General features: G+C 56.1%; 39 protein-coding genes. 23 read left to right on the top strand and 16 right to left on the bottom strand.

Translation table 11 applies throughout. The annotated features are described in order from the left end of the window. Window positions 1-80 precede the first annotated feature (80 nt). The 4 genes from tpiA (at window position 81) to ADICEAN_RS05915 (ending at window position 3,548) form a co-directional block, all read left to right on the top strand. Window positions 81-842: a triose-phosphate isomerase gene (tpiA, locus tag ADICEAN_RS05925; protein WP_009194645.1), complete on the top strand. Its 762-nt coding sequence runs from the start codon at window positions 81-83 to the stop codon at window positions 840-842. Window positions 843-925: 83 nt separating this feature from the next. Then, window positions 926-2,806: a TonB-dependent receptor gene (locus tag ADICEAN_RS23510; RefSeq protein ID WP_009194644.1), complete on the top strand. Its 1,881-nt coding sequence runs from the start codon at window positions 926-928 to the stop codon at window positions 2,804-2,806. Continuing rightward, window positions 2,806-3,111, top strand: coding sequence for a hypothetical protein (locus ADICEAN_RS21805; RefSeq protein ID WP_009194643.1), 306 nt, complete (start codon window positions 2,806-2,808; stop codon window positions 3,109-3,111). The genes ADICEAN_RS23510 and ADICEAN_RS21805 overlap by 1 nt, the downstream gene beginning before the upstream one ends. 86 nt (window positions 3,112-3,197) lie before the next feature. Next, window positions 3,198-3,548, top strand: a complete 351-nt coding sequence (locus tag ADICEAN_RS05915) for a DUF6150 family protein (RefSeq protein WP_009194642.1) — start codon at window positions 3,198-3,200, stop codon at window positions 3,546-3,548. Between the two features lie 51 nt (window positions 3,549-3,599). Here ADICEAN_RS05915 and ADICEAN_RS05910 read toward each other — a convergent pair whose 3' ends face one another. Then, window positions 3,600-4,265 (bottom strand): hypothetical protein, encoded by a 666-nt coding sequence (locus tag ADICEAN_RS05910; RefSeq protein ID WP_009194641.1) that lies wholly within the window; start codon window positions 4,263-4,265, stop codon window positions 3,600-3,602. 145 nt (window positions 4,266-4,410) lie between these two features. Between ADICEAN_RS05910 and prmA the strand changes: the two genes are divergently transcribed. Further along, window positions 4,411-5,247, top strand: a complete 837-nt coding sequence (gene prmA / locus ADICEAN_RS05905; protein ID WP_009194640.1) for a 50S ribosomal protein L11 methyltransferase — start codon at window positions 4,411-4,413, stop codon at window positions 5,245-5,247. A 160-nt stretch (window positions 5,248-5,407) separates the two neighbouring features. After that, entirely contained in the window at window positions 5,408-10,180 is a 4,773-nt protein-coding gene (locus tag ADICEAN_RS05900) for a hypothetical protein (protein WP_009194639.1), read from the top strand. 238 nt (window positions 10,181-10,418) lie between these two features. On the opposite strand, the gene ADICEAN_RS05895 is transcribed toward ADICEAN_RS05900, so the two are convergent. Genes ADICEAN_RS05895 through ADICEAN_RS05885 form a run of 3 tightly spaced genes read right to left on the bottom strand, consistent with a single transcriptional unit; the run spans window position 10,419 to window position 12,476 of the window. Then, the gene (locus ADICEAN_RS05895; RefSeq protein WP_009194638.1) at window positions 10,419-11,036 is read right to left on the bottom strand and encodes a low molecular weight phosphatase family protein; all 618 of its coding nucleotides are present in this window, start codon (window positions 11,034-11,036) and stop codon (window positions 10,419-10,421) included. A gap of 45 nt (window positions 11,037-11,081) precedes the next feature. Further along, on the bottom strand, window positions 11,082-12,107 hold the full coding sequence (arsB, locus tag ADICEAN_RS05890; protein ID WP_009194637.1) for an ACR3 family arsenite efflux transporter: 1,026 nt from the start codon (window positions 12,105-12,107) through the stop codon (window positions 11,082-11,084). A gap of 36 nt (window positions 12,108-12,143) precedes the next feature. Beyond that, entirely contained in the window at window positions 12,144-12,476 is a 333-nt protein-coding gene (locus ADICEAN_RS05885) for an ArsR/SmtB family transcription factor (protein WP_009194636.1), read from the bottom strand. 139 nt (window positions 12,477-12,615) lie between these two features. Here ADICEAN_RS05885 and ADICEAN_RS22575 point away from each other — a divergent pair, with 139 nt between their 5' ends. The 3 genes from ADICEAN_RS22575 to ADICEAN_RS05875 all read left to right on the top strand — a co-directional run bounded on the left by ADICEAN_RS22575 (window position 12,616) and on the right by ADICEAN_RS05875 (window position 14,772). Continuing rightward, entirely contained in the window at window positions 12,616-12,780 is a 165-nt protein-coding gene (locus ADICEAN_RS22575) for a hypothetical protein (protein ID WP_161622668.1), read from the top strand. A gap of 155 nt (window positions 12,781-12,935) precedes the next feature. Then, on the top strand, window positions 12,936-14,339 hold the full coding sequence (locus ADICEAN_RS05880) for a dipeptidase (RefSeq protein ID WP_040396360.1): 1,404 nt from the start codon (window positions 12,936-12,938) through the stop codon (window positions 14,337-14,339). Between the two features lie 205 nt (window positions 14,340-14,544). Then, a complete protein-coding gene (locus tag ADICEAN_RS05875) occupies window positions 14,545-14,772 on the top strand; it encodes a hypothetical protein (protein ID WP_009194633.1) in 228 nt (75 codons plus the stop codon). A gap of 175 nt (window positions 14,773-14,947) precedes the next feature. On the opposite strand, the gene ADICEAN_RS05870 is transcribed toward ADICEAN_RS05875, so the two are convergent. After that, window positions 14,948-15,940: a pyridoxal-phosphate dependent enzyme gene (locus tag ADICEAN_RS05870; RefSeq protein WP_009194632.1), complete on the bottom strand. Its 993-nt coding sequence runs from the start codon at window positions 15,938-15,940 to the stop codon at window positions 14,948-14,950. Between the two features lie 203 nt (window positions 15,941-16,143). On the opposite strand from ADICEAN_RS05870, the gene ADICEAN_RS05865 reads away from it, so the two are divergent. From ADICEAN_RS05865 to ADICEAN_RS05855, 3 genes are all read left to right on the top strand, one after another. Next, window positions 16,144-18,927, top strand: coding sequence for a TonB-dependent receptor (locus tag ADICEAN_RS05865; RefSeq protein ID WP_009194631.1), 2,784 nt, complete (start codon window positions 16,144-16,146; stop codon window positions 18,925-18,927). 106 nt (window positions 18,928-19,033) lie between these two features. After that, window positions 19,034-20,362, top strand: coding sequence for a T9SS C-terminal target domain-containing protein (locus tag ADICEAN_RS05860; RefSeq protein WP_161622667.1), 1,329 nt, complete (start codon window positions 19,034-19,036; stop codon window positions 20,360-20,362). Between the two features lie 81 nt (window positions 20,363-20,443). Next, window positions 20,444-21,094, top strand: coding sequence for a hypothetical protein (locus ADICEAN_RS05855; protein ID WP_009194629.1), 651 nt, complete (start codon window positions 20,444-20,446; stop codon window positions 21,092-21,094). Between the two features lie 156 nt (window positions 21,095-21,250). Here the strand turns inward: ADICEAN_RS05855 and ADICEAN_RS05850 are convergent, their stop codons facing one another. Beyond that, window positions 21,251-21,898 (bottom strand): hypothetical protein, encoded by a 648-nt coding sequence (locus ADICEAN_RS05850; protein ID WP_152426328.1) that lies wholly within the window; start codon window positions 21,896-21,898, stop codon window positions 21,251-21,253. Window positions 21,899-22,009: 111 nt separating this feature from the next. Here ADICEAN_RS05850 and ADICEAN_RS05845 point away from each other — a divergent pair, with 111 nt between their 5' ends. The 4 genes from ADICEAN_RS05845 to ADICEAN_RS05830 all read left to right on the top strand — a co-directional run bounded on the left by ADICEAN_RS05845 (window position 22,010) and on the right by ADICEAN_RS05830 (window position 28,045). Then, window positions 22,010-22,918 carry a TIGR01777 family oxidoreductase gene (locus ADICEAN_RS05845; protein ID WP_009194627.1) on the top strand — a complete coding sequence of 303 codons (909 nt, stop codon included), beginning with the start codon at window positions 22,010-22,012 and terminating at the stop codon, window positions 22,916-22,918. Window positions 22,919-23,322: 404 nt separating this feature from the next. Continuing rightward, the gene (locus tag ADICEAN_RS05840; RefSeq protein WP_236612869.1) at window positions 23,323-24,006 is read left to right on the top strand and encodes an LOG family protein; all 684 of its coding nucleotides are present in this window, start codon (window positions 23,323-23,325) and stop codon (window positions 24,004-24,006) included. Between the two features lie 178 nt (window positions 24,007-24,184). Further along, window positions 24,185-27,076, top strand: a complete 2,892-nt coding sequence (gene uvrA, locus ADICEAN_RS05835; RefSeq protein ID WP_009194625.1) for an excinuclease ABC subunit UvrA — start codon at window positions 24,185-24,187, stop codon at window positions 27,074-27,076. A 90-nt stretch (window positions 27,077-27,166) separates the two neighbouring features. Then, the gene (locus ADICEAN_RS05830) at window positions 27,167-28,045 is read left to right on the top strand and encodes a substrate-binding periplasmic protein (RefSeq protein WP_009194624.1); all 879 of its coding nucleotides are present in this window, start codon (window positions 27,167-27,169) and stop codon (window positions 28,043-28,045) included. A 316-nt stretch (window positions 28,046-28,361) separates the two neighbouring features. On the opposite strand, the gene ADICEAN_RS05825 is transcribed toward ADICEAN_RS05830, so the two are convergent. Continuing rightward, a complete protein-coding gene (locus ADICEAN_RS05825) occupies window positions 28,362-29,750 on the bottom strand; it encodes an ATP-dependent DNA helicase (protein WP_009194623.1) in 1,389 nt (462 codons plus the stop codon). Between the two features lie 213 nt (window positions 29,751-29,963). Between ADICEAN_RS05825 and ADICEAN_RS05820 the strand changes: the two genes are divergently transcribed. Both ADICEAN_RS05820 and ADICEAN_RS05815 read left to right on the top strand, forming a co-directional pair. Next, window positions 29,964-30,872, top strand: coding sequence for a hypothetical protein (locus tag ADICEAN_RS05820; protein WP_009194622.1), 909 nt, complete (start codon window positions 29,964-29,966; stop codon window positions 30,870-30,872). Window positions 30,873-31,093: 221 nt separating this feature from the next. Continuing rightward, entirely contained in the window at window positions 31,094-32,167 is a 1,074-nt protein-coding gene (locus tag ADICEAN_RS05815) for a saccharopine dehydrogenase family protein (protein ID WP_009194621.1), read from the top strand. Window positions 32,168-32,243: 76 nt separating this feature from the next. Here ADICEAN_RS05815 and ADICEAN_RS05810 read toward each other — a convergent pair whose 3' ends face one another. From ADICEAN_RS05810 to ADICEAN_RS20985, 3 genes are all read right to left on the bottom strand, one after another. Beyond that, the gene (locus ADICEAN_RS05810) at window positions 32,244-33,374 is read right to left on the bottom strand and encodes a glycoside hydrolase family 3 N-terminal domain-containing protein (protein WP_009194620.1); all 1,131 of its coding nucleotides are present in this window, start codon (window positions 33,372-33,374) and stop codon (window positions 32,244-32,246) included. A gap of 116 nt (window positions 33,375-33,490) precedes the next feature. After that, on the bottom strand, window positions 33,491-33,688 hold the full coding sequence (locus ADICEAN_RS05805) for a hypothetical protein (RefSeq protein WP_009194619.1): 198 nt from the start codon (window positions 33,686-33,688) through the stop codon (window positions 33,491-33,493). Further along, window positions 33,679-34,848: a hypothetical protein gene (locus ADICEAN_RS20985; protein WP_009194618.1), complete on the bottom strand. Its 1,170-nt coding sequence runs from the start codon at window positions 34,846-34,848 to the stop codon at window positions 33,679-33,681. Before ADICEAN_RS20985 ends, ADICEAN_RS05805 begins: the two co-directional genes overlap by 10 nt. A gap of 189 nt (window positions 34,849-35,037) precedes the next feature. On the opposite strand from ADICEAN_RS20985, the gene ADICEAN_RS05795 reads away from it, so the two are divergent. The 4 genes from ADICEAN_RS05795 to recO all read left to right on the top strand — a co-directional run bounded on the left by ADICEAN_RS05795 (window position 35,038) and on the right by recO (window position 39,276). Beyond that, on the top strand, window positions 35,038-35,364 hold the full coding sequence (locus ADICEAN_RS05795) for a 2Fe-2S iron-sulfur cluster-binding protein (protein WP_009194617.1): 327 nt from the start codon (window positions 35,038-35,040) through the stop codon (window positions 35,362-35,364). Between the two features lie 23 nt (window positions 35,365-35,387). Continuing rightward, the gene (locus ADICEAN_RS05790; RefSeq protein ID WP_009194616.1) at window positions 35,388-35,987 is read left to right on the top strand and encodes a thymidine kinase; all 600 of its coding nucleotides are present in this window, start codon (window positions 35,388-35,390) and stop codon (window positions 35,985-35,987) included. Between the two features lie 217 nt (window positions 35,988-36,204). Next, entirely contained in the window at window positions 36,205-38,511 is a 2,307-nt protein-coding gene (porZ, locus tag ADICEAN_RS20980) for a type IX secretion system anionic LPS delivery protein PorZ (RefSeq protein WP_009194615.1), read from the top strand. A gap of 72 nt (window positions 38,512-38,583) precedes the next feature. Further along, window positions 38,584-39,276 carry a DNA repair protein RecO gene (recO, locus tag ADICEAN_RS05780; RefSeq protein WP_009194614.1) on the top strand — a complete coding sequence of 231 codons (693 nt, stop codon included), beginning with the start codon at window positions 38,584-38,586 and terminating at the stop codon, window positions 39,274-39,276. A gap of 1 nt (window position 39,277) precedes the next feature. Here recO and ADICEAN_RS05775 read toward each other — a convergent pair whose 3' ends face one another. The 4 genes from ADICEAN_RS05775 to ADICEAN_RS05760 are packed head-to-tail and all read right to left on the bottom strand — an operon-like array spanning window position 39,278 to window position 44,014. Further along, window positions 39,278-40,057 (bottom strand): LytR/AlgR family response regulator transcription factor, encoded by a 780-nt coding sequence (locus ADICEAN_RS05775; RefSeq protein WP_009194613.1) that lies wholly within the window; start codon window positions 40,055-40,057, stop codon window positions 39,278-39,280. Continuing rightward, window positions 40,038-41,081 carry a sensor histidine kinase gene (locus ADICEAN_RS05770; RefSeq protein WP_009194612.1) on the bottom strand — a complete coding sequence of 348 codons (1,044 nt, stop codon included), beginning with the start codon at window positions 41,079-41,081 and terminating at the stop codon, window positions 40,038-40,040. Before ADICEAN_RS05770 ends, ADICEAN_RS05775 begins: the two co-directional genes overlap by 20 nt. 54 nt (window positions 41,082-41,135) lie before the next feature. Beyond that, entirely contained in the window at window positions 41,136-41,810 is a 675-nt protein-coding gene (locus tag ADICEAN_RS05765) for a tetratricopeptide repeat protein (RefSeq protein WP_009194611.1), read from the bottom strand. Window positions 41,811-41,851: 41 nt separating this feature from the next. Further along, a complete protein-coding gene (locus tag ADICEAN_RS05760) occupies window positions 41,852-44,014 on the bottom strand; it encodes a TonB-dependent receptor (protein WP_009194610.1) in 2,163 nt (720 codons plus the stop codon). Window positions 44,015-44,222: 208 nt separating this feature from the next. Between ADICEAN_RS05760 and ADICEAN_RS05755 the strand changes: the two genes are divergently transcribed. Continuing rightward, window positions 44,223-44,984, top strand: coding sequence for a VIT1/CCC1 transporter family protein (locus ADICEAN_RS05755; protein WP_009194609.1), 762 nt, complete (start codon window positions 44,223-44,225; stop codon window positions 44,982-44,984). A gap of 83 nt (window positions 44,985-45,067) precedes the next feature. Here the strand turns inward: ADICEAN_RS05755 and ADICEAN_RS22570 are convergent, their stop codons facing one another. Beyond that, complete coding sequence (locus tag ADICEAN_RS22570; protein WP_009194608.1) at window positions 45,068-45,241, bottom strand: hypothetical protein; 174 nt, start codon at window positions 45,239-45,241, stop codon at window positions 45,068-45,070. 92 nt (window positions 45,242-45,333) lie between these two features. Next, entirely contained in the window at window positions 45,334-46,647 is a 1,314-nt protein-coding gene (locus ADICEAN_RS05750; protein ID WP_009194607.1) for a TonB-dependent receptor plug domain-containing protein, read from the bottom strand. Window positions 46,648-46,888: the final 241 nt, after the last annotated feature.

Here is a 46,888-nt window from a genome sequence, read left to right as displayed (position 1 = left end):
TGCCAGGCCTCTGCCATACAATCAAGATCCCCTCATTTTCCCAAAAAATGCTAACTTTAGCACACAAACCCAATTTTTTCATGAGAACAAAACTAGTAGCCGGAAACTGGAAAATGAATACCACCCCCGAAGAAGGCCAGAAGCTGGCCTCCGAGGTGGTGAATATGGTAAAAGACGAGCTGAACCGCAACGTACAGGTGGTGCTGGCCCCCCCCTTTACGCACCTGCACCAGGTAGCCCGCCTCATTGGTGATGCCAAAAACATCAGCCTGGCCGCCCAAAATGTGAGCGAACATGAAAAAGGCGCTTATACCGGTGAGATCTCGGTGAGCATGCTCAAAAACCTGGGCGTAAAATGGGTGATCATTGGCCATAGCGAACGCCGCGAATATTTTGGAGAGAGCGGGCAGCAGCTGGCTAAAAAGCTGGATGCCGTACTGGCCGGCGGCCTGCAGCCCATCTTCTGCTGCGGCGAACCGCTGGAGGTGCGGGAAAGCGGCCAGCACGAGGGCTACGTGCAGCGCCAGCTGGAAGAAAGCCTCTTTCACCTCTCCGATGAGCAGATGCGCAAGGTGGTGATTGCCTATGAACCCATCTGGGCCATCGGCACCGGCAAAACCGCCTCCGACGAGCAGGCGCAGGACATGCACGCTCACATCCGCAAGCAGCTGGCCGGCAAGTGGGGCGAGGCCCTGGCGCAGGAGATCCGCATTCTGTACGGCGGCAGCGTAAACCCCGGCAATGCCCGCGGCCTGTTTGCCAAGCCCGATGTGGATGGGGGCCTGGTAGGAGGGGCTTCCCTGAAAAGCCGCGATTTTACCGATGTGGTAAAATCCTGCTAAGCCCCACCGATTCGCTGAGCGCAAAAAAGGGGCCGGTGCAGCCCCTTTTTGCGTTTTTGGTACCATATATATGTAGCCCTTCTATGAGATTATTTTTTCTACTGGCCTTTAGCTGTTTGAGTGCATTGCCCCTGCTGGCCCAGCACCGGGTAACCCTGCGTATCCAGGATCATGACAGCGGGGAGTCGCTGCCCGGCGCTACCGTATTGCTGAAAGGCAGCCAGCAGGGCGCCACCGCCAATACCCAGGGTGTGCTTACGCTGGAAAACATACCCCCCGGCCGGCAGGTGCTGGTGTTTTCGTATGTAGGCTACGCTACCAGACAACTGGTGCTGCAGTTTCCGCTGTCCACCGATGAGCCGCTGGTAGTGGGCCTGGAGCCGGAAGAGGAGCTGGAGGCCGTGCTGATCAGTGCTACCCGCAGCAGCCGCACCATTGAGGACATTCCCACCCGGGTGGAGGCCATCAGCGGGGAGGAGCTGGGCGAAAAGGCAGTCATGAACTCCACCAACATTGCCATGCTGCTGCGCGAGAGTACCGGCATCCAGATGCAGCAAACCTCGGCCAGCTCGGCCAATCAGAGCATCCGCATCCAGGGGCTCGACGGGCGCTACACCCAGCTGCTGCGCGATGGCTTTCCGCTCTACAGCGGCTTTGCCGGCGGCCTCAGCATTATGCAGATACCCCCCCTGGACCTGCAGCAGGTGGAAGTGATCAAGGGCAGCGCCTCTACCCTCTACGGGGGCGGCGCCATTGCAGGGCTGGTGAACCTGGTGACCAAAAAGCCCGGCGATGAACCCGAGCTTAGCTTTATGCTTAACCAGACCAGCGCCCTGGGCACCACCCTCAATGGCTTTTACAGCAGCCGCAACCAGGGCTGGGGCACCACCCTCTACGCCTCAGGCCATACCCAAAAGGCCTACGACCCCAACGAAGATGGCTTTTCGGATATTCCCCAGGTGCGCAGCCTTACCCTCAACCCCCGGGTATTTCGCTACTGGGGCGAAGGCACCACCCTCTGGCTGGGCCTGAATGCTGCGCTGGAAGAGCGCACCGGCGGCAACATTCAGGCGCTGGAATCTGAGCTGGCCCCGCCCGGCGGCTTTGTAGAGCAAAACAACTCCAAGCGCCTCTCCAGCCAACTGACCTTTGATCGGCAGCTGGAAGGGGGTGCCGCCCTGGCTCTGCGCAACAGCATCAGTTTTTTTGACCGGGAAATTCAGCTGCCCGACTACCGCTTTTCGGGCCAGCAGTGGGCCAGTTTTTCCGAAGCCAGCTATGCCTTCGGGCCGGAAGAAAACCGCTGGATTGGCGGGCTCAACCTCTTTACCGATGGCTTTACCGAAGCTCATCCACAGGGCATGGCCGCCCGGGATTATCAGCATACTACCCTGGGGGCCTTTGCCCAGCACAGCTGGTACCCCCTGGAGCAGCTGGCCCTGGAGAGCGGCCTGCGCACCGACTATGCAGCAGACTGGGGAACCTTTGTGCTGCCCCGCCTCTCGCTCATGTACAAGCCCGGTCCTAAACTAACGGCCCGCATCGGCGGCGGCCTGGGCTACAAGCTGCCCACCCCCTTTACCGAAGAGGCCGAGGCACTGGCCTTCCTGAACGTAGCCCCCATAAACTCCGGGACGACCAGGGCCGAACGCTCCCTTGGCGGCAACCTGGACCTGAATTATACCACCGCTATCGGAGAAGGAATAAGCTTCTCCCTTAACCAGCTCTTTTTCTATACCCGCCTGCAGAATTCCCTGATGCTGCATTTGGGGCCGGGCTGGCAATTTGTCTATGCCAATGCCGACCGTCCGGCCAACAGCCGCGGCTTTGAGACCAATGCCCGCCTGGGCTGGGGCGATTTCAAGCTCTTTATGCAATGGGCATTTACCGATGTAGAACTGCGCTATCAGGATGAGCGGCGCCAGAAACCCCTTACCCCAAACACACCGCTGGCGCCGTACTGATGTTTGAGCAGCACGGCAGGTGGCGCATCGGCTACGAAGCCTACTACACCGGCCAACAGTACCTGAGTGACGGCAGCCGCACAAGGGACTACTGGGTCATGGGCCTGATGGCCCTGCGGGAGATGGAAAAGCTAAGCCTGTTCCTTAACTTCGAAAACTTTCTGGATACGCGCCAGTCCCGCTATGGGGAGATTGTGCAGCCGCCCCTGAGCAACCCGCGCTTTGCCCAGATCTGGGCGCCTACCGATGGCTTTGTGATCAACGGCGGCTTTATCTGGAAGCTGTTCGGCGAGGCCCATCACTAGGCCGCAACCTCCGGCTGGCTTACCCACGGGCTTGAAATAATGGCTAAATGATGCAATCTTGTGCAAGAAAAAGGAGTTATACCCCTATGATGCATCCCCTTGTGATCCTTTACGTCTGGCTGCTGGGCGCTGTCCCGGCGCCGGAAGCGGCCCCCCTGCCTGCCGCCCGGGATATTTGCCAGCTGAAGGGATCGGTCTATGTAACCGACAATCCGCAGGAGGCGCATTTCAGGGTATATATAGAAGAATATGAAAGCTCGGCCAAACTGCTGGTCTATTCTGAAGAAAACCGGCTGTTTGCCGACCAGCCCGGCCTCTGGCATTTTACTGATAAACCGGCCTTTGCCAATTTCAAGATTTACCTGGCCGAGTCCCGGGCCTTTGCCGACTTTACCATTGCCTATACCGATGTAGCCTCTTTTGCCGGCTGCCGCTAACAAAAAAGGACTCGCACGAGTCCTTTTGTGTGTAGTATAGGGCTGAAGCCCTTAGTCCAGCTCCTGATCGGTAGAGGTGGCCGTATCCACAAGCCGCACCGAAAGGGGGGCATAGCCCGTATGGCCCACGCCTACAAGTCCATAGACCGTTTCGCCCGGTTGAATGATTCTGCCCACCAGATCGTGCTGCAGCAGTTCTGCCTGAAATTTCTGATTATTGCCCGAGGCCACCACCATATTGCCAACGCCCAGCGCAGGGCCCAGGATCAGGCCTACGGGATAAACCGACTGTTCGGTTACAAAGCCATTTGTAGCTTTGGTGACCGTTACCTTCATGGGGCTCATGAGCAGGTAAAGTAAAAACAGGGGAGCCTGCTGCTTCAGTTGCTTATGTACAAGGCCGCTCGGTAGGGGGTTTACCACTACATTGTTGTTGGTCAGCTGAATGTCTCTGCCAAAGACCAGGGGGGTACTGGTGTTGTTGGTGAGCTGTACGGCCATCAGCTGGATATTATTTTTTTCTTCCTTGCGGGCAAATTTCTTATTGCCACGCTGGGACAGCACATCATAGCGATAGCCAAGGGTTACTGGGGCCTGTGCAGCAGTGGCATAGGAATACTCCAGGGAACGGGGATAAATTTGATGATAGGAACCAGCGCAACTGCTTAAAACAACCGCACAAGTCAGCACCAGACAGAATGCTTTTACTAGTTTCATGGTTATAGGGATATTACAAGCACAAATATGCGTGTTGTTTGTTGTTAAGGCAAACAGATGTAGGATTTGGATTAAGAATGATAAGATTTGCGTACTACCTTTATAGCATATTTTTCCAGCCCCGGCGGCGCAAACCGATACACCCATGAATTACATTGAACTACTCGTCCGTTGTGACGGCACCTTTTGCGATATTTTACAGGCCGAGCTGGCCGAACTGGGCTTTGAAGCCTTTGCCGAAGAAGAGCGGGGCTTTGCCGCCTATGCTCCGGTAAAGGCCTTTGATAAGGGCGCTACCGAAGGCCTGCTCAAACAGTACATGATGGATGCCGCCCTGGAGTGGGAAGTGAAAGAGCTGGAAAAGGTAAACTGGAATGAGGAGTGGGAAAAAAATTATGAGCCCATTGAGATTGGGCAGGAGTGCGTGGTGCGGGCCAACTTTCACCCCCCCCGGCCGGATGTGCCCTATGAGATTGTGATCACCCCCAAGATGTCGTTTGGCACGGGCCACCACCAGACCACCCGCCTGATGCTGCAGCAGCAGCTGCACCTGGAGCATGAAGGCCTGCGGGTGCTGGATGTGGGCTGCGGCACCGGCATTCTGGCCATTATGGCCCATAAACGGGGTGCGGCCGAGATCTGGGCCTGCGACATTGACGAGTGGTCGGTAGAAAACAGCCGGGAAAACTGCTGCCTGAACCGCTGCCCCGAGATACAGGTGATGCAGGGCACGCTGGCGGCCAGTGGCATAGGCGGACAGTTCGATATCGTACTGGCCAATATCAACAAAAATGTGCTGCTGGATGAAATGGACCTCTATGCCGAGTACCTCTACCCCAACGGGCATCTGCTGCTGAGCGGCTTTTACGAGCAGGATATTGAGGATCTGCTGGAACTGGCCACCAGCCTGGGTTTTGAAGAGACCGGGCGCTACACCGCCGAAAAGGGATGGGCCAGCCTGCAGCTGGTCAAACGGGCCTAGGCAGAAGTAAAAAGCAGGCCTGGCCGCATACATGTACTTTACGGCATACAATTATATGGTACGCCAGCGTTTATTCCTGTATGTTGTGCAGGTTTTAGAGACCCCTGGCTCACAGGGGTTTTGCAGAGTGACAGGTGTGTGAAATTCTAGCTAAGAAGACATGAGAGTACAATTACTCACAGGTGTGTGTGTATGGTTGCTGGTACTTGGAAGCCAGCAGGCGGTGGGGCAGGCCCTGCCCAAAGAATCCTCCGCGTATGGAAGTGGTGTGGCCGCCATGCTGGGCGCCGCCGGCAACCCCCAGGCCCGGGCCTACGGGCATAAGTTTGATTCTGTCTGGAGCGCCGGAGGCTTCTCTGGCGAGCAGCAGGCCCGTATTATGGCGCTTTCTGCCCAGATGGAACAAAAACGCTACAAGCCTACCCCCCATTTTGCGGCCTATTTTGGCATGCTGGCCGGTGGCGCCGGCAAGGGCAATTCCGTAAACGAACTGCTGGACATCAGCGAGCGCCTTTTTAAGAGTGGAGATAGCCGCGACTATACCCGCTTTATGGAAGGCTCGGCGCAGTTCCTGAAAAACCGTGCCCTGTACCACTCCAACTACTCCCGCCTCTATGCCAGCGGCGGCACCTTTAGCTTTCGCTGGGTAGAAATAGCGAAGGCCCAGGAGCAGCCCGCTGATGCATCCAAAGAAGATGCCGGCTATTTCAGCGACTGGGATGCCCCGGCCGAAAAAGCCGACGACAGCTGGAGCACCGCCTGGGACTCCTGGGATGAGCCAGCCCCCGAAGCCAAAAAAGCGGCCAAAAAGCCCAGCGCACCCGTAGCCCCTGTGCCAGTGTACATTCAGCAGGAGCTGCCGCCCGTAGAAGGGCCCGTTATCAGCCTGAGCGGCGTTACGCTGGCGCTGGTCAGCAACCAGGATTCTGTGCTGCTGAGCAACACTAAAGGTGATCTGATGGTGCTCAAAGAACTGTTTGTAGGCGAAGGCGGCCGCTTCACCTGGGCCAATACCGGCCTGGATCCGGAAGGGGTTTACGCCGATTTCAAAAAATACTCCATCAAAACCAGCCGCGCCGAAGTAACGGCCGATGAAGTAACACTTACCTACAAAGAAAAACTAACCGCGCCCGTAGAGGGGGTTTTTGAGTACAAAAGCACGCGCTATGCCCGCCCCGACCAGGCCCAGTATCCCCGCTTTAAATCCTACGAAAACAACATTAAGGTAAAGGGCATCTCCGAAAACCTGCTCTACAAGGGAGGATTTGCCCTGGCTGGCAGCAAGATCTACAGCTCCTCGCTCAATGGGGGCCTGGCCTCTATAGAGCTGCAGCAGGGGGGTAAACCCCGCTTCATGATCCGCTCGCTGCGCTTTAACCTGCAGGATACCGTCATCCGGGCCGATCGTTCGGCGGTGGTGATCTATCACCAGAAAGACTCTATCTATCATCCGGCCCTCCAATCCCGTTTCAATACGGCCACAGGCCTGCTTACCCTCATCAAGGATGGCGGCGCCTTTAAGTATACCCCCTTTGTGTCCTCCTACTTTCAGATGGACATTACGGCCGACATCATGCAGTGGAATACCAGTGCCGATAGCATCAACATCTCCATTCTGAGCGGCAAGAGCCAGGTGCCGGCCTACTTCAGTTCACAGGAGTATTTTCATCCCCAGCGCTTTGATGAGCTCAAGGGCATCTACAACTTTCACCCCCTGCTGATGGCCGTGGGCTATGCGCGCAAGCACCAGAGCTCCCAGTTCTATTCAGATGATATGGCCAAGGAGCTACGCCAGGACCCGGCTACGGTGCGCAACTCCATGCGCATGCTTATGCAAAATGGCTATATCGATTATGATCATGCCACGGGCTGGGTCAAGATTAACCGCAAGGGCTTTCACTATGTGATGAGCCAGAGCCGCAAAAAAGACTTTGATAACCTGATCATCCCCTCGCTGGAGCCCGCCAAGGCAAATGCCACCCTGTACCTGGGCAAGCAGGAGCTTAAGGTGCGGGGCATCAAACAATTCTACATCAGCCGCCAGAAGAACGTCTACATCGAGCCTACCCAGCAGGAAATTACGCTGCTGAAAAACCGCGATTTCCGCTTCGATGGCAAGGTACAGGCCGGTAGCTTTATCTTTGAGGGCCAGCGCATGCGCTTTGATTACGACAGCTTCCTCATTGACCTGCCCAAGATCGACAACATTCAGTTTGATGTGGATGATTACCGCGATAAGAAAGACCTGAAAAAGAAACGCCTGGACAACTCGCTGGCCGAATCTGCCGGTAAGCTCTACATCGACATGCCCGCCAATAAGAGCAGCATGCGCGATTTTCCGCACTACCCGGTGTTTGATGCCTCTACGGGTTCTACCGTATTCTTCGATCGTAAGGAGGTGGCCGATGGCGCCTACAGCAAGAAGATGTCCTTTACCATCCCGCCCTTTAATATCGACAGCTTAAGCAGCAGTAACCCCTCCACCATTGCCTTTAGGGGCACCTTCTCCAGCGGCGGCATTGTGCCCGATTTTGAAGAGACCATTACGGTACTGCCCGATAACTCGCTGGGCTTTCAGCACATTGTGCCCCGGGCGGGCTACCCCCTGTATGGAGGCTCGGCTGTGCTCTACGATACCCTGCTGATGGACCAGAAAGGCCTGCGCGGCAAGGGCAGCATCCAGTACCTCACCAGCACACTCTATTCCCGCAATTTCCACCTCTTTGAAGATTCGGTGAAGGCCGAGGGCTATAAGATGGAAATGAAGCAGGGAGTCCTGGCCGGCGCCAATTTTCCCAAGGCGCAGGTTGGCGACTACCGTATGCGCTGGCTGCCTAAGCAGGATAGCCTCTATGTATACAATAAAACAAAACCCTTTGAGCTTTTTGAAGGCGTAGCTCAGCTGGATGGCAACCTGATGCTGAGCCAGAAGGGCCTGTATGGCAGTGGCAAGCTGCAGTCAAAAGGGGCCGAGGTAGACTCCCGTGCTTATGCCTTTAAGCAGCGCGACTTCCTGGCTGAGAATGCCGACTTTAAGATCAACTCCAATAACCCCAAAAAGCCCATCCTGGCGGCCAGTGATGTGCAGATCAACTACAACCTGGACAAAGGTACCGCTACCATCAGTCCGGAAGTAGAGGGGGTAGCGGCGCTGGATTTCCCCTTTGCCGAGTACCGTACCTCCATTCCGCAGGCGGTCTGGAACTTTGAGGAGAAAACGGTGGCCATGTCCAAGCCCGATAATATCGACATCAAGTCTTCTTACTTCTATACCACCCGCAAGGAGCTGGACTCGCTGGCCTTCAATGCCGAGCAGGCCACCTATGACATTGCTGCCCTGAAGCTGTCGGTAAGTGGTATTCCGTTTATTCGGGTAGCCGATGCCAAGATCACCCCTGAAAATAACAAGGTGGAGATTTTGGAAGGTGCCCGCCTGCAGGACTTTGCCAATGCCACCATTGTCATGGATACCCTCAATGAGTACCACCACCTGATCAACGGGCAGATCAAGATCCTGAGCCGGAATAAGTTTGAGGGCAAGGCCACCTACCGGCTGGTAACCTCGGCTGCCGATACCTTTAACATTCAGTTCAACAGCTTCCAGCTGATTGAAGTAGCAGAAAGTCGCCGCAAAAAAGCCTTCCGCACCGTATCCAGCGGGCAGGTGAAAGAAGAAGAGCAGATGGTGATCTCCCCGGGCATGATCTACCGCGGTAAGGTAACCATGTATGCCAACAAGCCCGCCCTGGAGCTTGATGGTTCGGTAAAGCTGGACCTGAAGAACATCCCCAACTACAACACCTGGATCAAGTACAAGAGCACCGGTGAGCAGAAGGAGATTGCCTTTAACTTTAACAACAGCACTACCGAAGATGATGCACCGCTGGTGGCCGGCATTTTCTACGACAGCCGTACCAACGAGCTCTACCCCAGCTTTGTGACCAAGAAGCGCGCCGCCGAAGATCAGAACCTCTTTGTGCCGGCGGGGATGCTCTCTTACCGGGCCGATAATAATGAGTACCGCATTGAGGAAGCCTCCAAGGCCAGCGGCAAATCGTATGTAGGCCGCATCTTTGCCTATAACGAGGGCACCGGCGAGGTACGCTTTGAGGGACCCCTCACCTTTATGCCGGCCAATAAGAACAGCCTGCAGATAAAGGCGGCCGGCCTGGGCAAGGGTAGCTTCCAGAGCAGCGAGTTTGATATGAATACCCTGATGGTGTTTGACTACAAGCTGCCCGTACAGGCCGAAGAAGCCATGGGCGCCCACATCTCCGACCTGGTGCAGCGCACCGGCCTGCCGCAGGCCCATACTGAGCGCAGCCGCTTTGTATACAAGCTGGCCGAGGTGGTGGGCGAGGGAGCGGTCAAATCCTGGGAAGATAAATCCCTGCAGACCTATACGCCGGTAGTGGCCATTAGCTCTGATCTGGCCAAAAGCCTGGTGATCACCGACATGAACCTGAAATGGTCGGAGCAGAAAAAAGCCTGGTACAGCATGGGCAAAATTGGCCTGTCAAACGTAGGCCGCACCGATATCAACGCCCTGGTAGATGGTTTTGTGGAGATCCGCAAATCGTCTGAGGTAGGCAACATCATCAATGTGTTTTTGCAGGTAGCGCCCGGCGAATGGTACTACCTGAACTTTGAAGGAAACCGCCTGCTGGCCTACTCCTCACATGATGCGTTCAATACCGCCATCCGTAGCAAGTCCAAGGCGGCCAAGGCCAAGCCCGGTGAGTATGTGATTGCCGATTCGGACCTGGCCGAGACCAAGCTGTTTGTAAGCCGTTTCCGCCGGGATTATTTTGGTCTGGATACCCCCTACGACCTGAATACCCCTACACCGGCGCCGGCCTCCGAAGCCGATCCCTTTGCAACAGGTACCGAAACCAAGCCCACCAAAAAAACCGACGATAAGGACGGCTTCTAAGCCCAATCCGCCCCAAATCAAAAAAGGCTACTCCGCAAGGGGTAGCCTTTTTTAGTATCAATCTGAAGAAGCGTTCGCTATCTTCGCTGGGGCGAGTTTGCAGAAGCACTCATTACTGTCGCTGATGCGCGCTTGTAGCGCGTATCCGCACAAGAATGGGTAATACCCCCTGTAAGCGCTCATCAGTGTAAACTGCTGCGGAATACGCTGCTCTGTCCTAAATTTTTTTGGGATGGGATCAAAGCCTGGAAAACGCATACAGCATTTCCCGGCCAATCTGCCGCACGCGCTCCCTGTATTTTTCTGCCTCCTGAGGAGTATCATCAAAGGCTTTGGGATCGTCGTAGGTGAGGGCCAGGCGCTTCTCCACCCCTGGCACAAAGGGGCAGTTCTCGTCGGCATCGGAGCAGGTCATGATGGCACAGAAGTTCGCCGAAGGGTTATCCGCATCATCAAACCGCTTGGACCAGGCCTGTAGCGGCGGCGCCCCTTCGGCATAGTGTACCTCATACCGGGGATTTTCTCCGGCAGTACCAGCTGTGATCTGAAAGCCGGCTGCCTGCATGGCCTTCACCGCTCTGGGGTTGAAGGCGGTAGCCTCTGTGCCGCCCGAGAAGCAGTGCACCTCCTTGATGCCATAATAAGCAGCGGCAGCCTGTGCCCAGAGCTGCGCCAGATGGCTGCGGCGGGAATTGTGGGTGCAGATAAAATTGAGCAGTGCCGGCCGGCCCTGGGCCTGCTTTTGCCGTACCCAGTGGGCCAGTTGCTTTAAAAGCTGCTGTCTGGCGGCCGGTATCTGGCTAAATTCCTGTTCCAGTTCCTGTACACATGAGGCCAGGGAAGGGGTAAGGGTCATAGGGGAAAGAGGTTTAGTGATGAAAACGAACGGCACTACAGGCGCTTAATATTTCCAGCGGTTGGCCAGGGCTACCAGCGAGAGCATAATGGGCACCTCAATGAGCACCCCCACTACCGTAGCCAGCGAAGCGCCGGAGTTCAGCCCAAAAAGGGCAATGGCCACCGCCACCGCCAGCTCAAAGAAATTGCTGGCGCCAATCATGGCCGCCGGTGCGCAGATGGCATGCCGCAGCTTTAAAAAGCGCCCCGCAAACCAGGAAAGAAAGAAGATGAAATAGGTCTGCAGGCTCAGCGGAATGGCAATCAGCGCTATATCAAAGGGGTTGGCCAGGATCTTTTCTCCCTGAAAGGCAAACAGCAGCACAAGCGTAGCCAGCAGCGCCATGATGGACACCGGCTTGAGCGAGGGCAAAAAGCGGTTTTTGAACCATTCCTCCCCCTTTGTGCGGATCAGGTAGCGGTTGGAGCCCCAGCCCGCCAGCAGCGGAATCACCACAAATACAAAAACGGATACAATCAGCGTATCGTAGGGAATGACAATATCAGTAATACCCAGCAGCAGCTGCACAATGGGGATAAAAGCAACCAGCAGGATCAGGTCGTTTACCGATACCTGCACCAGCGTATAGTTGGCATCGCCATCGGTCAGGTACGACCACACAAACACCATGGCCGTACAGGGGGCGGCGCCCAGCAGTATGGCGCCGGCAAAATACTCCTGCGCCCGCTGGGGGTCCAGCCAGGCGCTATAAAGCTGGTCAAAAAAGATCCAGGCAAAAAGGGCCATGGTAAAAGGCTTGATCAGCCAGTTAACCACCACCGTAAGCCCCAGCCCCCGGGCGTTTTGCCGCAGCCGGGTCAGGGAAGAAAAATCGATCTGCACCATCATGGGGTAGATCATGAGCCAGACCAGGATGGCTACCGGAATGTTGACCGTAGCCAGGGTTAAGCCACTGAAGTAATTAATACGGTCGCCGGTTAGCTCACCGATCAGGATGCCGGCGCCAATGCAGAGGAGTACCCAAAGGGTGAGGTAGCGCTCGAAGAAGCCGATTTGTTTTTTTGCCATGGCAGAGAGAAGAGAAAGAGCGGTAAGGGGTTTGGCTTAGCAGCAGGACTGCGGAAGGGGAGGTAGTTCCTGAAAAAAGTCTTCCAGCAGGCTTTTTTGACGGTTCCAGTTGGTAGTATCAATACAATAGCAAATCCGGCTGCCTTCGATCGATCCCCTGATCAGACCCGCATGCTTGAGCTCTTTGAGGTGCTGCGATACCGTAGGCTGCGCCAGCCCAATGGTGCTCACCAGCTCACCACACTGGCAGCTGTTTTTCTGCAACAGCTCCTGCAAAATGGCAATGCGAGCCGGATGCGCCAGGGCTTTGGCCAGGCTGGCCAACTCGCTTTGCAGGGGGGTAAAGAGCTCGGATTTGGTAGCACCCATGAATAAGTATTGTTTCATTGCAATATTACGATAGGTCCATAGCTACTGCAAGCGAACACAAAAGAAGTTTCCCGGGCAGGCTGCTATAATTTATCCTTTCCAGACTATAAAAGGGGAATTTGGTGCTATCTCCCTACGTTTGTCCAAGAAAGCACTGGCCTATATGAAAACCCCCTGGCGAAAGCGGTATAAATACGGGATCAACACCCAGCTTTTTGGCAAGCCCGGCAAAAAGAGCCGCTGGCTGTACGGGCTGCTGCTACTGGTAATGGTGCTGCTGGGCTTGCTGTTGGAGTACATCTAACTACCAGAGGATCAGGAAAAAGAAAAGAAGGCGGAGCTTATATCGGGCCAAACATTTCCCGCCACTGCTTGCTTATGGTTTTAATGGCAGCGTCCCACTTTGGCGAAAAAGTGTATATTTGGGCCGCCTTCTACCAGAAAAGCCAAGCGATTGATATGAAAACCACTTCACAGAGCGCACACCAGACCTATATTAAGCAGCATCAGGACCGCTTTTTGGGCGAGTTGTTTGATCTGCTGCGCATCCCTTCAGTGAGCGCCGATCCCAAATTTGCCCCCGATGTACGGCGGGCGGCCGAGTACATCCGCCAGCGTCTGCTGGAGGCCGGGGCCGACTCAGCCACCATCCATGAGACCAACGGTCACCCCATTGTATACGGCGAGCGTATCCAGGATCCGGCCCTGCCTACCGTACTGGTGTATGGCCATTATGATGTGCAGCCTGCCGACCCCTATGAGCTCTGGGATTCGCCCCCCTTTGAGCCCGTAGTGCGCCAGACCAAAGAGCATCCCGAGGGCGCCATTTTTGCCCGCGGCGCCTGCGATGATAAAGGACAGGCCTACATGCACGTAAAGGCCTTTGAAACCATGATGCAGTCCGGCACCCTGCCCTGCAACGTAAAATTCATGATCGAGGGCGAAGAAGAAGTAGGCTCAGACAACCTGGAGATCTTTGTGCAAAACAACAAAGACCTGCTGGCCGCTGATGTGATCCTGATCTCCGATACCGGCATTATCTCCAACACCACCCCCTCCATAACCGTAGGCCTGCGCGGCATGAGCTATGTAGAGGTAGAGGTGGTAGGCCCCAACCGGGACCTGCACTCCGGCCGCTACGGCGGGGCGGTAGCCAACCCCATTAACGTGCTGTGCAACATGATTGCCCGCCTGCATGACGAGAAGGGACGCATCACCATTCCCGGCTTCTACGACAAGGTAACCAACCTCAGCCTGGACGACCGCAAGGCCATGCACGAGGTGCCGCACAACGACGACGAATTTGCCGCCGACCTGGGCGTAGACGGGCTGCAGGGCGAAGAAGGCTATACCACCATCGAGCGGGTAGGCATTCGCCCTACGCTGGATGTAAACGGTATCTGGGGTGGCTACATTGGCGAAGGCGCCAAAACCGTACTGCCCTCCAAGGCCTATGCCAAGATCTCCATGCGCCTGGTGCCCGACCAGAACTCCGATGAGGTAACCGACATGTTTGCCAAACATTTTCTGTCGCTGGCGCCCAAGGGGGTAAAGGTAGCCGTGCGCCCGCACCATGGGGGTGAGCCGGCCGTAATCCCTACCGATTCGCTGGAGTACCGCGCGGCCAGTGCTGCCTTTGAAGAGTGCTGGGGCAAAGCGCCCGTACCAACCCGCGATGGCGGCAGCATTCCCATCGTATCGCTCTTTCAGCGGGAGCTGGGGCTGGATTCGGTGCTGCTGGGATTTGGTCTGGACTCCGACAATATTCACTCACCCAATGAGAAGTATGGGGTGTTCAATTACCTGAAAGGCATTGAAACCATTGCCAGCTTCTACCAGCACTATGCCGGCATGAAAAAATAGGCTGTGCTATCAGCCAATAAACGGGCAAAAAGAGCCGCTGCTGTAAAACAGGAGCGGCTTTTTTGTATTCTAAAAAGAAATTCTGTGCTTGCTTCCAACTGGCAGCATTCTTGCAGTGTCTGCTAAAGCATAACAGAAGGGTAATGTGGCAACAGCAACAACCCTGCTGTCATAAGCGTAGTTTAGGAAAACAAATGCGTGTACCATGCCAAAAGTAACACCCCATCGACAAGACGCTACCGACTACATCCGGCTGTCGGAGCTGCCCGCTCCACAGGCCCAACGCCTGCGGGACTGGCTGCCCGAAAGCTACCTCACCAAGCTGGAGCAACAGCATGGCGTAGCCGACGATTGCATCGAGTATGAGGACTACGAGTTCTGGTATGATCATTCCCGCCCGTCAGAAGATACCCGCCTGAACGAGCAGTTGTAAGAATCTTTTCAGCTGCTTCTCATTCCCCAGGATACTCACTCAGTCTGCTGCCTGCCGCAGCCCAGCCTGCTAGACCCCTTCCCCCCTTACGGAAAAGCCAGCTTATGTTCCCTCCTGTTGCAGCTTGCAGTTAACTCCGTCCCTACGGACTCACTCCTCACTACCCACTACCAGATTAAAACGGCAGCTTGCTTAGGTCTACATTGCCGCCGCTCAGGATTATTCCTACCCGTTTACCTTTCAGCACCCCTTTTTCTTTGAGCATGGCCGCCAGCGGTACGGCGCCCGAGGGCTCTACCACCAGCTTCATCCGTTCCCACAAAAAGCGCATGGCGCTGATAATTTCTTCTTCCGTTACCGGTATGATCTGCTCTACCCCCTGTGAAATGATGGCCCAGGTTTTGTCGCCCAGGGAAGTAAGCAGGCCATCGGCAATGGTGTTGGGGGCACTTCCTGCCTCGCCGGCAGGCGGGTGAGGGATTAAGTGGCCGGCCTTCAGTGACTGGTAGGCATCGTCGGCGCCGGCGGGCTCTCCGGCCCACACTTTGGTGGCCGGCGAAAAGCAGCGGGCGGCCAGCACCGTGCCGCTCAGCAGTCCGCCGCCGCCCACAGGGGTCAGCACCACATCCAGCGGGCCCTCTACCTGCTCAAAAAGCTCCCGGGCCGCGGTGGCCTGCCCGGCAATTACCTGATCGTTGTTGTAAGGGTGAATAAAGGTAGCGCCGGTGCGGGCCACTACAGCCTCCAGCGTGCTTTCCCGGGCCTGCAAGGTAGGCTCGCAAAAGATGATCTCGGCGCCATAGTCCTTTACAGCCGCCACTTTTACCTTGGGGGCCGTTTTGGGCATTACAATATAGGCCGGCACCCCTGCCAGGCGGGCCGCCAGCGCCAGGGCCTGGGCATGGTTGCCGCTGCTGTGGGTGGCCACCCCCTTTTGGCGCTCGCTTTCCTTGAGGGAGAACACCGCATTGGCCGCCCCCCGCATTTTAAAAGCACCCACCTTTTGCAGGTTTTCGCATTTGATGAATACCTCGGCCCCGCTCAGCTCCCGCAGCTGGCGGCTTTGCAGCACTGGCGTGCGGTGAATATAGGGCTTGATGCGCTGGTGCGCCGCAAGAATGGTCTCGGGGTTAAACGGGCTCAGGGAGCTTCCTTTTTCCTTTTGCATTCCTGAAAGTAGCTAATTTTTTCTGATCCTGAAAGGGTGGAGTAACGGGTCGAAGGGGCTGGGGGTTTATTACCTTTTTGTTATGTGCGTGTTACCGCAGCAGCAGAGAATAACAGAAGCTTAACGGTATCATAACCGCTTTTGGGCAGCCTCAGCCCTACTTTTGCGTCTGATTAACAGGATTATTGGATCGCACAACGAACATGAAACATCTACTGCAGCTACTGGTCTTTATCACAGCGCTGGCACCCTTTGGCGCACTGGCCCAGACCGGCGCCATCTCCGGCGAAATTCTTGACGCCGCCAGCAAAGAAGGGGTGGTTGGCGCCAGCGTGGTGATAGAAGGAACCACCACCGGCTCCCCTACCGACGGCTTTGGCCGCTTTACCATCAAAAACCTGGAGCCCGGCACCTATACCCTGCTGGTGACCAGCATAGGCTATGCCCCCGGCAAAATTACCGGCGTAGTGGTAAAGGATGGCACCGTAGCCAACATCAATGCAGCCCTTACGGAAGAGGTAGATGAGCTGGAAGGGGTGGTGGTAACGGCCGCCCGCCAGACCAATACCGATCTGGCCCTGCTAGCCTCTATGAAGGGCAGCATGCAGCTGGTGAGCGGTGTATCGGCCCAGATGATCACCAAAAGTCAGGATCGCGATGCCGCACAGGTAATTCGCCGGGTGCCGGGCATTACCATTACCGACAACCGCTTTATAAACGTACGGGGCCTGAGCAGCCGCTACAATACTGTATTGCTCAATGGCACCTTTGCGCCCAGCACCGAGCTGGAGAGCCGGGCCTTTTCCTTTGATGTGATTCCCAGCAGCCTGCTTGACCAGCTGATGGTCTATAAATCGGGCGGGGCCGAAAATCCCGGCGAGTTTGGCGGGGCCGTAGTAAAGCTCGCTACCAAAAATTTTGTGGATGAGAATTTTCTTAGCCTGAATGTATCGGGGGGTATCCGCTCCAACACTACCTTTCAGGAGTTTCGCCAGGCCCAGGGCGGCTCACTCGATTTTCTGGGGGTTGATGATGGCAGCCGGGCACTGCCCCAGGGCCTGCCCGCCGATCTCAACCGGCTGAACATAACCCCCGCAGAGGTGGTAGGCTACACCCACCAGTTCAACAACAACTGGGGGGTAAACAGCCAGACAGCCTCGCCCGATTTTGGCCTGCGCCTGGATGCCGGCCGCCGCTTCCATCTGGGGGGTGTTAAGGTATCGGCCCTGCATTCACTTGGGTACAGCAACAGCAACCAGTATAACCGCTTCTCCCGCTACCGCTATGAGAACTATGCGGCCGACCGTACCAGCACTACCCGCTTTGCCTATCAGGATGATCGCTACGCCAACAGCGTGCGCCTGAGTGCCCTCAGCAACTGGGCCTTTGCCTTCAGCCCGGCCTTTAAGCTTAATTTCCGCAACTTCTATACCCATACCGGCCTCAACGAAACCACCGAGCGGCTGGGCACCAACTTCTTTATCAGCCGGGAAGAAAGCAACCAGTCGTACCGCTACGCCATGCGCTCCATCCTGTCCAGCCAGCTGGAGGGTACCTACTACTTCAATGAAGACCGCAGCAGCCTGAGCATGCTGGTTGGGACAAACTACAGCACCCGCAACGAGCCCGACTGGAAGCGCTCCCGCTCCTTTAGGGCCATTGGGTCTGAAGATGAGTTTGATATTGTCATTGGCGCCTCTACCACTCCCCAGAATGCCGCCCGCTTTTACATGAACTTTGATGAGCTGGCCCTGAGCAACGGCCTTGATTTTGATCACCGCTTCTCCGACAGCGACAAGGGGGTGCAGCTAAAGGCGGGTTACCTGCTGGAGTATAAGGAACGTGATTTTGCCGCCCGCAAGCTGGGCTACCGCATCTTTAACGAAGAGCGCTTTGACCGCTCCATTCTGGAGCAGCCGCTGGAACAAATATTTGCCCAGGGCAACCTGCGCACCCCCGATGGGCTGGTGATGGGCGAAAACACCAACGCCACCGATAGCTACCAGGCCAGCAACCTGTATGGTGCCGCCTATGGAAGCGCCACTATTCCCTTTGCGGGCAACTTTAAAATGGTATCCGGCCTGCGGGTGGAGTATAACCGCCAGCAGCTCAACTCGGGCCGCAGCCAGGTGGATAACCCCATTACCTCCCTGCTGCCCTCGCTTAACCTTACCTACAACTTTACGGATAAGATGCTGCTGCGCGGGGCCTATTACCGCACCGTAAACCGCCCCGAATTTCGGGAACTGGCGCCTTTCTCCTTCTATGATTTTGACTTTGATGCCGATATTTCCGGCAACGAACAGCTAAAGACCGCCAGCATCCAAAACCTGGACCTGCGCTGGGAGCTGTACCCCTCGGCCTCTGAGGTGATCAATGTGGGGGTGTTCTACAAGCACTTTACCGATGCCATTGAGTTTGTGTATATCACCGGCACCAGCAACCCCTACTTCTATTATGAGAATGCCCAGCAGGCCTACTCCGCCGGTCTGGAGCTGGAGATCCGGAAATCGCTGGCCCCCCATACCTCTCTGCCGGTACTGCAAAACATGGGCATTCTGTTCAATGGCAGCCTTATCCGCAGCCAGGTAGATGTACAGTCGGCCTACTCCTTTACCTATGACCGTCCACTGCAGGGCCAGTCGCCCTACATTATCAACAGTGGCCTGTTTTATGAAGATGATGAGCGGGGCCTGCAGATCAGCGCCATGTACAATGTAATTGGCAAGCGCATCTTTCTGGTTGGCGACTCCGAGCAGCCTACGGTATGGGAGATGCCCCGCCACCTGCTGGACCTTACTTTCTCCAAGCGATTCACCAATAGGCTGGAGCTAAAAGCGGGGGTATCCGATCTGCTCAATGCAGCCCTTAGCCTGCGGGAAGATGGCAACCTGGACAACAAGATTGACAGCCAGCAGCTGGACAAGCCCATTCTCACCACCCGCAATGGCTCCTACTTTACTCTTGGGTTTAACTACCGCTTTTAACCATGGGGTTACACAAGCATAACCATTCACTAACCGCACCTTCACCAGGGGGTAATATAGCCACCCTATCTTTGCCATAGATCATTAATAATCAAATCAGACCATGATGAAAAAGGGATTGTATCTATTTTTACTGCTGCTTTCTGTAGGCCTTATCTCCTGCAAGGACGATGATGCCGGCGAGCCCCTTCTGCCCGAAGAAGATTTTGAGGTACTGGAAGGAAACATCACCCAAAACCTGAGCCTGGATGCCAACAAGCAGTACCTGCTGCGCGGCAAAGTATATGTGCAGGCCCCCAATACGCTTACCATACCGGCCGGTACGGTTATTTTTGGCGAAAAGGCCACCGATGGCACCCTCATCATCAACCGGGGTGCCAAGATCATGGCTGAAGGCACCGCTACCAACCCCATTGTGTTTACCTCGCAGGCAGCGCCCGGCTTCCGCAACCGCGGCGACTGGGGCGGTGTAGTGGTGCTGGGCAATGCCCAGACCAACAACCCGGCCAACTCGCCCATTGAGGGCATCTCTGCCACCGGCTCGGAAAATGGCATTTACGGCCCGGGTGATGGCGCCGCGCAGAATGAACAGAACTCCGGTGTGATGAAGTTTGTGCGCATTGAGTATGCCGGCATTGACCTTTCGCAGGACAATGAGCTGAACAGCCTTACCATGGGTGCACTGGGCTCGGGCACTACCATTGAGCACATTATGGTTTCGTATGCCAATGATGACGCCTATGAGTGGTTTGGCGGTACGGTAAACCATAAATACCTGATCGCCTACAATACGCTGGATGATGATTTTGACAGCGACCGTGGCTACACCGGCCGGGTGCAGTATGGCCTGGTGGTGCGCTTTCCGGGCATTGCCGACGTATCTACCTCCCGCGCCTTTGAGGCCTCCAGCAACAATGATGCAAGCCTGCCGCTGCAGTCGGCTCCCAGCTTTGCCAACATTACCGTACTGGGCCCACGCATGTTCAGCAGCAGTGTGAGCGGATCCTATGGCGCCGCCGTGGAGATCAACTCCAACTCCAGCATGAAGCTGCATAACTCCATCATCAGCGGTTTTCCCATTGGCATTCGCTACAATGGCTCCGGCGCCGAGGCTATGGTGATGAACAATGTGTTTGTGGAGAATACCACCTTGTCTAGTACAAGTGGCGGCTCCAGTGTGCCAGCTACTTTTGAGAGCAGCAACCAGGTAGCCAGCAAAGAAGCCGTTTTTGGCGAAGGCGCTGTTTTTAACTCGGCTACTCCCAGCCCGCTGCTGCTGCCTGCTGGCAGCACCTATGCCGCCGGCGCACCCGAGCTGCCTGCCGGATTTGAGCAGAAAGGTTTCTGGGGCGCCTTTGGCAGCAGCGAAACCGATACCGACTGGAACCTGACCTCTGGCTGGATCGAGTGGAACCCCGGAGATGCCCAGTATTAAGCCTATTTGTTATTTCTGAAAAAGTACCGGGATGTTGAGTCCCGGGCTTTTTCTTCTTTTTTAAAGTAGACCTCCTCGCATATGCTAGTACGTATTCTTTTGCTTCCGCTTTCCCTGCTGCTCCTGCAGGCCTGCAGCCAGCATGATCCCCGAGCGTTTATGGGAGAGGTAGAGTACCAGCAGCTGGTGCAGACGCTTACCCCCTATGTGCACAAAAAGCCGGAGGGCATTGCGTATAATGAGCGCTTTAGCGACCGGCTCAAGCCTTATTATGCCCGCCTGCAGGCCGCAACTGAGGGCCAGCTGCGCTTTTACAAGCAGCAGGATAGCCTGCACTATTTTTACTATGTGCGCCGGGACCCCAGCAGCCTGTTTGAGCATTACCTGGGCTTTGGCGGGGTGTTTACTAAAAACAGCCTGGGGCAGATCACGTTTCTGGAGCTCTTTTTTCAGACTCCCCGCCTAAGCTGGCAGCAAGCCGACCAGCGGGGCAGGCTGCTCTTTGAGGAACTGCTGCAAAAGGGCCATGCCAAGGCCTATGTGGGCAATCGGGACTACATCAAAACCCCCAATGCCGATTTTTACTACAACAGCCGGGAAAATCGCTGGGACTATACCGAAAATTCTTCCTGGAAGTTTATACAGGAAGCCCGGCTGGAAGCCCGGCAAGAGGACCAGCCGGAAGTTCCGCTGGACGCCCAGCCGGAAGCTGACCCCATAACCGCCTTATAAGCAGCAGCAGGCAGACTTGTGCACGAGCTGCACTACACGAGCTGCACTACACGAGCTGCACTAAAAAACAACAGGCCGCTGCGCTGGCAGGGCCTGTTGCTACTATCCAATGATCCTTCAGTAGAAAAAGCTGGGCCGGTGGCGCAGCTCTTTTTTTTACTCCTGCAGCTGGCTGAGCTTGTCTTTGAGCGCCTGCAGCTGCTTGCTGATCTTTTCGGCTTCCAGCTGTTGTTGCTCCAGCTTCTTTTTATTCTCTTCGGTTTCCTGCTCCAGCCGCACCTTATCCTCACCGTTCTTTACCAGTTGCTGTTCCAGACGTTCCTTTTCGCTGGCATTTCGCTTAAGGGCTCCCTCCAGCTTGTTGCCGTTGCGGCGCAGGTTTTCTACCTCCCGGTTCATAAAGGTAAGGGCAGCTTCGGCATCCTGCAGGCTGGCCATCAGCTGGTATTTCTTCATCAGAAAAGGGGCCTTACCCAGCTGTTCCTTAATGGCGCTGTCCAGGGCGGTATCGGCCCTGGTGGCGGGGTAGCCAATCCAGATCTCGCTTTTGGTGCTATCGCCCAGCACCAGGCTGTAGGCCTGCTGGCCTTTGGGGGCATCCAGCCAGTAAATATCCCGCAGCTCAATAAACTGGCGGCGCTCGGTTACCTTGCCCCGCTCTTTTAAGTAGGCCAGCCAGTAACGCTTGGCCTGTGCCTCGGAATAGGGTACCTTTATGCTGTAGCCGCTATGGGGCTGGCCCTGCAGGGTCTGCTGCTGGCGGCGCACCTCCTGTCCAAAAACAGCGGCAACAAAAAGCTGCAAAAAGCAGTATACGAGAAGGGTCTTTTTTAACATCGGGCTTCGGGAAAAAGGGGTGAACATAAGGGGCATGCCCGGGTTACAACGGTAAGGCCAGCACATAAATTTCTTTTCATGTCAGAAAAAGTCGTTATCAGTGGTGGCTCAGGATTGATCGGATCACACCTGACCGGGCTGCTGCTGAAGCAGGGCTACCAGGTGGTTCACCTGAGCCGCTCCATTCGCAAAGATAAGGGGGCAAAGCATTATCTATGGGATGTAGGCGAGGGAAAAATTGAAGAGGGCGCCCTGCAGGATGCTGCCTACATCATTAACCTGGCTGGCGCCCCCCTGGCCGACCTGCGCTGGACGGCCGCCAACAAGCAGAAGATGATGCGCAGCCGCACCGCCTCTACCAGCCTGCTGGTGCGGGAGCTGGCCCGCCTGGGCGTAAAGCCCAAAGCGTTTATTTCTGCTTCGGGCATCAACTACTATGGGGGCGATAGCGGCGAGGAACTATTGCGGGAACAGTCCGAGGCAGGCGAGGACTTTTTGGGCTCGGTATGCCGGGCCTGGGAGCAGGAAGCGCTGCGGGCCGAAGAGCAGGGCATCCGCGTGGTGCTGTTGCGCATTGGCATTGTGCTGAGTACCGATGGAGGCGCCCTTACACAACTGATGCTCCCCTTCCGCTTTGGTTTGGGAGCCGCCCTGGGCAGCGGGCGGCAGTACATGAGCTGGATTCACATAGACGATCTGTGCCAGCTTTTTCTCAAAGCCATGACAGACCCCCACATGCAGGGGCCCTACAATGCCGTGGCCCCGGAGCCGGTTACCAATGCCCACTTTTCAGAAGTACTGGCAGCAGCCCTGCACAAGCCCTACTTTTTGCCCGCCCTGCCGGGGGTATTCATGAAACTGGCCCTTGGCGAAAAAGCCGTTATGGTGCTGGGCAGCACCCGGGCATCGGCCGACAAGCTGCAAAAGGCGGGCTTTGCCTTTCGCTATCCTGCCCTGGAGGCAGCCCTGCACCAGCTACTGGAGTAAGGCGCTGGTTTGTTAAAATCAGAACTCTGGACTAACTTAGCGGGCTTGCCCAAATGGGGCGAAGCTGCGATTATAATTTGAAATTTTTTTGTATGGCGAATGATAACAAAGGCCCCAAAAAAGCAAAGGGCCCACAGCGTAAAGGGCAGGCGCATGCCGATGAGCAACTGGACAACCGCACCATTTCGGTAGAAGAAGCACCCGGAAAACTGCATAAACAGCCTGTAGAGGAAAAAACAAGTGCCGAACAGGCGCACGAAGAAAAAATAGCCAGGGAGGGACACCCCCATCACCCTGGCGAGCTTAAAAAGAAAAAGCCCAAGGCCAACATGCCGCCAGCCCCCCCGAAGGAAGGCGAACTGATTCCCCGGAAAAAGCCCGATGCCGACGATCAGCTGATCCGCATGGCTTTTGAAGACCGGGACTGGAATGAGATCAAAAGCTCCAACAGCTGGGCCATCTTTAAGGTAATGTCGGAGTTTGTAGAAGGCTTTGAAAAGCTGGCCAAGATCGGTCCCTGCGTGTCCATCTTCGGATCGGCCCGTACCAAAGAAACCCACAAGTACTACAAAATGGCCGAGCAGATCGCCGAAAAACTGGTGCGCCATGGCTATGGGGTAATTACCGGCGGCGGACCCGGTATTATGGAAGCCGGTAACAAAGGCGCCTACAATGCCGGCGGCAAATCGGTAGGCCTCAACATTGTGCTGCCCTTTGAGCAGTTTGATAACCCCTACATCGACCCCGACAAGCTCATTACCTTTGATCATTTCTTTGTGCGCAAGGTGATGTTTGTGAAGTACGCCCAGGGCTTTATTGTCATGCCGGGCGGCTTTGGCACCATGGATGAGCTCTTTGAAGCCCTTACCCTGATCCAGACCAAAAAGATCGGCCGATTCCCCATTGTGCTGGTGGGCACCAAATACTGGAGCGGCCTGATGGACTGGATCCGTACCACCATGCTGGAGCAGGAGAGCAACGTAAACGAAGAAGACCTGCACCTGGTAAACATAGTAGACACCGCCGAAGAAGCCGTAAAGGTGATTGACGAGTTCTATAGCAAATACCTGCTGTCACCCAACTTCTGATCCTTTTCCATCAGAACCCGATACATCAAAGCCAGCTTTATGCTGGCTTTTTTATTTAGGCTGTGTCTGACGAATACTCCTGAGATGAAACAGGAGCAGAGGGCAGGATTTTTCCTAAAATACTAAACCAGTTAGTACTAACTGCGCTCTCTAAAATTGCGTATATTTGTAGAATACTATGGGGAAGATAAAAGCAGCAAGCAAACGGGCAGACGAAGCGGCTAAAGTGCAAGCACCAAAACGTTTCGATCCCGTTGGCGAAGAACATATAGAGGTGATTGGTGCCCGGGAGCACAACCTCAAGAATATTGATGTACGCATTCCGCGCAACCAGCTGGTGGTGATCACCGGCATCAGTGGCAGCGGCAAATCCTCGCTGGCCTTTGATACCATCTATGCCGAGGGCCAGCGGCGCTATATGGAAAGCTTTTCGGCCTATGCCCGCTCCTTTATGGGGGGTATGGAACGGCCCGATGTGGACAAGATCAACGGCCTCTCGCCGGTGATCTCCATTGAGCAGAAAACTACCAGCCGCAACCCCCGCTCTACGGTAGGCACCACCACCGAGATCTACGACTTTATGCGCCTGCTCTATGCCCGGGCCTCGGAGGCTTTTTCCTACCTGACGGGCCAGAAAATGGTACGCCAGAGCGAAGACCAGATCCTGGACCACCTGATGCAGGCCTTTGATGGCGCCCGCCTCATTCTGCTGGCGCCGGTGGTAAAGGGCCGCAAGGGCCACTACCGGGAGCTCTTTCAGCAGATCCGCAAAAGCGGCTTTACCAAAGTACGGGTCGATGGCGAGATCAAGGACATCGAGCCCAAGATGCAGGTAGATCGCTATAAGATCCACGACATTGAGATTGTGATCGACCGCCTGGTGCTGAAGCCCGAAGACCGCTACCGCCTGAGCCAGTCGGTAGCCACCGCCATGAAGCACGGCGAAGGGCTGGTAATGGTGCTCAATGCCGATAGCGGTGAGCTGCACCACTTCTCCAAGTACCTGATGGACCCCAAGTCGGGCCTGAGCTACGATGAGCCGGCCCCCAATACCTTTTCCTTTAACTCCCCCTACGGCGCCTGCCCCAAGTGCAACGGCCTGGGGGTGATCGAAGAAATTACGCGGGAGTCCATCATCCCCGATCCCAACCTGAGCATCAGCCGCGGCGGTATTGCCCCCCTGGGCGAGTTTAGGGATATCTGGATCTTCAAGAAAATCCAGTACATCCTTAAGCAGCACAAGCAGGCCCTTACCACCCCCATCAACAAACTGCCCGAAGAGGTAATTGAGATCCTGCTGCGCGGCAGCTCCGAAACCGTAAAGGTAAAATCCAAGAAATACCCCGGCACCAGCTGGGATACCAGTTTTGAGGGCATTATTCCCTTTCTGGAAAAGCAGAAGGAGGAAGGCTCCGACAAAACCGTTTCCTGGGTTGAAGACTACACCACGGCCGTTACCTGCCCCGAGTGCGAAGGCACACGCCTCAAAAAAGAATCCCTGCACTTCAAGATCGATGGCCGCAACATAGCGGAGCTGGCCGAACTGGACATACAGGCCCTCTACAACTGGTTTCATGATCTGGAAGCCCGCCTGAGCGATCGCCAGCTGCAGATAGCCAGCGAGCTGCTCAAGGAAATCCGCAAGCGCATCCGCTTTCTGCTGGATGTGGGCCTGGACTACCTGCACCTGAACCGTCCCCTGCGTACCCTTAGTGGGGGTGAGGCCCAGCGCATTCGCCTGGCTACCCAAATTGGCACACAGCTGGTAGGGGTGCTCTACATCCTGGATGAGCCCTCCATCGGCCTGCACCAGCGCGATAACGTAAAGCTCATCAAGGCCCTGCAGGACCTGCGCGATATCGGCAATACGGTGCTGGTGGTAGAGCATGATAAGGACATGATGATGGCCTCTGACTACATCCTGGACATTGGCCCCGGCGCAGGCCGCCATGGGGGTACGGTTGTAGCATCAGGCACCCCTCAGCAGTTTATTCAGCTGCCGGCCGTTACGCCGGAGTACCTGCGCGGCGAGCGGGCCATTGCGCTGCCCAAAGAGCGGCGCAAGGGCAATGGTAACTTTCTGGAGCTAAAGGGTGCCAGTGGCCACAACCTTCATAATGTAAACCTGAAACTGCCCCTGGGCACCATGATCTGCGTAAGCGGCGTAAGCGGCAGCGGCAAGTCTACGCTTATTCACGATACGCTGTACCCCCTGCTGAACCGGCATTTTTACAATGCGCTGCGGGACCCCCTGCCCTATAAGGAGATCAAGGGACTGGAGCACCTGGATAAAGTAATTGAGGTAGACCAGTCGCCCATCGGCCGTACGCCCCGCTCCAACCCGGCCACCTATACAGGGGTGTTCAGCGATATCCGCACCCTCTTTGCCGAGATGTCCGAGGCTAAAATAAGGGGGTATAAGCCCGGCCGCTTTAGTTTTAATGTAAAAGGCGGCCGCTGTGAAGAATGCGGCGGCGCCGGCCTAAAGCTTATTGAAATGGACTTTCTTCCCGATGTGCATGTGCATTGCGAGGTATGCAAGGGCAAGCGCTACAACCGGGAAACGCTGGAAGTGCGCTTTAAGGGCAAGAGCATTTCTGATGTGCTGGACATGACCGTAGAGCAGGCCGTGGAGTTCTTTGAGCACCAGCCCAAGATTGCCCGCAAGATCCGCACGCTGAATGATGTGGGCCTGGACTACATTACCCTGGGCCAGCATGCCACCACCCTGAGCGGAGGCGAGGCGCAGCGGGTAAAGCTGGCCACCGAGCTGAGCAAGAAAGATACCGGCAATACCTTTTACATCCTGGATGAGCCTACCACCGGCCTGCACTTTCAGGACATTCAGCACCTGCTGCGGGTGCTGCAGAAGCTGGTGGATAGGGGCAATACCGTGCTCATCATCGAGCATAACCTGGATGTGATCAAAGTAGCCGACTGGGTGGTAGATCTGGGCCCGGAGGGGGGGCGTGGCGGCGGGCAGATTATTGCACAGGGTACTCCCGAAAAAGTAGCCAAAGCGGAAAAAAGCTATACGGCCCTATTTTTGCGGGAAGAATTGAACGGTTAAGGTATAATATTCTTTGAAAAACTTACATTTTAGAATTTCTGTTGGCGCATAGCCCTATCTTACCCCTTGTATCAACTACGGTAATGCGCCATGAATACACGAAACTCTCTCCCCTGGAAGTTGCTTTGCAGTCTGCTGCTGCTGGCCTTCCTTAGCTCCGATGCCCTTGCACAGCTTAAAGGCGATACCTATGCCGAGGCCAAGCAAAAGGGCAGTGCACAACTTATCTACACCTATGTAGAAACGCCGGGCTTTTCCGGCAAGGATGCCTCCGGCAACATGACGGGCTTTTGTGTAGGCCTGATGAATGCCTTTGGTGCCTGGGTGAAGAAGCATGAGGGTATTGAGCTTAAAACCAGCTACTATGGCAAGGATGCCTCTGACTTTAAGCGCTTTATGGCTACAGTGCAGGGGGCGCAGGGAGGGGTGTTTGGCCTGGGCAACATTACCATTACCGAAGAGCGCAAGAAGAGCTACCAGTTTAGCCCCCCCTTTATTACCAATGTGGCCATTTTGGTGACCCACAAAAATGTGCCAACGCTGGAAGATAAAAAGCAGATTGCCACTGCCTTTGCCGGAATGCAGGCTGTGGTAGTGCGGGGCACAACCAATGAAGACCGTGTAAATGGGCTGAAGAAACAGCTGTTTCCAGCCCTAACCTATCAGTATGTAGGCTCCAGCCCGGAGGCGCTCAAGATGGTAGCCGACAATCCCAAGCTGTTTGCCAACCTGGACTTTACCTACTACCTATCGGCCATTAAGGATGGCCTGCCCATCAAGCGCCACCCTGCCGGAGATGAAAGCACCGAGAGCTTTGGTCTGATCATGCCTAAGAGCAACGACTGGTCGCCGCTGATGGAGCGCTTTATGAATGAGTTTGTGAACAGCACCGAGTACCGCAAACTGATCACCGATAACCTGGGTCCCAATGCCCTTAAACTGCTGGATTCGGTATCGGCCCGCAAGTAGAAAAATTAGAAGTGTCTATAAAGAAAAAATCCGCCCAGAAGGCGGATTTTTTCCCTTTCAACCAAAACATTAAAACCTATCAACTATGAATAAGCCAAATGTACCTTAATAAGGTTTTGGCCTGTTTATAAGTTCCGATGGCCACCTTATTTTATAAAGATTTTTTAACGATAGGGTAATGTTGATGGGAAAGCATTATTTTAATTGCTTATATATCAAATAGTTATACATAGATGCTTTAAGCATCCCTTTTACTAAAATCCATTTTTTTGGAGTAGGAATTGCTGCAAAATCTCCAAAAAGCTATCTCCAAATATTACAAACGGGCATTCAGCAGGTAGAGCGTGTCACTTGCGCGGGTTATGGCGGTATAAAACCACCGGAGCTTATCGGGCGTATTGGGTTCCCGCACCCAAAACCGGGGTTGTAGCAACACGGTTTTCCACTGGCCGCCCTGTGCTTTGTGGCAGGTAAGGGCGTAGGCAAACTTTACCTGCAGGGCATTCAGATAGGGGTCTTTACGCAGGCTGCGTACCTGCTTGCTGCGGGCCATGTAGCGGTACTGCCGGCTGGCCCCTTCAAAAAGGCTGCGGCTGCGCTCCTCAGGCAGGGAGGGATGCCTGCTGTCCAGCGTTTCCATTAGTACAAAGGATTCAAAAGGAGCAAGAGCAGGCTCATCGGGCAGGCGTAGTTTTAGCCGCAGAAAGCGAAAGCCAAAGCGCTGCTCTTCTCCCATCACATGGGTAACTTCGGCAAATTCGCCATTGGCCAGGTAGCTGAGTTTGCTGTTTTTAGGCAGTGCCTGGTAATTATTGCGGGCAATCATCAGCAGATCACCGGCCACCACCTCCTGTCTATAGCCCAGTATGGCGCTGCGGATAAGGGCATTGGTTTTGGCAGCTTCTTCATTGGTGGCGCAGAGAAAGAGCGTATTGCCTGCACCTTCATGCTGGTAGGCCCAGCGGAGCCCCTCCATCAGCCGCTCTTCGGGAAGCTGAAATACATCCCTATACCCGCTGGTGGTCAGCTGCAGTTGTTGCGGCAACTCCTCCAGGCACTGGCGCAGATAGGTAGCATTGGCCAGAATGCCGGAACCCTGCTGCTGGCGGCTTACTTCACTTAAACTATGCGTTTCCAGATCAAGGCCATAGGCCCAGCGCAGCACATCCTCTTCCAGCGCCAGGCTGGTGCGTTCGCCCACGGGGGGCAGTTGGGCCGGGTCACCCACCAGCAGCAGCGCATTGCCCGGCTGGGAATACACCCAGTTGGTCAGGTCGGCCAGCAAGCCTCCATCACTTTTGCCCCCTTCTCCACTCAGCATGGAGGCTTCATCTACAATAACAAGGGTATTGCGGTGGTAATTTTTGCGCAACTGCATATCCATCTGGCCTGAGTAGGGGTGCTGCACCGGCTTGTACAGCTGGCTGTGAATGGTGTAGGCCTCCTGGCCTGAATTCTTAGAGAGGATCTTGGCGGCCCGACCGGTAGGGGCCAGCAGCAGTACCTTTTTGCGCTGCTGACGCAGGCTTTTAGTCAGGGCCTGCAGCACCACGGTTTTGCCGGTGCCGGCATAGCCCTTCAGCAGAAAGCAGGGTTTTGCCCGGCTGGTAGGTGCCATGAAATCGGCTAATTTTCTAAACAGCGCTTCCTGCTCGGCGGTAGGGGAAAAGGGGAAGTGCTGGTGGAGACGTTCGGTAAGGGGCATGGCATTTTCTTAACCCTGCCGGGGCTACAAAAGGTTTAGGAGGCATGCAAAAATGCTAAAAATATTAACAAGTAGGCTAAGCGTTCCACTATTTTATAAAATAGCTGATATACAGAGATAAAAGCTATTTATTTACTAAATTTTTTTAGTAATTTAATGCACTAATCCAGCGGGAGCTGTGTTGTGTATTTGAAGCTAATAAACGGAAAAGATATGTCACAGGGAGTGGTAAAAACCGAGAAGAAAATAGTGGAAAGCTACGATATATCCAACTCTAGCGAAACACTACACCTGGCGCAGGACCTGGCGAAATTCATTCGTGAAAATCGACTGGCCATGCAGATCCAGGGCAAAGACTATGTGAACGTAGAGGGCTGGCAGTATGCCGGTGCCCGTCTGGGGATTCTTCCTGTCATCGAAGAAGTGAAACGTATTGAAACTGGTGACGACGAGATGAAATACCAGGCGCATGTAAAGCTGATGAATCTGAAAACGGACACCATCGTAGGCTCTGGTTTTGCCATCTGCAGCAATAAAGAATCCGGCAAGCGCTACTACCAGGAGTTTGCCATTGCCTCCATGGCGCAAACCCGGGCTATTGGGAAAGCCTATCGCAATATACTGGCCTGGATTATCCGGGCGGCTGGTTATGAGCCTACCCCTGCCGAAGAAATGGATTTTTTGGTACGGGATGATAGCAGCTCCACTAAGACACAAAGCCGTGCGTATGACCGTGAGCCAGCCTCTCCTGCCAGGTCGGCAGGTGCAGCTGCCTCAATGGTTAGCGAGCCTGCCTCGCCGGCAGGCGGGCCAGCCTCGCCTGCGCGTATCAAAGCAGCAGCCCCTAAGAAGGTGAAGGAAGCTGCCAACGCCGCTGCGGAAGAAGCTGTATCTACAGCCGCTACCAGCGAGGCTGCAGCGCCTAAGGCAACCGCTCCGCTGGCCTCTGTAAAGCAAAAAACTGAGCTGCTGCTGTTGCTAAACAACAAGCACATCACCAATGATGAAAAGGCCAGGATGATCGAGAACATCAATACGCTGGATAGCGAACGCATTCAAAAAGCGATCGAAAAAGTGAAAAAGGTAATTGATGAGCGCAACGACGATGCCCAGGCTGCCTGAGGATCTGGTAATGGATAACCTGCAAATAAACACAAAAGCCACCTGTAAGGGGTGGCTTTTTGTTTTTACAGGTCTTCAGGCCAATCATTGGAGCAAGGCCAAAGCGGGTGTCCGAACTGTTGCTGCTCCCCCTCTTTGCTGCTTTTTTTCTACAGTAGTTAACAGAAGGGCCGGGGGGAGGTTATCTTTAGGCACGTATATCAATCAATTTCATTTTGCCCATGCCTACCCCACCCCAAAAAGACCAGACCATTATTGTCTATGGCTCCTATGGCTACACTGGCGCCCTGATTGTAGACGAGCTTAAAGCCGCTGGTGCCAGGGTGCTCCTGTCAGGGCGTAAAGAAAGTGCTCTAAAGGAGCAAAGTATTCGGTCCGACTATCCCTACCAGGCGGTTGAGATAGGGGATGCTGCCGGGCTAAAGCAGCTCCTGCAAAGGGGGGCTGTGGTGATCCATTGTGCCGGGCCCTTTGCACATACAGCTGCGGCCATGGCCGAAGCCTGTCTGGCGGCCAAAACCCACTATACCGATATTACCGGCGAGTACCAGGTATTTGAGCAGCTGGCCGGCTACGATGTACGGGCCAGGTCAGTAGGCATACAGCTCATGCCGGGGGTAGGTTTTGATGTGGTGCCCTCCGATTGCCTTGCCCTGCACCTGAAACAGCGCCTGCCCGAGGCAGAATACCTGCAGCTGGCCTTTGCCGGCCTAAAGGGTGGACCCTCCCGGGGTACGGCCAAAACCATGATCGAGGGCCTGGGGGGTGGTAGCCCCATTCGGCAGGGGGGCAAGCTGGTGGATATTCCCAATGGCAGCCGGCTGTTGGATATTGATTTTGGCCCCTTCCGCTCCAAGGCTGTCTGCATACCCTGGGGCGATATCGCCACGGCTTACCGCAGTACCGGCATTCCCAACATAGAGGTGTATATGGCGGCCCCTGACAAGCTGATTCGCCAGATGCGCCTGAGCCGGTATGCAGGCTGGCTGCTCAGGCAGGGGGTCGTTAAAAGTTTTCTCAAAAAGCAGATCGATAAACGCCCGGCCGGCCCCTCGGATAAGGCGCGGGAAAGTGGCCGCAGTTATCTCTGGGGCAGGGCCTGGACCGATAGCGGCAACATGGTGGTAAGCCGCCTGGAGACTCTGAATGGCTACACCCTTACTGCCAAAACCGCTGCCCTCATTGCTCAAAAAATACTGAAGGGAGAATTGAAAACTGGCTACCAAACCCCTGCTATGGCCTACGGAGCCGATCTGATCCTGGAGGTGGAGGATACCAAGCGGGTGGATGTGTAGGGAGGTCGGAACATTAAAAAAAGCGAAGGATAGCACTTACTACCCTTTGCTTTTTGTATTCTATACCGCTTACAACTTACCGGATCACCCCCAGGCAGAGCTTGAAGCGGATGATCTTTTTTACCGATTCTTCTACCTGCTTTTTAAAGGCAGGGTCTTTGTCCATTTCGGCCAGGATGGCAAAGAGCGTTTCTTTTTCCTTTAGCGGCATCAGGATCATGTCGATGCCGGCTTTGGCAGCTTTTAGCGAAGCGTTGGGAATGGCGGCTACGGCACCCATGTTCATGGCATCGGTGGTGATGATGCCCTTATAGCCCATCTCATTTTTGAGCAGGTCGGTTACAATGGTGCGGCTCAGGGTGGCGGGCTCGCCTCCGGTATTGTAGCGGGGGTTGTTCTGTACGGCAATATGGCCCACCATGATGCTCAGTACACCGGCATCGATCAGGCCCTTGTATACCCCTACTTCTTTCATGTCACCATCAATGTAGACCAGCTTTTTGTGCGAGTCGCCCTGCACCAGGCCATGCCCGGGAAAGTGCTTGGCGGTGGCCGCTACCCCATCGGCCTGGGTGGCCAGGATAAAGGCCTTGTTCATGCGCTCCACTTGGGCCGGATCGGAACCAAAGCTGCGGTTGCCAATGGCAGCATTCTGCAGGCTGAGGTCGGTAACAGGAGCATAATTGTACAGAATGCCGATATCCTTCAGCTGATGAGCAATGGTATGGGCTACAGCAATTACTTCGGAAGTATCCTTTAGCTCGGAGGTTTTGGGCACCTTCTGGCTATCGCTGATCTTGCGGTTAATGAGGCTTGGCTCGGCATCGGCACTGTACACCAGCGGCAGGTGGCTATTGGCCTGGCTAATGCTGTCGAAGCGGTGCACATACTTCTTAAAGCTGCTGGTGGTGCCATTCAGCAGCAGCACTCCCCCAATCCATCCCCTGCGAACCAGCTCGTCCAGCTCGGCATCGGGCTTGCCCAGCCGGCCGGCAGCCGGTACAATCATCTGGCCTACCCGCTGTTCGGGTGTCATGCTTTTATAAATCAGCTCCACCTGCTCATCGAGCAATTTTTCCTGCTTAAAGAAATCGTCCAGCTCATAGGGGTGAAGGGTGGCCGTGCGGGGCGAAGGGGTGCTTTGGGCCATGCAGGCCTGAAGACTAAGCAGGCCAAGGGCGGCAATGCCTACAATGCGTTTGATCATGAGGGTAGGTGCTGTTTACGTTAATGGGCTGCCGGTACAGGGCAGCGGATATTCCTATCATAATCCAAAATCGGGCCAGTGCGTTCCGGCTGGGTTCCTTTCCCGAAGTATTTTTTTTAGAGGCTCCCAAAGCGGTGCTCCAGCACCCCTTCAAACTCCTCAACTACTTCCGGATTGTTTTGCCACTGCACTTTTTGGGCCAGATGATCCTGTACCCACTGGCTGGCGGCAGGGCGATTGGGGCAGGCATCCAGCGCATCCAGGGCCGCATTAAACGCCCCGCCATCGCCACCAAACAGCTCTTTTACAAACATAAAGCGCTGATTAAGGGTGATGTAGTTGCGAATGCTGGCGCTGCGGGGCTTTTGTACCAGGGGGGCACGGCTTTCTTTCTGCTCAAATTTTTCGTGGAGCGGCTTTTTTTCTCCCCTGTCAAAGCGGGTATTAAGGGTGCGGCTTTCTTCTTCCTGTTTTTTGGATGAAGGGTGTACTGAGGGGCTGGCAGACCGGACCTCTCCAGGCCGGACCTCTCCAGGCCGGACCTCTCCAGATGGGGCCTCAGCAGGGGGGGAGTAGCGGGCCTGGGCTGGGGGCGGGGCGTAGGATCGGGATCTGCAATGGGCGAAACCACGGTGGTAACCCGCGCCGATGCCGGGATGGGCGCTGCTTCCTTTTTGGGTTCGGGAGCCGGACGGGGCGCTTGGGCCTGTGGCTGAGGTTCTGCTTTGGGCTCCGGCTGGGGCTCCGTTGGGGGCTCCACCCGGGGTGCAGGCCGGCTGGGCCTGGGCGCAGAACGGGTAATCGCGCTAAAGAAATCGCCCTCCTCCTCTTCTTTCAGGGGCGCAGGGATGTCTTTGGCGGGCTCATCTACCAGCTCCAGGGGCAGGGGCAGCACCTGCTCATAGGCCATGATCTGTTCATCTATGGCATCCAGCGTTACCTTGCCCGATTTTATGCTGGCATCCAGCAGAGTAAGCAGAAAATCCGGATCGGTGATTTCGCCCTGCTCCAGCTGTTCCTGTAACATGCCCGTGATCGACTCCTGCCAGCGCAGGTACCGCAGGGAGGCCAGCAGATTTTCGCGCTGGGGGTAGCGGCGCAGCAGCTCATCAAAGTAGGCCATGGGTTGCAGCAGCAGGCGCAGACTGTCCAGCACGGCTTCTTCCAGCAGGGGCTGCAGGGCTGCACGCTCCACCAGAATGTGGCGGGAGAGCGTATTCATAAAGTGCTGCAGTGCCTCCTTTACCTGCGGATGCTCATAGTTGAAGTAGGGGCTGCGCAGGCGCAGGGTATCTTCCTGCCAGCGCACATACAGCCGCTGAATCAGCAGCAGGTTGATCTGCTGCAGGGGGGTGATCTCCAGGATATCCTGACCGCTCGCCGCCTGGCGATTGGCATAAAACTCATCCATTACCGTAGCGCTGAAGTTCCTGCTATAGGCTTCAGCGGCCTTTCTGTTCAGTTTGCGCGCCATCCTGTTTAATTCTCTAAAAAATCGTTTTTGTTCAAAAGAGCAAGCCCCATGCCAGTATGCAAAGCAGTCCTTTGGGTGTGGCCTGTAGGCATACGCAAATTCAGCAATCGGGGGTTCTGCTTTGCAAATTTATCCCGCTTTATTTTGCTCTTTTGCCTAAGGGAGTTTCTTTTGTAAGCTCAAATTACAATGCCTTCCGTCACAATACAAAATCTTGCCAATAAAACGGTTGTACTCCCCCCTTCCGTACAAAGCATCCTGCAAGCTTTTGGCCAGGAGGGGATTGACTGGATGCAGGCCTGCGGACAAAAGGGGCGCTGCACCACCTGTAAAATGCAGGTGCTGGAGGGCGAGGAGCACCTGAGTTCCCTATCGGATAATGAGCTGCGCATGCAGCAGCTGGGCCGTCTGCCCGATGGGTATCGGCTGGCCTGCCAGTGCACCGCCAGCGGAGGTGATGTGCTGGTGCGTGTGCCCAATGTAAATAAGTTGCCCCACATGCAGTATACCGACTAGTGCAGTAGCGATAAGAGGAGTATATGTTTATTGAACCTAAAATAGCCGGCAAAAGCAGCGGTACCCGGGCGGGCTGGATCGAAGTGATCTGCGGCTCCATGTTTAGCGGCAAAACCGAGGAACTGCTGCGCCGGCTCAACCGTGCCCTTATTGCCCGCCAGAAGGTAGAGATCTTTAAGCCGGCGGTAGATACCCGCTACCATGCCTATGATGTGGTTTCGCACAACAGCAACTCCATCCGCTCCACACCGGTGCAGTTTTCTGAAGATATTATTCTGCTGGCAGGCGATTGTGATATTGTGGGCATCGATGAGGCCCAGTTTTTTGATGAGGACCTGGTGGATATCTGCACCAAGCTGGCCAATAGCGGCAAGCGGGTTATTGTGGCGGGCCTGGACATGGACTTTAGCGGCAAACCCTTCGGTCCCATGCCCCAGCTGCTGGCCGTTGCCGAGTATGTGACCAAGGTGCATGCCATCTGCATCAAATGCGGCGATATTGCCCACTATTCCTACCGCCTGGTAGCCGATCAGAAAACGGTAATGCTGGGCGAAAAAGATACCTATGAGGCCCGCTGCCGGCGTTGTTTCCTGAAGGGGCCTAAGGCCGAGCAGATCATCTGAGCACCAGCCCTTGCCGCTGTCATTAGTACAAAGGGCATGCTTATGCACTCTGCCTGAGTGGGCTGGCGCAAGAGGGTTTGCAGAGCGTGGTAAAAATATCGTTCTTTAAATGGAAAAGCCGGTTTTCAGAAGGGGTGCAGGCTGCAGATGCCGGTACTACTTGTACAGATACAGCCTTCACACCAATATCAGAACGTTTTTCGCCTACCCCTACCCCATGAAACAGCTGCTCCTGTTGCTAGTGAGTTTTTTTAGCCTTTCCACCGTCTGGGGGCAGGGCAATATTCCACTGGGCAGCTGGCGTACCCATTTTTCCTACACCCGCATTCCACAGCTGGTGCTTACGGCAGATAGGGTCTATGCCGCCAGCGAATCGGGCTTTTTTTACCTTGATCGGGCCGATGGCGAAGTACGGGAGTTGGGCCGCCAGCAGGGGCTTAGCGATGCCGGCATCAGCACCCTGGGCTGGCAGCCACAAAGCGCTATTCTTTTTGTCGGATACCGGAGCGGCGCCATTGATCTGCTGCAGAACGGGAAGATCACCCCTATTCCCACCATCCGCTCAGCCCCCTTCAGCGGCTCCAAAACGCTGCGTGCTGTGCTGTTTAGGGGAGATTCTGCTCTGGTGGCCACCGACTATGGCATTAGCATCATTCGCCTGGCGCAGGCGCGCCTGCAGGATAGTTACCTGAACCTGGGCCCCCAGGGGCAGCGGGTGACCGTATACGACCTGGCCCTGCACCAGGATACCCTCTACGCCGCTACCAGCGCAGGCCTTATTGCCAACCGGCTGGGGCCGGGTGTAAACCTGAATGATTTCAGCAGCTGGCAACGCTACGGCACCCAGCAGGGACTGCCTGCAGGGGGTAACGATTTTTTAGAGGCGATTGGCGGTCAGCTCTGGCTGGGCAACACCGCCGGGAGCCTCTTCAGAAAAGAGGGAAGCCAGTGGGTGCAACAGTTCGCACCCGAGCCAGGCCCGCTGCTAAGCCTGCGGACCGCTGAGGGGGGCGATGCGCTTATCCTGACGACTGCCACAACCGTTTACCGCTACAGTGTACAGACAGGGGAGTACAGCCAGCTGGCTCTTCCGGCTACCATCGGGCCCCTTACAGCCGTGCAGGAAAGCGGTGGCCGCTACTGGATTGGTACCCGGGAAGGCGGCCTGCTGGCTCAGGAGCAGGGGGCTACCAGCCGCCTGAGCCCGGATGGGCCGCTCAGCGATCAGATTCGCCACCTGCGCTATGGCAATGGACAGCTTGTAGCCCTTCCGGGGGGCTTTACGCCCCAGGGAGCACCCTTGAATACACAGGGCTTTAGTGTATTCAGCGCAGAAAGGGGCTGGATCAACTACCATCCGCAGGCGCAGACGGGCAGCCAGCCCATGCCCCCTGCCCGGGACCTGGTGGATGCTGCCTGGTCGGAGGGGGAACAGGCCTGGTTTATGGCCTCCTATTCCGATGGGCTCTTGCAGTGGAATTCCCGGCAGGATGCATTTACCCTCTTTGGTGCAGGTACCCCTGGCACCAGCCTGCAGCCGGATGGCTACTACCCCAATCGGGTATTGCTCAGTAGCGTGGGCATAGACCGGGAGGGAGGGGTCTGGATGAGTGTCTACAACAACAGCCGGCCGCTGCACCGCTACCGACCTGCCGAGGGGGTGTGGCAGGCCTTTTTGCAGGGCAATACCCAGGCGGCCACCGCCCATCAGCTCCTCATTCCCTATACCGGCGATGTCTGGCTGCGCCTGAACCCCAACCTGAGCGGATCCGAGGGCATTCTGGTCTTCAATCCGGATAAGCAGCCCGGCAGCCGCTTATTAGGCACCGCCAGTAGCAGCGGGGGGTTATCTTCTGCCCGGGTAGGTGTGCTCAGGGAAGATCGGGAGGGCAGTGTCTGGGCAGGCACCAGCGATGGCCTTGCTTTTTTCCCCAATCCGGCGGCAGTGCTTAGCAACAATTCTGTTACCGCAGCGCTGCCCATTTACCAGCAGCGCCCCCTGCTGGATGGCACGCAGATAACTGCCCTGGCAATTGATGGAGGTAACCGCAAATGGGTGGGCACTATCAATGGCCTCTGGCTGTTTGGCGCCCTGGGCGATACCCTGTATCAGCACTTTACCACGGCCAACAGCCCGCTCCCCTCCAACAGCATCCTGTCGCTGGCTGTGCACCAGCAAAGCGGCGAAGTGTTTGTGGCCACCCAGGGCGGGCTGGTCAGCTACCGCAGCGATGCCACTCAGGGGGGCATAACACATGAGGCCTCCATCAAAATATTTCCAAACCCGGTGCGGCCCGGTTTCAGGGGGCAGGTGGGCATTAGCGGTCTGGTGCAGGATGCCGTAGTTAAGATTACCGATACAGCCGGCCTGCTGGTGCGGGAGCTTCAGGCACAGGGGGGCAGCGCGGGCTGGGACCTGCTGGACAGCCGCGGCCGGCCTGTTGCCACAGGGATGTACCTGGTCTTTAGCGCCAATGCGCTGGGCACCGAGGCGCTGGTAGGAAAAGTGGCCGTAGTGCGCTAATAAATGCCTTTTTGGGAATGTTAGCCCCCCATTATTTGTTTTTTTGAAAGCGTACAGAACTCATAAACCAGCATGCTCCAGAAGACCAAAGGCATAGTGCTCAGCTACATTCGCTACCGCGAAACGTCCATTATTGTCAAGATCTATACCGAGGTGCTGGGCCTGCAATCCTATATTGTCAATGGGGTGCGCAGCAGTGGCAATGCCAAAAGCGGCGGGGGGCGCATGGGGCTCTACCAACCCCTTACGCTGCTGGAACTGGTGGTGTACCATCAGGAACGGGCCAACCTGCACCGCATCCGGGAGATCAAGTGCCCGGAGCCCTTTGTGTACCTGCCGATGGATTTTCAAAAGACCGGCATCGTACTTTTTTTAACCGAGCTGCTCAGCAAGTCGCTCAAGTCCGAAGAGCCCAACCCGGTGCTCTACCAGTTTCTACACCATTCCATTCATGTATTGGATGGGCAGCAGGAGGGGGTACAGAACTTCCACCTGCAGTTTTTGCTGAAGCTATCCCGCTACCTGGGCTTTGCCACGCCAACGGCCGATGATTTTCTGGAGGAAGTAAGCCCCTACATCTCGGCCGATGCCATTGACCGGGAGGCCGTAGAGCGCCTGCTGCTGGAGCCCTATGGGGCTCCCATCCCCCTGAATGGCGAGCGCCGCCGCCATGTGCTGCAGATGATCCTGCAATTTTACCGCCTGCATGTAGCCGACTTCGGCGACCTCAAATCCCTGCCGGTGCTGCAGGAAATGCAGGGGTAGCTTAGCGATCCAGCCAGGCTTTAAACTCATTTACCCGCTCCCGGCTTACCAGGGCTTCTTTGGTTTCGGCATACTGCAGCACCACCTTCAGGCGGCTGCCGCTGTAGGCGATGATATTTTTGATGGATTCCAGGCGCAGCATTTGCTGGCGGTTGATGCGGAAGAAGAGGGCCGGGTCCAACAATTCCTCCAGCTGGTTAAGGGAATAATCGACCAGGTAGCGCCTGCCAGCCGTTGTAGTTAAAAAAGTGGCTTTTTCTTCGTTCCAGAAATACAGGATCTCCTCTACCGGAATGGCATGAAGCTGCTCGCCCAGGCGAATCAGGAAGCGCTGCTTGTACTGCCGGCTAAGCTGCAGGCGGGTGCGCTCCAGGGCCATGGGGTCGGGCAGTGGCAGGGCTGCTGTGCTGTTTGCTGCCCGGCTGCCCTGCCACTGGTGGAATTTCTTAAAGGCACCTTCCAGCTCCTCTTCTTCTATGGGTTTAAGCAAGTAATCAATGCTGTTGAGCTTAAAGGCTTTGAGCGCATAGGCATCGTAGGCGGTGGTAAAGATAACGGGGCATTGCAGTGGGCAGCGCTCAAAGATCTCAAAGCTCAGGCCATCGCCCAGCTGAATGTCCAGAAAGGCCAGCTCCGGGGCACCATGCTGTTCCAGCCAGTCGCAGGCACTTTGCACGCTGGTGGCCCTGCCTACAATATCGGCCTGGGGCTCCAGGCGCCGGATCAGCTTTTCCAGCCGGTCGGCCGCCAGTTTTTCATCTTCAACCAAGAGCACTTTCATAGACAGGGATTTTGAGCAGCGGCAGTTTTACGATAAACGAGTCAGCAGTTTTTTGGACCTGCACCGGGATGGTGGAGAGGTACCCATAGCGCTGGCTAAGGTTGGAGAGCCCCACCCCTGTGCCGGCGGCGGGCTGCTGCAGGGGCCTGAGCTGGTTTTCAACCACCAGCATCCCCTCCTGGATGCGCAGCCGCAGCGTTAGGGGATGGTTGGCATCCAGCACATTGTGCTTGATGGTGTTTTCGGCCAGCAGCTGCAGCGCCAGAGGGGGTACGCCCAGTTCGTCTGATACCCCCTGTGGCCATGCTACCAGCAGGGTGCCGGGCTGGCGGATCTCCTGCAGAAACAGAAAGCTTTTCAGAAAAGTAAGCTCTTCCTGCAGGGGCACCACTTCGGCATCGCGCTTTTCCAGCACATAGCGGTACACCTTGCTTAGCTGGCGCACAAAGCGCTCGGCCAGGTCGGCATCCTGGTGCACCAGCTCGGTAAGTACATTAAAGCTGTTGAACAGAAAATGCGGATTTACCTGGTTGCGAAGGCTTTGGTACTGGCTGGCCACATGGGCTTTCTCCAAGCGCTCCCGGTCTATGGCTGCCTGTCGCCAGTTGAGCAGAAAGGAGCGGGCGTGCATCAGCAGCGAGATAAGCGTAGTGATCACCATGGTAATGATCATGGACTGCCAGTAGGTGCGGCTGGAAAACTCCCGTCCGATGTACCATTCAATCGTCTCGAAAATAAGCATGTAGATGAGCGTGGTGTACACCACCATAGCCCCTACGCCAAGGGTAAAGCGCAGCACAGGCTTTTCTACCCAGCTAATGTGGTTGCTGATCTGGTCGGTGATCCAGCCATTGCCCAGCCACATGGCGGCACATACCACAAGGGTAAAAAAGAAGGAGGTGAGCAGGGAGCTTATCTGGTGGGAACCGTCCAGATTGTTGAGCACCGTAAAGCCCAGGCTCAGCAGAAAGATTCCCAGCGCCTGACCGCGCCAGCTTGAGGTATTAACAGCATTCGGAGACATAACCAAAGGTACAAGGTTTTAGGGGGTATTGTAATAGGCAGGGATAAAATCAGCCTAGTCTGCCGGCTGGCAGCGCTCCAGCAGCTGCTTGGCCGAACCTGCACCCCAGCTGGGAGCCAGTGAGGGGGTGGTGGAGCTGGCGGTATACAGTTCATGGGCCCGGGCAAAGAGGGCACAGGCCTGGTCGGTAGAGCTGTTCATGAACTGGGCCATGCCCCATTGCATCTGGCCCAGCAGCAGGTAAGCGCGCGGGTTGTTCGGGTCGGCGGCCATGGCCTGGCGCAGCAGCTGGATGGTAAGGCCGGAGAACTGCGGCCCCCGGCTGGCCGGATCGGCCGCTACATACAGCATGTGATGGTAGCCCTTCAGGGTAAGCAGCTCACTGTTATTGGGGTGCTGCTTCAGCAACGCGTCCAGTTCGGTGAGTACCTCTGCCAGCAGCTGGTCTTTCTCTTTGGCAGAGGGCAGGCTGCCGCTCATGTTCAGGCGGGTGAGGTTTTTGTAATAGCCCGGCAACCACTCACCGGGCATGGCCTCGCCAATGCGGCTAAAGGTATTGATAGAGGCGGTGAGCTCATCGGCAGATTTGGCCTGCTGCAGCTGGGCCAGGGCCTGCTGCATGGCCTGAGGGTAGGCCGAGGCCGCATTCTGAGCCAGCGCAGGGCTAAAAGGGGCAAGGAGAAGGCAAAGGGTGCCAAGGGTGATGGTTAAGAGATTAGCGGTTTTCATAGGGATTAGGGTTTTTTGAGTGAAATAAGTAAAGGGGATGATCACAGCTGGTCGAGCTGGTTTTTTTGTTTATCGTGGCTAAGGGTGTAAAACAGGCCAATGAAGAGAAAGCGCTTGGCCGACGGGCCTACGGCCTGCTCCTGAAACTGCCCGTTGGCGCCGGGTTCGGCTGCATAGCGATAGCTAAGGGCATCGCCTCCTCCCAGCACATTGGTAGCGGCGGTATAGAGAATCAGATTCTGTTTCCAGAGAAAGGCCCAGTTCAGGCTCAGGTTTTGCTGCAGGGGGGCACGCTCGTTCATAAAGCCTTCCGTATTGGGATTTTCATAGGGGCGGCCGCTGTGCAGCGAGAAGGAACCTCCCACCTGGCTGCGCAGCCCGGGGATAAAGTATTTGTACACCATGCCCAGGGAATGTGCAAGCGCAAAGGGGGGCGTTACCGCCTCGAGATAATCGGCCCACTGGCGGCGGCTATCCACATAAGAGTAGCTGATCCAGTAGTCGGTGCGCTTCAGGCTTTTCCGGTCTCGCCAGAAAATTTCTGCACCGCGGGCATAGCCGCTGCCCCCAGTAGATAGCCGGGCCTTGCCCTCTGCATCTGGGGTATACAGGGGTAGTCCTTCGTAGGTCTTGTAGTAGGCTTCGGCACGCAGCGTGCGCCCCTCGGGCTGGTACTGGTAGTTGAGCACCAGGTGGCGGCTGTGGGCATCGGCCAGCCCGGGCAGCTCCCGCAGCCAGCGTGTATCAGGTTCCTGGCTGTATACCCCAGCCGCAAGGGATAATTGCTGCTCCCTTTGTAGCTGCCAGGCTGCCGAGAAGCGCGGCTGCAGAGCCATGGCTCCGGTACGGCTGCTGTGGCTGCTGCGCAGCCCGGCCCGCAGGGCCAGTTTACGTAAGGGCTGCCAGTCGGCCTCGGCCCAGCCGGCGCTGCGCCACCACTGCTGGCTGCGCTGCTGCAGAGGGCTGCTGCTCTCCCGGTACGCTTCTTCCAGATGGGGGCGTTCTACTTCTGCTCCCAGGGTCAGGCGCAGGCTGCGGCTCAGCTCGCCTTCCAGTTTGCTTTTGAGGTGCAGCAGCCAGCTGTGCTGCTCCAGACGGGCGCCATTGGGCTGTAGGAGGGTTTCATCGGCCGAGAGTGCAAGTCCATTGGTTAGCAGCCAGTTTTTATGCAGCGGTTGCTGCCATCTGAGCTGGCCGTAGTGGTTCTGGTTCTGCAGGGCTATGTCCATGATGCCGTTGGGTTGGGTAATGTCGGGCTGGCTTACGTGCAGGCCGCCGCGGCGGCTGTCCAGCATCAGCTGCAGTCGGCCCTCCCCCAGGGGCTGCTGCCATACCAGGGCGCCGCCCCAGCTGTAAGGCGCCTGCGGAAACTGGTAGCGCTGCGGCGCCAGGGCCATGTAGGGGGCCAGGTTGGTATATTCCACTTCAGCCGCTATACCCCCTCTGCCCAGCTTGCGCTGGTGAGCCAGCGAGCCGCCAATGCTCATCAGTCCCAGGTTGGTTTGCTGAGAGGTGTTCTGAAAGTTGCGGTGATCCATGGCCAGCACAGCTGAGAGTGCTTCGCCCCACTCGGCCGAGTAGCCACCGGTGCTAAAGCGAAAGCCCTGAAACATTGTGGGGGAAAAGCGGCCCCGGCTGGGCAGATTCTGAGCGGTGGCACCATAGGGGTTCTGTACGGCCAGGCCATTTACATAGAGGCGGCTTTCGTCGGCGCTACCCCCGCGGATAAACAGGCGGCCGTCTTCGGCCTGTGGGCTGGCGCCGGGCAGCAGCTGAATGGCGCCGATCACATCGCCCAGGGCAGCGGCGGTGGTGAGCACATCCTGGGTGGTGAGGGAGGCAGCCCGGTTTACATCGGAGGCTTCAAAGGTGCCGGCCGTAATCACCACCTCGCCCAGCTGAGCAGGCTCTTCCCGCAGCTGCACGGGTAGCCATAGGCTGTCGGTAGCGGCCAGTTCCAGGGGTTGTTTAAATTCCCGGTAGCCGATAAAGCGTACGACCAGTACATAGCTCCCCACTTCCGGAGCCTGAAAGGAAAAGGCCCCGTTGCCAGAAGTGGTCGCCCCACTGAAGGTGCCTGCCAGAAACACATTGGCACCGGGCAGGGGCTGTCCCTGCTGGTCGGTCACCCGGCCGCTGAGGCTGGGCTGAGCCAGGGCGGCCAGGCTGCTGAATAAGAACAGGAGGTAAAAAATAGGCTTCATGGGTTGCGTTTGTTTCTGCTAAGGTGGCAGGTGCGCAGCGGCTTTGAAATTTTTAGTGCCTGAGCTGTGGAATGGGGTAGCTGAGCTGTAAAATAACTCGACGAGCTGTATGGGGAGAATAGACAAATACGTGCTGCCAGGGGTGTTTCCGTCAAAAAGCCTGAGAAAGGTCATGGCAAAAGCCCTGCTTGTGCCGTAACTTACCGGCATGAGCACTACTCCCTACCCCCCCGCCAAACCCCCCGAAGCAGCCATTCACAATAGCGGCCCCAAATGGCTGCGGCCGGTGCAGGACTACCTGGGCGAATTTGTCTATGGCGGCATCGATGGGTCAGTCACTACTTTTGCCGTGGTGGCCGGTGCAGCCGGAGGGGGGCTAAGTGCGCAGGTGGTGCTGATCCTGGGCTTTGCCAACCTCATAGCCGATGGCTTTGCCATGAGCGTAGGCAGCTACCTGAGCGCCAAAAGCCAGCAGGATAATTTTAGCATGCACGAGCGCACCGAATACTGGGAGGTGGATCACCTGCCCGAGCGGGAGCGCCAAGAAGTGCGGGAGATCATGCAGGCCAAGGGCTTTAAGGGGGAACTGCTGGAAAAGGTGGTGGATGTGCTTACCGCCGACCGGGACCGCTGGGTGGATGTGATGATGAAGGAAGAGCTGGGCATGATCCGGGAAACCAAATCGCCCTTTGCTATTGGGGGAGTAACCTTTGCCTCCTTTATCGCCGTAGGGCTGGTGCCGCTACTTACTTATGTGCTGGACTTCTCCAAGCTGGGGTTGCAGGCCGATCCCTTCTGGCTGGCGGCTTTCCTGACGGGGCTGGCCTTTCTGGGCATTGGCTACCTTAAAAGCTATGTAACCCAAACCTCCCGCTGGCGCGCCATGCTGGAAACCCTGCTGCTAGGCGGGGCTGCCGCTACCCTGGCCTATTTCGTCGGGGCCCTGCTGGAACGCTGGCTGGGGGGGTAATGCGGCTCTATGGTAGACTAGATAATAAAATCCTCCAGGGTTTTAAAAAACCCTGGAGGATTGGCCATAGAAGTTCACTCCTCCTACAACTCAATGATTACCCCCAGTGTAGGCAAGCGGGTACCGCTGGTATTGCGCAGGCGTTTGCCCAGGTAGCGCCCGGGGTTCTGGGGATCGGATACCGGCTGGCCCTGGGCATCCCGTACCACATCAATGTTATCGGGAAACTCCACCTCGTAGGCATATACATTCTGCACATCAAAGTAGAGGTTCAGGCTCCAGCGGGGAAAGAAATACTTTTTATCAATACGGATATCCAGCTGATGGAAGGCGCTGAGGCGCCCCTGGTTCAGGCGGCGTAGTCGGGCAGGCCCTGGCCGCTGCGGTCCCAGTTCTCCTGGTTCAGGGTGGCGGCCAGATCAAAGGGGGTAAACGGAGGGCCCCCGCTCAATAAGAAGCGGCTGCCCAGCTCCCAGTTTCTGGGAAAGCGCTTGCCGCCTGTAAGGCTCACTATGTGGCGGTAATCCCAGGCCGAAGGGATATAGACCTCATCCAGGCCAGTAAATTCACTGCGCACCAGCGTATAGGCCAGTGTGCCGTAAAAGGTGCTGGCCAGGCGCTGCTGCACCAGAAACTCCAGCCCATAGGCCCGGCCCTTTGAGGCGGAGATCACCGGGCTGTTGCCAATCACCCCAAAATCGGCGCCCAGGTTGGCCAGCGAGATGCCCTGATCCAGCAGGTAGGGATAGTTGCTGTACCATTTGTAGAAGCCCTCCAGGGTAAGGCGCAGAAAGTTGGTGGGCGCCCATTCTACCCCACTCACCACATGATCGGCCCGCAGGTATTGTAGCCCGTTCTGGCGGTTTACCAGGGGGCCATCGGCCGAATTTCGAAAGCCCATGACCACATAGCTGGGCAACTGGTAATAGCGGCCCACATTGGCATTGAGGCTCCATTTGGGCAGAAAGTACCAGGCGGCCGAAAGCCGGGGCGAAAACTGTTCCCAAAGCTTGTTCATCTCCTCGGAATAGTCGGTGGCATCCATGCGCAGACCGGCCGAAAGGATTACCTTGCCCTCCAGCAGATCCTGGCTGGCCTGGCCAAAAAGGCCCCATTTGTTCAGCTGCAGGCTGGAGCGGTACTCCTGGGTAAGGGGGTTGCCCTGGGCTACTGTTTTGAAGTAATTATCAACCGAGTACTTGGCGTATTCATAGTTGAGGCCCCAGGTTACTTTGAGGCCGCTGCCGAACTGCCGAAAATCTTCCAGCCGCAGCTTGTTTTCGATCTCTTGCGACTGGTAAGCGAGCAGGCGGTTTTCGGGGCGGCTTTCATCATTGCCAGCCCATTTGCTGGCCCGGTTGTCAAGCATGTTGCGGCTGAGCACCACTGTATAATAGCCCCCCTTGCGAAAGTACTCCCACTTACCGCCAATGGTGTAGTTCCACTGCTTGGAAACAGGCAGGTTGTTGAGCGTATAGCGCTGTTCTTCGGTTTCGTTGGCATCCAGGTTCAGCTCAAAATCGTCCAGAGCGCCAAGGCTCACCACGGTAAAGCGGTTTTTGGGGTTGGGCTGCCACTGGTACTTTAGCTGATAGTCGTTATAGACGGGCAGAAAGGGCAGCTCCAGTGCCTTAAACAGCAACTGCAGGTAGCTGCGGCGCACCGATAAGATAAGGGAAGCACTGTCGCCCAGGGGTCCCTCGGCCGTAATGCCCAGGTCGGAGGCGCCAATGATGCCATTGAAGACCCATTTGTCGGTGCGGCCCTCGCGCTGCTTGAAGTCAAAGATGGAGGAGAGCGCACCCCCCCGGTTGGCGGGAAAGGCGCCGGAGTAAAAGTCTACCCTTTATAAAGTCTACGTTGATCAGGCCTACCGGACCGCCACTGCTGCCCTGGGTCTGAAA

It is taken from the genome of Cesiribacter andamanensis AMV16 (assembly GCF_000348925.1).
In the GTDB taxonomy this organism is placed as follows: domain Bacteria; phylum Bacteroidota; class Bacteroidia; order Cytophagales; family Cyclobacteriaceae; genus Cesiribacter; species Cesiribacter andamanensis.
This window is presented reverse-complemented; position numbering and strand designations above follow the sequence as displayed.

What these genes read in the sequence shown, in the direction of transcription:
- tpiA (WP_009194645.1), top strand. Translation starts at nt 81, where the DNA reads ATGAGAACAAAACTAGTAGCCGGAAACTGGAAAATGAATACCACCCCC.
- ADICEAN_RS23510 (WP_009194644.1), top strand. Translation starts at nt 926, where the DNA reads ATGAGATTATTTTTTCTACTGGCCTTTAGCTGTTTGAGTGCATTGCCC.
- ADICEAN_RS21805 (WP_009194643.1), top strand. Translation starts at nt 2,806, where the DNA reads ATGTTTGAGCAGCACGGCAGGTGGCGCATCGGCTACGAAGCCTACTAC.
- ADICEAN_RS05915 (WP_009194642.1), top strand. Translation starts at nt 3,198, where the DNA reads ATGATGCATCCCCTTGTGATCCTTTACGTCTGGCTGCTGGGCGCTGTC.
- ADICEAN_RS05910 (WP_009194641.1), bottom strand. Translation starts at nt 4,265, where the DNA reads ATGAAACTAGTAAAAGCATTCTGTCTGGTGCTGACTTGTGCGGTTGTT.
- prmA (WP_009194640.1), top strand. Translation starts at nt 4,411, where the DNA reads ATGAATTACATTGAACTACTCGTCCGTTGTGACGGCACCTTTTGCGAT.
- ADICEAN_RS05900 (WP_009194639.1), top strand. Translation starts at nt 5,408, where the DNA reads ATGAGAGTACAATTACTCACAGGTGTGTGTGTATGGTTGCTGGTACTT.
- ADICEAN_RS05895 (WP_009194638.1), bottom strand. Translation starts at nt 11,036, where the DNA reads ATGACCCTTACCCCTTCCCTGGCCTCATGTGTACAGGAACTGGAACAG.
- arsB (WP_009194637.1), bottom strand. Translation starts at nt 12,107, where the DNA reads ATGGCAAAAAAACAAATCGGCTTCTTCGAGCGCTACCTCACCCTTTGG.
- ADICEAN_RS05885 (WP_009194636.1), bottom strand. Translation starts at nt 12,476, where the DNA reads ATGGGTGCTACCAAATCCGAGCTCTTTACCCCCCTGCAAAGCGAGTTG.
- ADICEAN_RS05880 (WP_040396360.1), top strand. Translation starts at nt 12,936, where the DNA reads ATGAAAACCACTTCACAGAGCGCACACCAGACCTATATTAAGCAGCAT.
- ADICEAN_RS05875 (WP_009194633.1), top strand. Translation starts at nt 14,545, where the DNA reads ATGCCAAAAGTAACACCCCATCGACAAGACGCTACCGACTACATCCGG.
- ADICEAN_RS05870 (WP_009194632.1), bottom strand. Translation starts at nt 15,940, where the DNA reads ATGCAAAAGGAAAAAGGAAGCTCCCTGAGCCCGTTTAACCCCGAGACC.
- ADICEAN_RS05865 (WP_009194631.1), top strand. Translation starts at nt 16,144, where the DNA reads ATGAAACATCTACTGCAGCTACTGGTCTTTATCACAGCGCTGGCACCC.
- ADICEAN_RS05860 (WP_161622667.1), top strand. Translation starts at nt 19,034, where the DNA reads ATGAAAAAGGGATTGTATCTATTTTTACTGCTGCTTTCTGTAGGCCTT.
- ADICEAN_RS05855 (WP_009194629.1), top strand. Translation starts at nt 20,444, where the DNA reads ATGCTAGTACGTATTCTTTTGCTTCCGCTTTCCCTGCTGCTCCTGCAG.
- ADICEAN_RS05845 (WP_009194627.1), top strand. Translation starts at nt 22,010, where the DNA reads ATGTCAGAAAAAGTCGTTATCAGTGGTGGCTCAGGATTGATCGGATCA.
- ADICEAN_RS05840 (WP_236612869.1), top strand. Translation starts at nt 23,323, where the DNA reads ATGGCTTTTGAAGACCGGGACTGGAATGAGATCAAAAGCTCCAACAGC.
- uvrA (WP_009194625.1), top strand. Translation starts at nt 24,185, where the DNA reads ATGGGGAAGATAAAAGCAGCAAGCAAACGGGCAGACGAAGCGGCTAAA.
- ADICEAN_RS05830 (WP_009194624.1), top strand. Translation starts at nt 27,167, where the DNA reads ATGAATACACGAAACTCTCTCCCCTGGAAGTTGCTTTGCAGTCTGCTG.
- ADICEAN_RS05825 (WP_009194623.1), bottom strand. Translation starts at nt 29,750, where the DNA reads ATGCCCCTTACCGAACGTCTCCACCAGCACTTCCCCTTTTCCCCTACC.
- ADICEAN_RS05820 (WP_009194622.1), top strand. Translation starts at nt 29,964, where the DNA reads ATGTCACAGGGAGTGGTAAAAACCGAGAAGAAAATAGTGGAAAGCTAC.
- ADICEAN_RS05815 (WP_009194621.1), top strand. Translation starts at nt 31,094, where the DNA reads ATGCCTACCCCACCCCAAAAAGACCAGACCATTATTGTCTATGGCTCC.
- ADICEAN_RS05810 (WP_009194620.1), bottom strand. Translation starts at nt 33,374, where the DNA reads ATGATCAAACGCATTGTAGGCATTGCCGCCCTTGGCCTGCTTAGTCTT.
- ADICEAN_RS05805 (WP_009194619.1), bottom strand. Translation starts at nt 33,688, where the DNA reads ATGTTTGTAAAAGAGCTGTTTGGTGGCGATGGCGGGGCGTTTAATGCG.
- ADICEAN_RS20985 (WP_009194618.1), bottom strand. Translation starts at nt 34,848, where the DNA reads ATGGCGCGCAAACTGAACAGAAAGGCCGCTGAAGCCTATAGCAGGAAC.
- ADICEAN_RS05795 (WP_009194617.1), top strand. Translation starts at nt 35,038, where the DNA reads ATGCCTTCCGTCACAATACAAAATCTTGCCAATAAAACGGTTGTACTC.
- ADICEAN_RS05790 (WP_009194616.1), top strand. Translation starts at nt 35,388, where the DNA reads ATGTTTATTGAACCTAAAATAGCCGGCAAAAGCAGCGGTACCCGGGCG.
- porZ (WP_009194615.1), top strand. Translation starts at nt 36,205, where the DNA reads ATGAAACAGCTGCTCCTGTTGCTAGTGAGTTTTTTTAGCCTTTCCACC.
- recO (WP_009194614.1), top strand. Translation starts at nt 38,584, where the DNA reads ATGCTCCAGAAGACCAAAGGCATAGTGCTCAGCTACATTCGCTACCGC.
- ADICEAN_RS05775 (WP_009194613.1), bottom strand. Translation starts at nt 40,057, where the DNA reads ATGAAAGTGCTCTTGGTTGAAGATGAAAAACTGGCGGCCGACCGGCTG.
- ADICEAN_RS05770 (WP_009194612.1), bottom strand. Translation starts at nt 41,081, where the DNA reads ATGTCTCCGAATGCTGTTAATACCTCAAGCTGGCGCGGTCAGGCGCTG.
- ADICEAN_RS05765 (WP_009194611.1), bottom strand. Translation starts at nt 41,810, where the DNA reads ATGAAAACCGCTAATCTCTTAACCATCACCCTTGGCACCCTTTGCCTT.
- ADICEAN_RS05760 (WP_009194610.1), bottom strand. Translation starts at nt 44,014, where the DNA reads ATGAAGCCTATTTTTTACCTCCTGTTCTTATTCAGCAGCCTGGCCGCC.
- ADICEAN_RS05755 (WP_009194609.1), top strand. Translation starts at nt 44,223, where the DNA reads ATGAGCACTACTCCCTACCCCCCCGCCAAACCCCCCGAAGCAGCCATT.